The organism is Burkholderia sp. WP42 (genome assembly GCF_000745665.1).
GTDB lineage: Bacteria > Pseudomonadota > Gammaproteobacteria > Burkholderiales > Burkholderiaceae > Burkholderia > Burkholderia vietnamiensis.
This window is the reverse complement of record NZ_JQJT01000023.1, coordinates 113,615-157,089: the sequence shown is the minus strand read 5'-3', so window position 1 is coordinate 157,089 and position 43,475 is coordinate 113,615. Positions and strand designations below refer to the sequence as shown.

General features: G+C 65.3%; 44 protein-coding genes and 1 tRNA gene (1 of these 45 cut by a window edge). 11 read left to right on the top strand and 34 right to left on the bottom strand.

From position 1 onward, the window contains the following. Window positions 1–214 precede the first annotated feature (214 nt). The 4 genes from EX20_RS15885 to EX20_RS15870 all read left to right on the top strand — a co-directional run bounded on the left by EX20_RS15885 (window position 215) and on the right by EX20_RS15870 (window position 3,989). A complete protein-coding gene (locus tag EX20_RS15885; RefSeq protein ID WP_011885506.1) occupies window positions 215–1,432 on the top strand; it encodes a DUF2863 family protein in 1,218 nt (405 codons plus the stop codon). A gap of 199 nt (window positions 1,433–1,631) precedes the next feature. Then, window positions 1,632–2,468, top strand: a complete 837-nt coding sequence (locus EX20_RS15880; RefSeq protein WP_011885507.1) for a response regulator transcription factor — start codon at window positions 1,632–1,634, stop codon at window positions 2,466–2,468. A 76-nt stretch (window positions 2,469–2,544) separates the two neighbouring features. Next, window positions 2,545–3,219, top strand: coding sequence for an energy-coupling factor ABC transporter permease (locus tag EX20_RS15875; RefSeq protein ID WP_034194078.1), 675 nt, complete (start codon window positions 2,545–2,547; stop codon window positions 3,217–3,219). 122 nt (window positions 3,220–3,341) lie between these two features. After that, window positions 3,342–3,989, top strand: coding sequence for a BspC domain-containing protein (locus EX20_RS15870; RefSeq protein ID WP_011885509.1), 648 nt, complete (start codon window positions 3,342–3,344; stop codon window positions 3,987–3,989). Window positions 3,990–4,073: 84 nt separating this feature from the next. Here EX20_RS15870 and EX20_RS15865 read toward each other — a convergent pair whose 3' ends face one another. Beyond that, window positions 4,074–5,228 (bottom strand): M14 family metallopeptidase, encoded by a 1,155-nt coding sequence (locus EX20_RS15865; RefSeq protein WP_034194077.1) that lies wholly within the window; start codon window positions 5,226–5,228, stop codon window positions 4,074–4,076. 85 nt (window positions 5,229–5,313) lie between these two features. Beyond that, window positions 5,314–6,096, bottom strand: coding sequence for a peroxide stress protein YaaA (gene yaaA / locus EX20_RS15860; protein ID WP_014723345.1), 783 nt, complete (start codon window positions 6,094–6,096; stop codon window positions 5,314–5,316). Window positions 6,097–6,153: 57 nt separating this feature from the next. On the opposite strand from yaaA, the gene EX20_RS15855 reads away from it, so the two are divergent. Next, entirely contained in the window at window positions 6,154–6,651 is a 498-nt protein-coding gene (locus EX20_RS15855; RefSeq protein ID WP_034194076.1) for a putative toxin-antitoxin system toxin component, PIN family, read from the top strand. A gap of 33 nt (window positions 6,652–6,684) precedes the next feature. Beyond that, window positions 6,685–7,857: a pyridoxal phosphate-dependent aminotransferase gene (locus tag EX20_RS15850; RefSeq protein ID WP_014723347.1), complete on the top strand. Its 1,173-nt coding sequence runs from the start codon at window positions 6,685–6,687 to the stop codon at window positions 7,855–7,857. Between the two features lie 41 nt (window positions 7,858–7,898). On the opposite strand, the gene EX20_RS15845 is transcribed toward EX20_RS15850, so the two are convergent. Continuing rightward, window positions 7,899–8,555 (bottom strand): glutathione S-transferase family protein, encoded by a 657-nt coding sequence (locus tag EX20_RS15845; protein WP_034194075.1) that lies wholly within the window; start codon window positions 8,553–8,555, stop codon window positions 7,899–7,901. A gap of 201 nt (window positions 8,556–8,756) precedes the next feature. Between EX20_RS15845 and EX20_RS15840 the strand changes: the two genes are divergently transcribed. Beyond that, a complete protein-coding gene (locus EX20_RS15840) occupies window positions 8,757–9,548 on the top strand; it encodes an oxepin-CoA hydrolase, alternative type (protein ID WP_034194074.1) in 792 nt (263 codons plus the stop codon). 155 nt (window positions 9,549–9,703) lie between these two features. Further along, entirely contained in the window at window positions 9,704–10,396 is a 693-nt protein-coding gene (locus tag EX20_RS15835) for a glutathione binding-like protein (protein WP_034194073.1), read from the top strand. A gap of 45 nt (window positions 10,397–10,441) precedes the next feature. Here EX20_RS15835 and EX20_RS15830 read toward each other — a convergent pair whose 3' ends face one another. From EX20_RS15830 to EX20_RS15695, 28 genes are all read right to left on the bottom strand, one after another. Continuing rightward, window positions 10,442–10,918 (bottom strand): MaoC family dehydratase, encoded by a 477-nt coding sequence (locus tag EX20_RS15830; RefSeq protein WP_011885517.1) that lies wholly within the window; start codon window positions 10,916–10,918, stop codon window positions 10,442–10,444. Beyond that, the gene (locus EX20_RS15825; protein WP_034194072.1) at window positions 10,915–11,376 is read right to left on the bottom strand and encodes a MaoC family dehydratase; all 462 of its coding nucleotides are present in this window, start codon (window positions 11,374–11,376) and stop codon (window positions 10,915–10,917) included. The genes EX20_RS15830 and EX20_RS15825 overlap by 4 nt, the downstream gene beginning before the upstream one ends. A 34-nt stretch (window positions 11,377–11,410) precedes the next feature. Continuing rightward, complete coding sequence (locus EX20_RS15820; protein WP_011885519.1) at window positions 11,411–12,544, bottom strand: acyl-CoA dehydrogenase family protein; 1,134 nt, start codon at window positions 12,542–12,544, stop codon at window positions 11,411–11,413. A gap of 19 nt (window positions 12,545–12,563) precedes the next feature. Next, the gene (locus EX20_RS15815) at window positions 12,564–13,760 is read right to left on the bottom strand and encodes an acyl-CoA dehydrogenase family protein (RefSeq protein WP_011885520.1); all 1,197 of its coding nucleotides are present in this window, start codon (window positions 13,758–13,760) and stop codon (window positions 12,564–12,566) included. A gap of 55 nt (window positions 13,761–13,815) precedes the next feature. After that, window positions 13,816–14,244: a DUF1178 family protein gene (locus EX20_RS15810; RefSeq protein WP_034194071.1), complete on the bottom strand. Its 429-nt coding sequence runs from the start codon at window positions 14,242–14,244 to the stop codon at window positions 13,816–13,818. Window positions 14,245–14,380: 136 nt separating this feature from the next. Continuing rightward, a complete protein-coding gene (locus EX20_RS15805; protein WP_014723354.1) occupies window positions 14,381–14,971 on the bottom strand; it encodes an NUDIX domain-containing protein in 591 nt (196 codons plus the stop codon). Window positions 14,972–15,012: 41 nt separating this feature from the next. Then, complete coding sequence (locus tag EX20_RS15800) at window positions 15,013–15,309, bottom strand: DUF2818 family protein (protein ID WP_011885523.1); 297 nt, start codon at window positions 15,307–15,309, stop codon at window positions 15,013–15,015. Continuing rightward, window positions 15,309–16,772: an NADH-quinone oxidoreductase subunit NuoN gene (nuoN, locus tag EX20_RS15795; protein ID WP_175464266.1), complete on the bottom strand. Its 1,464-nt coding sequence runs from the start codon at window positions 16,770–16,772 to the stop codon at window positions 15,309–15,311. The genes EX20_RS15800 and nuoN overlap by 1 nt, the downstream gene beginning before the upstream one ends. Window positions 16,773–16,808: 36 nt before the next feature. Beyond that, the gene (locus tag EX20_RS15790) at window positions 16,809–18,299 is read right to left on the bottom strand and encodes an NADH-quinone oxidoreductase subunit M (protein ID WP_011885525.1); all 1,491 of its coding nucleotides are present in this window, start codon (window positions 18,297–18,299) and stop codon (window positions 16,809–16,811) included. Between the two features lie 16 nt (window positions 18,300–18,315). Continuing rightward, window positions 18,316–20,370 carry an NADH-quinone oxidoreductase subunit L gene (gene nuoL / locus EX20_RS15785; protein ID WP_011885526.1) on the bottom strand — a complete coding sequence of 685 codons (2,055 nt, stop codon included), beginning with the start codon at window positions 20,368–20,370 and terminating at the stop codon, window positions 18,316–18,318. A 17-nt stretch (window positions 20,371–20,387) separates the two neighbouring features. Beyond that, the gene (gene nuoK / locus EX20_RS15780) at window positions 20,388–20,693 is read right to left on the bottom strand and encodes an NADH-quinone oxidoreductase subunit NuoK (RefSeq protein WP_011885527.1); all 306 of its coding nucleotides are present in this window, start codon (window positions 20,691–20,693) and stop codon (window positions 20,388–20,390) included. Window positions 20,694–20,711: 18 nt separating this feature from the next. Continuing rightward, window positions 20,712–21,362, bottom strand: a complete 651-nt coding sequence (locus EX20_RS15775) for an NADH-quinone oxidoreductase subunit J (protein WP_011885528.1) — start codon at window positions 21,360–21,362, stop codon at window positions 20,712–20,714. Between the two features lie 114 nt (window positions 21,363–21,476). Next, window positions 21,477–21,965 (bottom strand): NADH-quinone oxidoreductase subunit NuoI, encoded by a 489-nt coding sequence (nuoI, locus tag EX20_RS15770; RefSeq protein ID WP_011885529.1) that lies wholly within the window; start codon window positions 21,963–21,965, stop codon window positions 21,477–21,479. A 15-nt stretch (window positions 21,966–21,980) separates the two neighbouring features. Further along, window positions 21,981–23,048 carry an NADH-quinone oxidoreductase subunit NuoH gene (nuoH, locus tag EX20_RS15765; protein WP_011885530.1) on the bottom strand — a complete coding sequence of 356 codons (1,068 nt, stop codon included), beginning with the start codon at window positions 23,046–23,048 and terminating at the stop codon, window positions 21,981–21,983. Further along, window positions 23,049–25,379, bottom strand: a complete 2,331-nt coding sequence (gene nuoG / locus EX20_RS15760) for an NADH-quinone oxidoreductase subunit NuoG (RefSeq protein ID WP_034194070.1) — start codon at window positions 25,377–25,379, stop codon at window positions 23,049–23,051. Window positions 25,380–25,463: 84 nt separating this feature from the next. After that, window positions 25,464–26,774 (bottom strand): NADH-quinone oxidoreductase subunit NuoF, encoded by a 1,311-nt coding sequence (gene nuoF / locus EX20_RS15755; RefSeq protein ID WP_011885532.1) that lies wholly within the window; start codon window positions 26,772–26,774, stop codon window positions 25,464–25,466. Further along, window positions 26,771–27,256: an NADH-quinone oxidoreductase subunit NuoE gene (nuoE, locus tag EX20_RS15750; protein WP_006478266.1), complete on the bottom strand. Its 486-nt coding sequence runs from the start codon at window positions 27,254–27,256 to the stop codon at window positions 26,771–26,773. The genes nuoF and nuoE overlap by 4 nt, the downstream gene beginning before the upstream one ends. A gap of 180 nt (window positions 27,257–27,436) precedes the next feature. After that, window positions 27,437–28,690, bottom strand: a complete 1,254-nt coding sequence (locus tag EX20_RS15745; RefSeq protein ID WP_011885533.1) for an NADH-quinone oxidoreductase subunit D — start codon at window positions 28,688–28,690, stop codon at window positions 27,437–27,439. A gap of 9 nt (window positions 28,691–28,699) precedes the next feature. Continuing rightward, complete coding sequence (locus EX20_RS15740; protein ID WP_011885534.1) at window positions 28,700–29,302, bottom strand: NADH-quinone oxidoreductase subunit C; 603 nt, start codon at window positions 29,300–29,302, stop codon at window positions 28,700–28,702. A gap of 21 nt (window positions 29,303–29,323) precedes the next feature. Further along, on the bottom strand, window positions 29,324–29,803 hold the full coding sequence (locus EX20_RS15735) for a NuoB/complex I 20 kDa subunit family protein (protein WP_006398799.1): 480 nt from the start codon (window positions 29,801–29,803) through the stop codon (window positions 29,324–29,326). Between the two features lie 63 nt (window positions 29,804–29,866). Further along, a complete protein-coding gene (locus EX20_RS15730; protein WP_011885535.1) occupies window positions 29,867–30,226 on the bottom strand; it encodes an NADH-quinone oxidoreductase subunit A in 360 nt (119 codons plus the stop codon). Window positions 30,227–30,380: 154 nt separating this feature from the next. Further along, window positions 30,381–30,465 (bottom strand) — tRNA-Leu (locus EX20_RS15725). A 111-nt stretch (window positions 30,466–30,576) separates the two neighbouring features. Next, on the bottom strand, window positions 30,577–30,951 hold the full coding sequence (secG, locus tag EX20_RS15720) for a preprotein translocase subunit SecG (RefSeq protein ID WP_034194069.1): 375 nt from the start codon (window positions 30,949–30,951) through the stop codon (window positions 30,577–30,579). 72 nt (window positions 30,952–31,023) lie between these two features. Then, complete coding sequence (gene tpiA, locus EX20_RS15715) at window positions 31,024–31,779, bottom strand: triose-phosphate isomerase (protein ID WP_034194068.1); 756 nt, start codon at window positions 31,777–31,779, stop codon at window positions 31,024–31,026. Between the two features lie 142 nt (window positions 31,780–31,921). Further along, window positions 31,922–32,941, bottom strand: coding sequence for an NAD(P)H-quinone oxidoreductase (locus EX20_RS15710; protein WP_011885538.1), 1,020 nt, complete (start codon window positions 32,939–32,941; stop codon window positions 31,922–31,924). A gap of 136 nt (window positions 32,942–33,077) precedes the next feature. Further along, complete coding sequence (pnp, locus tag EX20_RS15705; RefSeq protein ID WP_011885539.1) at window positions 33,078–35,225, bottom strand: polyribonucleotide nucleotidyltransferase; 2,148 nt, start codon at window positions 35,223–35,225, stop codon at window positions 33,078–33,080. 291 nt (window positions 35,226–35,516) lie between these two features. After that, entirely contained in the window at window positions 35,517–35,786 is a 270-nt protein-coding gene (rpsO, locus tag EX20_RS15700) for a 30S ribosomal protein S15 (RefSeq protein WP_006398792.1), read from the bottom strand. Between the two features lie 118 nt (window positions 35,787–35,904). Continuing rightward, window positions 35,905–37,164 (bottom strand): branched-chain amino acid ABC transporter substrate-binding protein, encoded by a 1,260-nt coding sequence (locus EX20_RS15695; RefSeq protein WP_034194067.1) that lies wholly within the window; start codon window positions 37,162–37,164, stop codon window positions 35,905–35,907. 180 nt (window positions 37,165–37,344) lie between these two features. Between EX20_RS15695 and EX20_RS15690 the strand changes: the two genes are divergently transcribed. From EX20_RS15690 to EX20_RS15680, 3 genes are all read left to right on the top strand, one after another. Continuing rightward, window positions 37,345–37,857, top strand: a complete 513-nt coding sequence (locus EX20_RS15690; protein WP_011885541.1) for a hypothetical protein — start codon at window positions 37,345–37,347, stop codon at window positions 37,855–37,857. 384 nt (window positions 37,858–38,241) lie between these two features. After that, complete coding sequence (locus EX20_RS15685; protein ID WP_014723363.1) at window positions 38,242–38,886, top strand: carbonic anhydrase; 645 nt, start codon at window positions 38,242–38,244, stop codon at window positions 38,884–38,886. Window positions 38,887–38,924: 38 nt separating this feature from the next. Further along, a complete protein-coding gene (locus tag EX20_RS15680; protein ID WP_034194066.1) occupies window positions 38,925–40,475 on the top strand; it encodes a SulP family inorganic anion transporter in 1,551 nt (516 codons plus the stop codon). Window positions 40,476–40,547: 72 nt separating this feature from the next. Here EX20_RS15680 and EX20_RS15675 read toward each other — a convergent pair whose 3' ends face one another. From EX20_RS15675 to EX20_RS15665, 3 genes are all read right to left on the bottom strand, one after another. Then, entirely contained in the window at window positions 40,548–42,092 is a 1,545-nt protein-coding gene (locus EX20_RS15675; RefSeq protein WP_014723365.1) for a 2-isopropylmalate synthase, read from the bottom strand. Between the two features lie 321 nt (window positions 42,093–42,413). Then, window positions 42,414–43,286, bottom strand: a complete 873-nt coding sequence (pssA, locus tag EX20_RS15670) for a CDP-diacylglycerol--serine O-phosphatidyltransferase (RefSeq protein ID WP_011885545.1) — start codon at window positions 43,284–43,286, stop codon at window positions 42,414–42,416. Window positions 43,287–43,301: 15 nt separating this feature from the next. After that, window positions 43,302–43,475, bottom strand: the final stretch of a protein-coding gene (locus EX20_RS15665) for a phosphatidylserine decarboxylase (RefSeq protein WP_034194065.1). 471 nt of this gene lie beyond the right edge of the window; 174 of the gene's 645 nt are visible here — the last part of the coding sequence; the start codon falls outside the window, past its right edge — the gene reads right to left on this strand; its stop codon occupies window positions 43,302–43,304.

Below are 43,475 nucleotides of genomic sequence, written 5' to 3'. Positions count from 1 at the left end.
AACCGCACCGCTTCCCTTCTTCTTCCGCGCCGCGTTTCCGGTAGCGCGAAAGAGGCGTGATTCTATGCAGCTCACGGCAATCGCGCAAGGGGTTTGACGAACTTTTCTTCGTCTTCCCGGCGCCGGCCCGGAGGCATGCCCGGGCACGATGGCGCTTAAGGTGCGAAGAACGGACTAGAATGTGAGGTTCTTCGCCCCTTTATATGTATTTAATATGCGCCAGCGAATCGCCAAACGCCTCCCCCCCGATGCCGACAAACTGGTCGGCCTGTCGCTTGCGCTCTTTGCCTCGGGCAGCCGCATCGAGGATCGCTTCTGGGAAGCGAAGCTCGATGCGCTGCTCGCGAAGATCGTTCGCAACGGCAACCAGACGACGCTCGACGCCGCACTCGACCATCTGCAACAGAATCACCCCGACGCATACGGGGCGCTCGCCGACATGGCCGAGACCCACAGCGAGTCGCTGGTGATCGAGCACGATGGCCAACCGTACGATGCGCTGCTGGTCGCCGTGCCCGTGCTCGCTTGGACGCGCTACATGATTCCGTCGGGGCCGCTGAAAGGCGACGTCGCCGATGCACTGCGTGCGCACCTGCAAGCGCACGTGCTCGCAAGCGGCACGCGGGTCGGCCTAGCCCCATTCCTGTACAGCATCGACCAGTTGCCGCGGCACCACGTCGAAACATACCGGCTCGCGCAGCAACTCGCGCATGCGGCGATCGGGCAGCACGCCGCCAAGCTGAGCTTCGGCGACTTGCCGGAAACGTCACCGATTCTTGCCGATCCACGCTTCCTGCTCGCCGTCGTCGCCGCGCCGGCCGGCGCGCCGCTGTTCCGCTGGCAGGAAGAAGAACACGGCAATCGCATCGAGCGCGGCCAGTGCCTCGAGCAATGGACCGCCCAAGGCGGCCCGAACCTGTCGATCGCCCTTCCCGGCTGCGAGTTCGAATGCCTGCTTCCGGACGCGTACTATTCGGCATGCCGTGATGCAGACGAACGAATCCGTCCGCACACCGTCCGAACGGCCATTCGTTATCTTTTCGACACACTTGGTGCGGCTCCGCAGGAACTGCGCGCCGTCGTCGCAGGCTTCGGCGAACGCCGGATCGACGAGTACCGCGTGGGCTTTACGCGAAGGGCGAGCAACGACGTGATCTATGGCGTCGTGTGGCCGCTCTACGGTCGCGAGAACGGCGACGTGTCGACCGACAACGCGACGCTCGAAGGCGAGGCGCCGATCGAAGGCCCGCTCGAGGAGATCGTGAGTCTGCTGAAGGAATGCGGTGTAACCGACGTCCGACGGCACGCAGGCCGTTTCGAGCCCGAGTATTGCGACGACTGCGGTGTGCCGCTCTATGCGGATCCGCTCGGCGAAATCGTCCATGCGGAAATGCCGGAAGACGCCTCTCCCGCCCAGCCGCACTTTCACTGAACCACGCCGCGGGCCACCTGCCCGAAGCCGCTCCGGTTTCTGCCGGAGCGGCTTTTTTTCGCACCGGCGCGCCTTCCCGTCCAAATTTCAGACTTCTCCTAAGCCTTTCAGCCAAGCAGACATCGTGTAAGGTCTTTGTCACTATCGGATCGAAGACATGCCGACGGCGGATCAACGACTCATCTCATGGAGGTTGGATATGCGGTTCCTAGTGCTGAACTCAGACGCCGAACGGCGTGACGGACTGAAGGTGCTGCTACGACAGATCGACCGTCACGCCACCATCAACGATGCGCCCGACGGTTTCCAGGCGCGTCGGCTGCTGCGCACCGAGCGCTTCGACCTGGTCGCGATCAACTGGCCGGATGTCGGCCGCCACGGTGAGTTGCAGGCGCTCTGCAGCGCGTGCTCGCCGACGCCCGTTGCGGTGATGGTCGACGAGTCGACGCCGGCAGCCATCCAGCGGTTCTACGACTACGGCGTCGCCGGCGTGATCCCGCACGCCACACGGCCACATCTGATCGTGCGCGCACTTGAAATCGTGCTGCTCGGCGGACATTACATTCCCCCCATCGCGCTGAGCCTGCTGCCCTCGCCTGCCGGGACACGCAACGACACCCATTTCCAGACGCTCGCCGGCACGTTGCCGCGCCGCCCGCCGAGCGGGCTGCTATCGCCGCGACAGGCGCAGATCATGCGCTTCGTCCACATGGGCAGCACGAACAAGATGATCGCCCGGACGCTGGGCATCAGCGAGGGCACGGTGAAAATCCATCTCGCCAGCATCTTCCAGCAGCTCGGCGCCGCAAACCGGGCGGCCGCGGTGGCGATCTACAACGGCTGGCTGTCGCCGCATCTCGAGGTGTTGCTGGCCAACCGCGACCGGGCCGGCAAACCCGCCATCGGCGAGCGCGGCCCGATTCCGCTGCGCAAGCACCGGAACGATCGCCGCTATCCGTCGCCCGCGGCGAACGCCGGCCCCCACGATCTGCCGATCGCAGCCGAGCCGAGCGTACGGTTTCGGCGCGAGCGTTAGTCGGACAGTATCGATATTGCGACGGTCGGCATTCGCGAATTCCCAGCTTTGATGCTCAACGAGTAATATGGAAGCCATGGGTTTTCTCTTCACACCGCTTCCGCTCTGGGTTGGTGTTGGTGGCTGGATCGCCGCCGCGATGCTGCTCGCGCTCGCGATCTGGAAGCGCCCATTCATTCGTCTGCAGGACGCGACGCTTCAGCACGTGTGGCTGGCGCTCGTCACCGCGATCACCGTCCTGTGGGCGTCGAATGCATGGCTCGAAGACGGCATCGTCATGCATCTGCTCGGCGCGACGCTGCTCGTCACGCTGTTCGACTGGACGCTCGCGCTGGTTGCGATGGGCGTGGTCACGTGCATCGCCGCAGTGGTCTTCGACGCGCCATGGCAAGGCATCGGCCTCACTTATCTGGTGTACGGCGCGCTGCCCGTCGCCGTGTCCGCGGTGCTGCAGCGCGCCGCCATCGCGTGGCTGCCGCATAACCTCGCGTCGTTCATCATCGGCCAGGGCTTTTTCTCACCGGCCATCGCGATCATCTCGGTCGCCGCGGCTGCGGCCGGCGTGCAGCTCGCGCTGGCGGACGGCGTGCCCGTCGTGATTCCGGCCGGCTATCTGCTCAACACCGCACTGCTCGCGCTCGGTGAAGCGTGGTTCACCGGCATGGCGACAGCACTGATCGCCATCTATCGGCCCGCGTGGGTGACGACGTTCGACGTCCGGCGCTATCGCCTCGGCGGTCCGCGGGCGTAAACGGCACGCGCCGTGCGCCGGGTCGTATTGCGCAGCGCGGCAGAGTACGGCATCTAAGGCCGCACAACTTTTTTACGCTAAGATTGAACTCCTGATCTTCACCGGGCCTCTATACCTGCCCGATGCCTCATTCGCTCCTCACCAATAACCAGATGGACAGCACTTCTGCCTCGCTCCGGATCGTTCGGGCGCTCGGCAAGCTGGCAGCCTGTGTCGCGGGCTTGTCGCTTGCGCTTCCGGCACCGGTATTCGCCGACCTCCTCGACCAGCGCTCCGAACTGATCAACAAGTTCGTCAACGACATGCATGCCGATCCGATCGTCGCCGATTGTGCGGCGCACGGCAGCTTCATCGCCAGTACGTCGTCGGCATTCGACCGCGTCGACTTCGCGCCGAACGCATTCGAAAGCGGCAACGCGACGATCACGCCGTGGAACGATTCGTTCGATCAGGGCAAGCAACGCGTGAAGGTCGACAACATCGTCACCGTCGACGGTCTCGGCGTCCACAGTGACGGCAGTGACCCGACACCGCTGAAGTTCCGTTGCGGCTACGTCGGTCAGCAAATGCTGGCGTTCAGCTGGAACGACCCGGTGCCGCCGCTGAAGGCGCACGTCGAGCGCCCGTCGTCGTCGTCGAAGAAGTTCAAGGGCAAGTCGCACCGCGGCAAGGTCAAGGCGTCCGGCCGCACCGGCAAAAAGGCCGCAGCAACGAAGAAATCGAGCGGCACGAAGAAAGCCGTCAAGAAAAAGACCGCGAAGAAGTCCTGATACGACGGAGCGGCAACGACAGAAGCAGAAAAGCCGGCGCATCGCACGATGCGCCGGCTTTTTTTCATCGTGCCAACCCTGCGCTTACGCGAACGCCTCCACCTGCGCCAAGATCGCCGCGAGCATCGCCGCACCGAGCGCCGCGCTGCGCTGGCCGTTCCAGCCGACGCGCTCGTCGGGCAGGTTCGCGTTGTCCTTGAACGGCATCTCGAGCGTCAGCGACAGGCAGCCGAAGTGATGACCGATGTACTTCGACGCGAGCTTGAGCGCGTCCTCCCGGTACTTGCTCGCCGCGTAGCCGTGCTCGGTCTGGAAGTCCGGGCTCGCCACCTTGAACGCATCGATGAATGCGGCCTGCTCGATGCGCTGCTGATCGGTAAAGCTCGGCAGCATCTCGGAACCCGCGACGAACACGTACGGCAAATCCTCGTCGCCGTGGATGTCGAAGAACATGTCGCAACCGGTCGCATGGATCGCATCCCGCACGGCCAGCACTTCGGGACTGCGCTCGGCATCGGGCGCCATCCACTCGCGGTTCAGGTTCGCGCCCGCCGCGTTGGTGCGCAGGTTGCCGTGCACGCTGCCGTCCGGATTCATGTTCGGGACGATGTAGAACGTCGCGCGGTCGTACAGCTTGCGCGCCACCGGATCGCCGGACCAATCGCCCCATCCGGCAAGCCGCTTGACCAGCCCTTCGACGAACCACTCGGCCATCGTCTCGCCCGGATGCTGGCGCGCGATGATCCACACCTTCTTCTTCGGCACGCCGTCGAGCTCCGGCGTGCCGAGCGTCAGCAGCGACATCGGCCGGCCTTCGACCGTGCGGCCGAGCTCGACGACGCTCGCCTGCGGCAACTGCTGGACCGCGCCGAGAAACGCCGCGTGCCGCTCTTCCGAGTACGGCTCGAAATACGCGTAGTAGATGCTGTCGAATTCGGGCGTATGGTCGATCGTCATCGTCTTGCCGTCGAACGTCGTCGGCACGCGGAACCAGTCGACGCGGTCGTAGCTCGCGACCGCGTGGTAGTTGCGCCACCCCGCCGGATACGCGCATTCCGCTGCATTTTCGAACGACATCACGCAGCGTTCGCCGCGTGCGCCCGTCAACCGGAAGTAGAACCATTGCGCGAACTCCGAGCGGCTGTCGCCGCGTACGCGCAGCCGGATCGCGTCCGCGCGCTCGAACGACACGACGTCGATCGCGCCCGCATCGAAATTGCTGGTGATCGAAAGGGTCATCTGTCTCTCCAGTGTCGAGCGCAACGGCGGATTGCCGCGCCCGGGGTCGTCCATGGACCGGCCGTCTCGTGAACGGCCGGCAAGCTCACTCGCCGATGCGCCGGCGATATACGTAAGTCGAATCGTTCGACGCCGCTGCGTCGAACGCGTAGCCTTCCAGCGCAAAATCCTTCAGCGCCGCCGGCTCGGCGATGCGGTTCTCGACGATGTAGCGCGCCATCAGGCCACGCGCGCGCTTCGCATGAAAGCTGATGATCTTGTAGCGGCCGCCCTTCCAGTCCTCGAACACCGGCGTGACGACCGGCGCGGCCAGCAGCTTCGGCTTGACGGACTTGAAGTACTCGGTCGACGCGCAGTTGATCAACACGCGCGCCGCGCCGCTGCGCGTCTCGAGCTGCTCGTTCAGCGCGCGCGTGATCCGGTCGCCCCAGAACGCATACAGATCCTTGCCGCGTGCGTTCGCGAAACGGGTGCCCATTTCGAGCCGGTACGGCTGCAGCAGATCGAGCGGCCGCAGCAGCCCGTACAGGCCCGACAGCACGCGCACGTGCTGCTGCGCGTAGTCGAGATCCGCGGCCGACAGCGATTTCGCATCGAACCCCTCGTACACGTCGCCGTTGAATGCGAGCACGGCCTGCTTCGCGTTGGCCGGCGTGAAGGTCGGCGACCAGTCCGCGTAGCGCTGGAAGTTCAGGCGCGCGAGCGGGTCGGAGATGTCCATCAGCGTCGCGATGTCCTGCGGCGACAGCTTGCGCAGGCCGTCGATCAGCTCCGAGGCATCGTCGACGAAGGCGGGCTGCGTGTAGGACGGGACGTGGGCGGGCGTGTCGTAGTCGAGAGATTTGGCGGGAGAGAGAACGATTATCATAGAGGCTCGCTGGCACGCCGTGCCTTGCGGTCAGACGAAAACCACCGATTGTAACGAATGACCCGCTCACTCGCCCCGCATGCCGCGCACCGCGTCGTGCTCGACTCGAACGTCTGGATCGACATTCTCGTATTCGACGACCCTACCACGCGCCCGATCCGCGCCGCGCTCGAACACGGCACGCTCGCCGCCGTGATCGACAGCCGCTGCCTGAACGAACTCACGCTCGTGCTCGACTACCCGCAGTTCCAGGCTCGCGCGATCGACAAGACCGAAGCGCTCGCGATCGTCGCGCGCCTGGCGAGCCTCGTCGAGCCGCCGCCGCTTGCCGCCGACGCGCCGCCGCTGCCGAAGTGCAAGGACCGCGACGACCAGAAGTTTCTCGAGCTCGCGCGCTCGGCACAGGCCGACTGGCTCGTGTCGAAGGATCGCGCGCTGCTCAAGCTCGCGAAACGCACCGCGCGCGACTTCGGCTTCCGGATCGCGCAGCCCGCGCCGTTTGCCGAAGCGTGCGCACTCGACACCGCGTCGGCCACCACTCCCACGCCGGCCTGAACGGCCCGGCGCCAACCGCTTGCGACCGTATCGATGAACGCTCCTTCCGACATGCCCACCGCTCCCGTTTTCCCTTCGCGCCTGCCGAACGTCGGCACGACGATCTTCACGGTCATGAGCGCGCTCGCCGCCGAAAAAGGCGCCGTCAACCTCGGCCAGGGCTTCCCCGATTTCGACTGCGACCCACGCATCGTCGACGCGGTCGCGGCCGCGATGCGCAACGGCCACAATCAGTATCCGCCGATGGCGGGCGTCGCGTCGCTGCGCGGCGCGATCGCCGACAAGATCGAACACCTGTACGGCCGGCGCTACGATGCCGCCACCGAGATCACGGTGACGGCCGGCGCGACGCAGGCGCTGCTCACGGCGATCCTCTGCGCGGTGCATCCGGGCGACGAGGTCATCGTGATCGAGCCGACCTACGACAGCTACCTGCCGTCGATCGAACTCGCCGGCGGCAAGCCGGTGTTCGTCACGCTCGACGCGCCCGACTACGCGATTCCGTTCGACCGTCTCGCCGCCGCGATCACGCCGAAGACGCGCATGATCCTGATCAATACGCCGCACAACCCCACCGGCACCGTGTGGCGCGAGGCGGACCTGCGCAGGCTCGAGGAGATCGTGCGCGGCACCAACGTGCTGATCCTGTCGGACGAGGTGTACGAGCACATGGTCTACGACGGCGCGCGGCACGAGAGCGTCGCGCGCTATCCCGAACTGGCCGCGCGCAGCTTCATCGTGTCGAGCTTCGGGAAGACCTTCCATGTGACCGGCTGGAAGATCGGCTACGTCGCGGCGCCAGCGGCGCTGACCGCGGAATTCCGCAAGGTTCATCAGTTCAACGTGTTTACGGTGAACACGCCGATGCAGGTGGGGATCGCCGATTATCTGCGCGACCCGGCGCCGTATCTGACGCTGCCCGACTTCTATCAGAAGAAGCGCGACTTCTTCCGGGCCGGCCTCGAGCGTACGCGCTTCAAGCTGCTGCCGTGCACGGGCACGTACTTCCAGTGCGTCGATTATTCGGCGATCAGCGACGTGTCCGAAGCGGAATTCGCCAAGTGGCTCACGGCGGAGATCGGTGTGGCGGCCATTCCCGTGTCGGCGTTCTATCACGCGCCGCACGAATCGGGCGTCGTGCGCTTCTGCTTCGCCAAACAGGAGAGCACGCTCGCGTCCGCACTGGAACGGCTGGCGCGCCTGTAACCGGGGCGCCGCCGCGAGCCGCGCGGGCGGCCGGGCCGTGCTTACGAACGCGCGAGGTTTGCCGCTTCAACGTACGCCTTGCGGTCGGCGGCCACGCGCTGCGCGGCGGGCCGTGCGCCGACCAGCTTCGCGTGCGCCTTCCAGTCGATGCCCGCGTCGAGCAGAAAATCGCGATCGTAGATCGCCTTCGTCGCCATCCCGAGCACCGGCAGATGGACGAACGCGGCGATGTCGGCAAGACCGAAGCTATCGCCGAGCACGTACGGTGAAAACTGCGTGAGCCGCTTGAACGCGTCGATCGCGCGCGGCAGGCGCTTCTCGACGTGCGCCTTCATCGCGTCGCTCACCTTCCCGCCGAAAAACGCCTCGGTATAGACCTCGCGCGCGGTCCATTCGAGATACAGCTCGAGCGTCTCGACGAGCTCGCGCACCTTCGCGGCCGCAAACGGCGCCGACGGGAAGATCGCCTTGTCCGGATGCCGCGCGGCCAGATACTCGATGATCGCCTGCGACTCGAACAGCGCGCCCTCTTCGGTCTTCACGAACGGGATTTTGCCGAGCGGCGAATCGGCCAGCAGCGCCGGATCGCTGATCGGCAGGCTGCATTTGGTTTCCTCGAACGGGATGTCGTGCTCGAGCAGCACGAACTTCACCTTGTTGTAGTAGTTGGACAACGGAATACCGCACAACTGCAGCATCGGAGCCTCCTTCGTGGCGTGGGCGCGGTCGCGGCAGAGCCCGACCGGCTCGGGATTCGTCGCGCTGAAAAGCACGTTCGTGCTAGTCTAAAGCAGTTTCCCGCCCGCCACGACGACATTACATCCGCTGCGGCAGCCGCCGGTCCGCACGCGCGACGCGCGGCTCACCGCCGCCGCGCCATTCGATGGAGACACACTCGCATGAGTGCCGAACTGCTGGCTTCGCGGCCGCCCGAGAGCGAATCGACGCTCGTCCTCACGTTGTCCAATCCCGGCGCGCGCAACGCGCTGCATCCCGACATGTATGCGGCCGGCGTCGAAGCGCTCGCGACCGCCGAACGCGATCCCGAGATTCGCGCCGTGGTGCTCACGGGCGCCGATCGCTTCTTTTGCGCAGGCGGCAACCTGAACCGCCTGCTCGACAACCGTTCGATGGATCCGTCCTGTCAGGCCGACAGCATCGATCAGCTCGCCGCGTGGGTGACGGCGATCCGCGCGTCGACGAAGCCGGTGATCGCCGCAGTGGAAGGCGCGGCGGCCGGTGCAGGCTTCTCGCTCGCGCTCGCCTGCGACATGGTCGTGGCCGCGCACGACGCGAAGTTCGTGATGTCGTACGCGCGCGTCGGCCTCACGCCCGACGGGGGCGGCTCGTGGTTTCTCGCGCGCGTACTGCCGCGGGCGCTCGCGGCCGAAATCCTGCTCGAAGGCAAACCGATCGCGGCCGAACGGCTGCATGCGCTCGGCATCGTCAATCGGCTCGCGGTGCCCGGCGCCGCATTGCGCGACGCACTCGCGTGGGCCGACTCGCTTGCCGGCGTCTCGCCGAACGCGCTTGCGCGCATCAAGCAACTGCTCGACGACGCGACCGCCCAGCCGCTCGACGCACACCTCGTGACCGAGCGCGATCATTTCGTCGCGGCGCTGCATCACGCCGACGCGTTCGAAGGCATCACCGCATTCCTGGAGAAGCGTCAGCCGCATTACAAGCGCTGATCGCGCGCGTTCGCAACGTGCTGGCCGCCTTGCCGCGGCCGCGGCGAGGAGCAAGCAGGGCAGCGCCTGCAGCACTCGCCGATCCGTGCTGTAATGGCCGCCTGTCGCGGCGCGCTCCCGGCGCCGTGTTCGCGCATGCAACCAAGGAGTTGACGATGATCGACGTCTACAGCTGGGCGACCCCGAACGGCCACAAGGTCCACATCATGCTCGAGGAAACGGGCCTCGCATACCACGCGCATCCGGTCGATATCGGTGCAGGCGACCAGTTCAAGCCCGAGTTCCTGAAGATCAGCCCGAACAACAAGATTCCCGCGATCGTCGACTCGGACGGGCCCGGCGGCAAACCGATCTCGCTGTTCGAATCGGGCGCGATTCTCGTGTACCTCGCGGAGAAGACCGGCAAGTTCCTGCCCGCCGATCCGGCCGAACGCTACGCGACGCTCGAATGGCTGATGTTTCAGATGGGCGGGGTCGGCCCGATGCTCGGCCAGGCGCATCACTTCCGCCTGTACGCGCCGGAGAAGATCGAATACGCGATCAATCGCTATACGAACGAAGCGAAGCGGCTGTACAACGTGATGGAAAAACGCCTCGCGCAATCCGAATATCTGGCGGGCGACACGTACACGATCGCCGACATCGCGACGTTCCCGTGGACGCGTTCGTGGCAGAACCAGGGCATCGTGCTCGACGAGCTGCCGAACGTGAAACGCTGGCACGAGGCGATCGCCGCGCGCCCGGCCGTGCAGCGCGGCGTCGAGGTGCTCGCGTCGCTGCGCAAGGCGCTGCAGGACGACAAGGCGCGCGAGATCCTGTTCGGGGCGACGCAATACGCGAAGCACTGAACGACGCGCCGCGTGCGACGCTGCGGCATCGGCGATGCCGCAGCGTCAGAAGTAGTGCAGCGTGATGAATTCCGCCGCGCAGACGAGCATCGGCGCATCGGCTTGCTCGACCTGCATCGACACCCGCCACGTCACCTGCACGCCGCCCTGCGCGGCGTCGGCTGCTTCCTTCACGGCGAACAGCGCACGCACGCGCGCACCGACCGGCACCGGCTTCAGGAACCGCACGCGGTTCAGACCGTAGTTCACGCCCATCTTCTGCTCGAAGCGCATCGCGTCGGTCATCAGCGCGGGAATCAGCGACAGCGTCAGGAACCCGTGCGCGATCGGGCCGCCGAACGGCGACTCGCGCCGCGCACGCTCAGGATCGACGTGAATCCATTGGTGATCGCCGGTCGCGTCGGCGAAACCGTCGACGCGACGCTGATCGATCTCGACCCAGCCGCTCGCGAACGGCTCGGCGCCGACGAGCGCACGCAGCGCCTGCGCCGACGCGATCAGCGGCAACGCGACGTCGCTCATGCGCTCGCTCCCTGCGGATCGCGCAACCCGAAGATCACCTTGCTGAGCACGACGATCACCGTGTCGCCGGCGCCGTTGACGCCGATCCATTCGGTCGACACGATGCCGCGATCCGGCTTGCTCGCCGACACGCGCTTGTCGCGAATCTTCTGATACATCGTGATCGTGTCGCCGGCGCGCACGGGCTTGAGCCAGCTGATCGAGTCGACGCCGGGCGAGCCCATGCTGGTCGAATCGGATCCGAGCTTCGCGATCAGCAGGCCCATGAATACCGAACACGTATGCCAGCCGCTCGCGACCAGGCCGCCGAACGGCGATGCCTTGCCCGCCTCCTCGTCGAGATGAAACGGCTGCGGATCGTAGCGTTGCGCAAACGCCTTGATGTCGTCCGCTTCGAACGTATAGCGTCCGATTTCGGTGGTACTGCCGACTTCCAGATCTTCGAAACTGATTCCCACTGTGTCTCTCCTGTGCCACGCTCGCGCGTGACCGTCATGCCGCGTCGGCTTGCGCGAAATCCGGCAGGGCCGCGATGCGCGCAAGGTGATGATCGGTGTCGCCGAGTGTCGTCTCGATGATCGACAGCCGCTTGAACAGGTGCGCCGCGGCGACCTCGTTGGTCACGCCCATGCCGCCGTGCAACTGCACGGCCTGCTGTCCGACGAAGCGCGCGGCCGCGCCGACGCGCGCCTTCGCCGCCGACACGGCCTTGCGCCGCGCATCGGCATCGGCGCCCGCATATCGGACCGCGGCGAGGTAGGTCAGCGAACGCGCCTGCTCCGCGTGTATCAGCATGTCGACCATCCGGTGCTGCAGCGCCTGGAAACGCGCGATCGGCACGCCGAATTGTTCGCGCGTCTTCGTATATTCGACGGTCGCCCGGTTCAGTTCGTCGAGCGCGCCGACCGCTTCCGCACAGAGCAGGAACGTCGCGTAATCGGCAATCTGCTCGAGCGCGGCCGCATCGCGCACGCCGCCCGCCAATTGCCGCGCGGGCGTGTCGTCGAACGCGATCGTCGCGGCGCGCTGGCCGTCGATGGTCCGGTAATCGGTGAGCGTCACGCCCGCGGCGTCGCGCTCGACGACGAACAGGCCGATACCGCCGCCGTCGACGCGCGCCGGCACGATCCACGCATGCGCCTGCGCGCCATGCTGGACGACCGACTTGGCGCCGTTCAGCCGGCACGTGCCGCCCTGCACGCGCGCATGCGTGCCGAGCTCGTACAGGTCGTAGCGCGCGTGCGGCTCGTGGAATGCGACGGCCAGCCGCTTGTGCCCCTGCGCGACCGCTTCGAGCAGCGCGGCATCGTCGCCGCTGCCCGAGCCCGCGACCCGCAATGCCTCGACCGCGACCGCGGTCGCCCAGTACGGCTCGACCACGAGCGCACGGCCGAGCTCCTGCATCGCGACCAGCATGTCGACCGGGCCGCCGCCGAAGCCGCCTTGCGCGTCGGGCACGGGCAGCGCGGTCAGACCGAGCTCGGCAAACGCGCTCCATTGCGCTTCCGATATGCCCGCATCGCTGCGCACGATCGCCTGCCGCGCGTCGAACCCGTATTGCTCGCCGAGGTAACGGCGCAGCGCGTCGGCGAACTGTTGCTGCTCGTCGGTAAAGCTGAAATCCATGGTTGTCTCCGTTGCCTGGTTACAGCCCCAGAATCATCTGCGCGATGATGTTCTTCTGAATCTCGTTCGAACCGCCGTAGATCGACGTCTTCCGGTAATTGAAGTAGTACGCGGCGAGCGGCGCCGCGTCGTCGTCGCCCGCGACGCTGTGCTCGCGCTCGCCGTCGAGGAACGGGATGTCGAACGGCGCGGCGAGCGGCCCGATCGCTTCGAACATCAGCTCGGTGAGCGCCTGCTGGACCTCGGTGCCCTTGATCTTCAGCATCGACGCCTCGGGACCCGGCCCCTTGCCGCTCGTCTCACGGCTCACGACCCGCAGCACCGTCACCTCGAGCGCCATCAGCTCGACCTCCAGCGCCGCGACCTTCGCGGCGAACACGGGATCGGCGAGCAACGGCTTGCCGTTCTTGCGCTGGTTCGATGCGACGCGTTTCAGGAAGGCCAGCTCGCGCTTCGACGCGCCGACGCGCGCGATGCCGGTGCGCTCGTGCCCCAGCAGATATTTGGCATAGGTCCAGCCGCGGTTCTCGTCGCCGACGAGATTCTCGACCGGCACCTTCACGTCCTCGAAGAACACCTCGTTGACTTCGTGGTCCTCGTCGAGCGTGATGATCGGGCGCACCGTGATGCCCGGCGTCTTCATGTCGATCAGCAGGAACGAGATGCCTTCCTGCTTCTTCGCCGACGAATCGGTGCGCACGAGGCAGAACATCATGTCCGCATATTGGCCGAGCGTCGTCCAGGTCTTCTGGCCATTCACCACGTAGTGGTCGCCGTCGCGTTCGGCGCGCGTGCGCAGCGAGGCGAGATCCGAACCGGAACCCGGCTCCGAATAGCCCTGGCACCACCAGTCGGTGCCGTCGAGGATGCGCGGCAGGTAGTGGCGCTTCTGCGCTTCGCTGCCGTATTTCATCAGCACCGGCGCGACCATCGACACGCCGAACGGCAGCACGATCGGCGCGCCGATGCGGGCGCACTCATCTTCCCAGATGTGCCGCTGCGTCGCGTTCCAGCCCGGACCGCCGTACTCGACCGGCCACGCGGGCGCGGACCAGCCGCGCTCGCCGAGAATGCGGTGCCAGCTTGCGAAATCGTCGCGGTTCAGCCGTTTATGGTCGAGTACCTTGGCGCGCAGTGCATGAGGCAGATTCGCCTCGAGCCAGGCGCGGACGTCGGCGCGGAATGCGTCGTCGGCGGGGGAGTAATTCAGATCCATGCGCAGTGTCTCCTGTCCGCGGCCGTCCGGCCCGGCCAGGACTCACTGCACAAGGTCATTGCAGCGATTCTTTCAGCGCGGCGGGAATCGGCAGCGGCATCACTTCGATGCCTTCTTCGACCAAGGAGCGCGCATCCTCGGGCGTCGTGACGCCGCGAATGCTGCGTGCCGGCGCTTCGTTGTAATGAATGCGCCGCGCTTCCTCGGCGAAGCGCTCGCCCACGTTCTCGGTCTTCTCCAGCACCTCGCGCAGCGCGCGCATCGCCCGGGCCTGCAGCGCGCGCGGATCGGCCGGCTGCGGCTGCGCCTGCGTCGCGCCCGAAAGGTTCAGACGCGGCGCCGACGGCATCCGGTTGATGTCGGTCGTCCCGCACACCGGACATTCGACCAGCTTGCGAGACAACTGCGCTTCGAATTCATCGGCGGAAGCGAACCAGCCTTCGAACCGATGACCGTGCGGACACTGTAAATCGAGGACCTTCATGCTGAATCAGGGCGTGTGACGAGTGTAGCGCAAATCGCGCTTTTTTGAACGACCGTGCTAAACCGGCTTCGCGCGGCCCGGCGGCCGGCGCGTCACGCGATTGTAACGCCGTGTCCGGCTCGCCGCCGACGCCCGCTCAGGGGTTCTGCAGCGCGCCGAGCGGCCAGTTGCCGGACAGCACCTTCTCGAGCCACATCGTGCCGATGATCGTCTTCACGTCGGAGATCTGGCCGGTGCGCACCCATTCGAGCAGGTCGGGCAGCGTCGCCGTGAAGGTTTCGAGGAATTCGCCTTCGTCGAGCTTGCGCTCGCCGGCCGTGAGCCCGCGCGCGAGGTACAGGTCGATGAACTCGGTCGAATAGGAAATGATCGGGTGAATGCGCGTCAGGAACACGTACTCGCGGGCCGTGTAGCCGGTTTCCTCGCGCAGCTCGCGCACCGCGCATGCGAGCGCGCCTTCGTTCGGATCGAGCTTGCCGGCCGGGAATTCGGCCATGACCTTGCCGATCGGATAGCGGTACTGGCTTTCCATCAGCACGCGGCCGTCGTCGAACAGCGGGATCACCATCACCGCGCCCGGATGCTGGACGTACTCGCGCGTCGCCTGCTTGCCGTCAGGCAGACGCACCGTATCGCGTTTGAGCTTGAGGAACGCGCCGTCGAAAATCGCCTCGCTGTCGAGACAGGTTTCGGTGAGTGCGGCGTCGTGATTGGGTAGTTCGGCCATCGGCGGGCTCCGGAGAAATGAGCACGCGACGGCCGCAGCCGTCAGCGTCGTTTGACGAGATACTGAAACGTGAAGCCGGGAAACGCGAACACGATGAACAGGCTGAACGTGATCGCATAAAACTGCCAGCCCTGTTCGAAGCGGTTGCCGGCGCGCGATTCGAGCCAGAAGCCGAGCGCGCCGACCACGAAGTACAGCACGATCAGCTCGCCGATCCGAATCCACGCACTCTTCTTCGCCGCGCCGATCGGCACGGCGGCGAACAGGCGTTGATTCAGGAACGGCAGGTTGGCGCACAGGAGCGCCAACAGCACGATGAACCAGCCGGCTGCCGACATTACAGCGGCAGCGTTTGCAGCGTGTGACGAATCGCCTGCAGGCAAGCCGTCAGCAGCGGGCTCGGAACCAGGCCGAGCGCAACGATCGCAAGGCCGTTGACCACCAGGATCGTGCGCTTGCAGAAGTCGCCCGTGATCGGCGACGCGTCCTGCGGTGCATCGAAGTACATCAGCTTCACGATGCGCAGGTAGTAGAACGCGCCGAACAGCGACGTGATCACCGCGAGCACCGCGAGCCACGTGAGGCCGGCGTTGACCGTGGCCTCGAGCACCGCGAGCTTCGCGTAGAAGCCGACGGTCGGCGGGATGCCGGCCAGCGAGAACATCATGACCATCATCACGAACGCGAACACCGGGCTGCGCTTGTTGAGGCCCTTGAAGTCGTCGATCGTTTCGGCTTCGAAATCGCGGCGTGCGAGCAGCATCACCACGCCGAACGAGCCGAGCGTCGTGATCAGGTAGACGATCGCGTAGAACATCGCCGAGCTGTATGCGTTCGCCGGTGCGGCCGCGTCGCCCTTCACGATGCCGGCCAGCAGGCCGAGCAGCACGAAGCCCATGTTCGAGATCGCCGAGTAAGCGAGCATCCGCTTGATGTTGCGCTGGACGATACCGGTGATGTTACCGACGATCAGCGACAGCGCGGCGAGGATCACGAGCGCGGTCTGCCAGTTCTGCGCGAGCGGCAGCAGGCCCATCACCAGGAAGCGCAGGCCCCACGCGAACGCGGCAACCTTCGGACCGCCGCCGACGAACAGCGTCATCGCGGTCGGTGCGCCCTGATAGACGTCCGGCACCCACATGTGGAACGGCACGGCGCCGAGCTTGAACGCGATACCGGCGACGATGAAGATCACGCCGAACATCAGCACGGCCGCGTCGGTGTTGCCGCTGACCGCCTTGTACACTTCGCCGAGCTCGAGCGAGCCGGTCGCGCCGTAGAGCATCGAGATGCCGTACAGCACGAAGCCCGATGCGAGCGCGCCCAGCACGTAGTACTTCATCGCGGCTTCGCTCGACTGCGCGGCGTCGCGGCGCAGCGCGATCACGGCATACAGCGACAGCGACATCAGTTCGAGGCCGAGGTACAGCGTCAGGAAGTTGTTGCCCGACACCATCACCAACTGACCGAGCAGCGAGAACATGCCCAGCAGGAACACGTCGCCGCGGAACATGTCGCGGTCTTCGAGGTACTTGCGCGAGTAGACGAGCGTGACCGCGAAGCCGAACGATACGACGGCCTTCATCATGCTCGCGAACGAGTCGACGACGACCATCCGCGAGAAGAAGTAGTACTGGTGCGGATCGAGCGCCTGCACGGCAAACCAGACGCCGGCGACGACCGACGCCACCACCGCGATCAGATAGGTCAGGCGGCGGCCGGCGGCACCGGTAAAGGTGTCGTTCAGCCACGCGACGATGATGGCGGCCATCACCAGCGCGTCAGGCAACAGGACATTCATAGGTGCGTTCATGATCTTGAGTTCCTCCGCTCGCGCTTACTGGGCCAGCGGCAGCTTCGACTGCGCGACATGGGAGAGGAGGTTTTCCACGGAAACGTGCATCACGTCGGTGAAGGGCTTCGGATACAGGCCCATCAGCAGCGTGAACGCGGCGAGCACGGCCAGCATCACGAATTCGCGACGGCCGATGTCCGTCAGCTTCGCGACGTGGTCGTTCGCGACGGCGCCGAAATACACGCGCTTGTACATCCACAACGTGTAGGCAGCGCCGAGGATCAGCGTGAATGCCGCACCGAAGCCGATCCAGAAGTTGTACTGGACGGCCGCGAGAATCACCATGAACTCGCCGACGAAACCCGACGTGCCCGGCAGGCCGCAGTTGGCCATCGAGAACAGCATCGCGAATGCGGCGAACTTCGGCATCACGTTCACGACGCCGCCGTAATCGGCGATCTGGCGCGAGTGCAGGCGGTCGTACAGCACGCCGATGCTCAGGAACATCGCGCCCGACACGAAGCCGTGCGAGATCATCTGGACGATCGCGCCTTCGACGCCGAGCTGGTTGAAGATGAAGAAGCCGAGCGTCACGAAGCCCATGTGCGCGATCGACGAATACGCGACCAGCTTCTTCATATCGGCCTGCACCATCGCGACGAGGCCGATGTAGATCACCGCGATCAACGACAGCGTGATCACGACCGGCGCCAGGAAGTGACTCGCGTCAGGCGTGATCGGCAGCGAGAAGCGCAGGAAACCGTATGCGCCGAGCTTCAGCATGATCGCGGCCAGCACGACCGAGCCGCCCGTCGGCGCTTCCACGTGCGCGTCCGGCAGCCACGTGTGCACCGGCCACATCGGCACCTTCACCGCGAACGCGAGGAAGAAGGCGATGAACAGCATGATCTGCGGCGTCATCGCGATCTTGGCGTTCTGCCACGTCGCGAGGTCGAACGAATGCGTCTGCGTGTACAGGTAGATCAGCGCGACCAGCATCAGCAGCGAGCCGGCCAGCGTGTACAGGAAGAACTTGAACGCCGCGTACACGCGGTTCGGGCCGCCCCACACGCCGATGATGATGTACATCGGGATCAGCGTGGCCTCGAAGAACACGTAGAACAGCAGGCCGTCGGCCGCCGAGAACACGCCGATCATGATCCCGGACAGGATCAGGAAGGCCGCCAGGTACTGCGCGACGTTCTCGGTGATCACTTCCCACGCGGCGATCACGACGATCACCGTGATCAGCGCGGTCAGCACGACGAACCACATCGAGATGCCGTCGACGCCGAGGTGGTACGAGATGTTGAAGCGTTCGATCCAGGTCGATTGCTCGACGAACTGCAGCGCGGCCGTGCTCGAATCGAAGCCGGTGATCAGCGGCAGCGTGACCGCGAGGCCCAGCAGCGAGCCGATCAGCGCGAGCCAGCGGGCCGCCCCCGGGTTTTTGTCGTTACCGACCGCGAGCACGAGGAGGCCGAAAACGATCGGCAGCCAGATCGCGGTACTGAGAATCGGAAAAGCGTGCATTAGTTGTCCCCCCGCCTTATTTGCCGCCGAGCGTTACAAACAGGGTCAGGAGCCCCAGCATGCCGATGATCATGGCGAACGCGTAGTGATAGATGTAACCGGATTGGAGGAAGCGGATCACGCCGGCGAACCAGCCGATGAACCGGGCGCTGCCGTTGACGAGACCGTCGATCACGACGACGTCGCCCTCCTTCCACAGGCCGCGGCCGATCGCCACCGAACCGCGGGCGAACACCACTTCGTTGATCTTGTCCATGTAGTACTTGTTGTCCAGCAGCGTGTAGATCGGACCGAACGCGCGGCGGATCGACGCCGGCAGATCCGGACGCTTCAGGTACAGGAACCACGCGACGACGACACCGGCGAGCGCCAGCCACACCGGCAGACCCGACACCGAGTGCAGGCCCATGCCGACCCAGCCGTGGAACTCTTCGGCCATCTCGGCGAGCGCCGGATGGTTCTGGCCGATGAAGATCACCTTGTCGAACGCGACGCCGTGCTGGAAGAAGTCGCCGTACAGCATCGGACCGATCGCGATCGCACCGATGATCAGCGACGGGATCGCCAGCAGCACCAGCGGCACCCACACGACCCACGGGGTCTCGTGCGGCTCGTGCGCATGGTCGTCATGACCGTGGCCATGGCCGTGATCGTCGTGACCGTGTGCGGCGGCCATGCCCATCGGCGATTCCGGATGCTTCGGCTTGCGGAAGCGCTCTTCGCCGTGGAACACCAGGAAGTACATGCGGAACGAGTACAGCGCCGTGACGAACACGCTGGCGACGACCGCGAAGTATGCGAAGCCCGAACCCGGCAGGTGCGACAGCTTCACCGCGTCGATGATCGAGTCCTTCGAGTAGAAGCCCGAGAAGAACGGCGTGCCGATCAGCGCGAGCGAACCGACGAGCGACGTGATCCACGTGATCGGCATGTACTTGCGCAGGCCGCCCATGTTGCGCATGTCCTGGTCGTGGTGCATGCCCATGATCACCGAACCGGCGCCGAGGAACAGCAGCGCCTTGAAGAACGCGTGCGTCATCAGGTGGAACACGGCGACCGGGTAAGCGGACACGCCGAGCGCGACGGTCATGTAGCCGAGCTGCGACAGCGTCGAGTACGCGACGACGCGCTTGATGTCATTCTGGACGATCCCGAGGAAGCCCATGAACAGCGCCGTGATCGCGCCGATCACCGTGATGAACGACAGCGCGGTATCCGACAGCTCGAACAGCGGCGACATGCGCGACACCATGAAGATGCCGGCGGTCACCATCGTCGCCGCGTGAATCAGTGCGGAGATCGGCGTCGGGCCTTCCATCGAGTCGGGCAGCCACACGTGCAGCGGGAACTGCGCCGACTTACCCATCGCGCCGATGAACAGGCAGATACAGGCAACGGTCAGCAGGCCCCAGTCGGTGCCCGGGAAGTGCAGGCTCGCGAGTTCCGCGCGCTTCGCGAACACTTCGCCGTAGTTCATCGAGCCCGCGAACGCGAGCAGCAGGCCGATGCCCAGCAGGAAGCCGAAGTCGCCCACGCGGTTCACGAGGAACGCCTTCATGTTCGCGTAGATCGCGCTCTCACGCGTGAAGTAGAAGCCGATCAGCAGGTACGACACCAGACCCACCGCTTCCCAGCCGAAGAACAGCTGCAGGAAGTTGTTGCTCATCACGAGCATCAGCATCGAGAACGTGAACAGCGAGATGTACGAGAAGAAGCGCTGGTAGCCGTCCTCTTCCGACATGTAGCCGATCGTGTACACGTGCACCATCAGCGAGACGAAGGTGACGACCACCATCATCATCGCGGTCAGCGAATCGACGAGGAAGCCGACCTCGAGTTTCAGCGAGCCGACGTTCATCCATTCATAGACGGTCGCGTTGAAGCTCGCGCCGCCCATCACGTCGAAGAAGACTTTCGCCGACAGGAGGAACGCGATCAATACGCCGAGGATCGTGATCCGATGTGCGCCCTTGCGCCCCACTGCGTTCCCGAACAGCCCCGCAATCAGCGAGCCGGCCAGCGGAGCGAGCGGAATCGCCAGCAGCAGGTTTTCATTGAGTGTCGTTGACATAACAGCGTTGCCTGAAATTAACCTTTGAGCTGATCGAGATCCTCGACATTGATCGTGTCGAGCTTACGGAACAGGGTCACCAGAATCGCGAGGCCGATCGCGGCTTCCGCTGCGGCGACCGTCAGCACGAAGAACACGAAGATCTGGCCGTGTACGTCGCCGAGATAGTGCGAGAACGCGACGAAGTTGGTGTTGACGGCCAGCAGCATCAGTTCGATCGCCATCAGGATGATGATGATGTTGCGGCGGTTCAGGAAAATCCCGACGATCGACATCGCAAACAGGATCGCGCCGAGCACGAGGTAATGGGCAAGAGTCAGCATGGTATGGGTTTCCTCCGCTTAGCCGTTGGTGCTCGTACCGGCTTCGCTCTGCGCCGTTGCCGGCTGCGGCTTGTCCGCTTCCATCTTCACGAGGCGCACGCGATCGTTGCGGCGCACCTTGACCTGATCCGACACGCGCTGGCGCTTGCTGTCCTTGCCGTGACGCGCGGTCAGCCCGATCGCGGCGATGATCGCCACCAGCAGCACCAGGCCGGCGATTTCGAACGCGAAGATGTAGTCGGTGTAGATCACCTTGCCGATCAGGCGCGTGTTCGACCAGTCGGCCATCGCGCCGGTCGCCATCGCGTGGACCGTGTGCGTGTCGCCGTAGCCGCGCCACAGGATCAGCGCGGTCTCGACCACGATGATCGCGCCGACGACGGTGGCCATCGGCACGAACTTCTTGAAGTCGCGCCGCAGGAAGTCGATGTTGATGTCGAGCATCATCACGACGAACAGGAACAGCACCATCACGGCGCCCACGTAGACCAGCACCAGCAGGATCGCGAGGAACTCCGCTTCCAGCAGCATCCAGATCGCGGCGGCGTTGAAGAACGCCAGCACAAGGAAAAGCGCAGACGCCACCGGGTTGCGCGAAGTGATCACCTTCAGCCCTGATACCACCAGGAGCAGCGCGAAGATGTAGAACAGTACGGTCGTGAATTCCATGATTACCGGTTCATCGTTAGGCCATAGTCAGGCGCGGCTTGCGGGACGCTCTCGCGTGCCGCACCCGTCGCGGCGGCACGGCCCGTCGATGCCGGGCCGGCACTGCAAACACAATCAACGATACGGCGCGTCGGCAGCCTTCGCCGCGGCGATGTCCTTCTCGTAGCGATCGCCCACCGCGAGCAGCATTTCCTTCGTGAAATACAGGTCGCCGCGCTTTTCGCCGTGGTACTCGAGAATCTGCGTCTCGACGATCGAATCGACCGGGCAGCTTTCTTCGCAGAAACCGCAGAAGATGCACTTCGTCAGGTCGATGTCGTAGCGCGTCGTGCGGCGCGTGTTGTCCGCACGCGTTTCCGATTCGATCGTGATCGCCATCGCGGGGCACACGGCCTCGCACAGCTTGCACGCGATGCAGCGCTCTTCGCCGTTCTCGTAGCGGCGCAGCGCGTGCAGCCCGCGGAAACGCGGCGAGATCGGAGTCTTTTCTTCCGGGAACTGCACCGTGAACTTGCGCCGGAACGTGTAGCGACCGGTCAGCGCGAGCCCCTTCAGCAGTTCCGTCAGGAAGAAGGTCTTAAAGAAGTGTTGGATTGCCGTCATGATTTCGTCCGATCTTTACTTCACCCAGATGTTCAGCGGCGACATCATCCAGAAGCCGACCACGACCACCCAGATCACCGTGACGGGCAGGAACACCTTCCAGCCCAGGCGCATGATCTGGTCGTAACGGTAGCGCGGGAACGTCGCACGCACCCAGATGAACACCGACAGCAGCGCGAATACCTTCAGCACCAGCCAGAAGATGCCCGGAATGAACGACAGGAATTCGAACGGCGCGTCCCAGCCGCCGAGGAACAGCGTCGCCGCCAGCGCCGAGATCACGATCATGTTGATGTACTCGGCGAGGAAGAACAGCGCGAACGCCATACCCGAGTAATCGATCATGTGACCCGCGACGATTTCCGACTCGCCTTCCACCACGTCGAACGGGTGACGGTTCGTTTCGGCGATGCCGGACACGAAGTAGACGACGAACGCCGGCAGCAGCGGCAGCCAGTTCCACGACAGGAAGTTCACGCCGTGGCCGGCGAAGAAGCCGTGCTGCTGCGAGCCGACGATTTCCGACAGGTTCAGGCTGCCGGCCGTCATCAGCACGAGCACCAGCGCGAAGCCCATCGAGATTTCGTACGAGACCATCTGCGCAGCGGCGCGCATCGCGCCGAGGAACGCGTACTTCGAGTTCGACGCCCAGCCGGCGAGAATCACCGCATACACGCCGATCGACGAGATCGCCATCGCGTACAGCAGGCCGGCGTTCACGTTCGCGAGCACCGCCTGGGCCTGGAACGGGATCACCGCCCACACCGCGAACGCAGGCACGACCGTCATGACCGGCGCGACCAGGTACAGCCAGCGGCTCGCTGCGCTCGGCTGAATCACTTCCTTCAGCAGCAGCTTCAGCACGTCGGCGATCGGCTGCAGCAGACCGGCGGGGCCGACGCGGTTCGGCCCGAGACGCACGTGCATCCAGCCGATCAGCTTGCGTTCCCACAGAATCAGGTACGCGACGCACAGCAGGATCACGACGGCGACGACGAGGATGCGCACGAGCGCCCACACCGTCGGCCACGCGACGCCGAGAAGCTGGGCTCCGCCCGCGTTGATCGTATCGAACAAGCTCATTTACGCCTTCTCCACCACCAGTTCACCGAACAGGCTGCCGAGCGCTGCGCCGGCAGGCGTCGCCGCCGACACGCGAACGACCGTCTCCGCAAGATTCGCGTCGCGCACGGCCGGCAACTGCACCGCACGCTCGCCTTGACGCACGCGCACCGCGTCGCCTTCCTTCAAGCCCAGCTTGTCGAACAGCCCGGCCGGCAGGCCGACGGTGTTCGCGGCCTTCGCGGCGGCCGTCAGGTGCAGCGCACCTGCGCGGCGCACGAGTGCGTCGGCGTGATAGATCGGCACGTCGGCGAGGCGCTCGAAGCCGCCGTTCGCGGCGCTGGCTGCGACACGTGCCGGCGCGACCGACGTGCGGTTCGACAGGCGGCTTGCGACACCTGCGTCGCCGAGCGCGGCGAGACGTACTTCTTCGGCCGTCTCGTATTCGAAGTTCGGCAGGCCGAGCAGGCTGCCCAGCACGCGCAGCACCTTCCAGCCGGGGCGCGTGTCGCCGAGTGCGCGCACGACGCCGTTGAAGCTCTGCACCGTGCCTTCGGCGTTCACGTACGTGCCGGCCGTTTCGGTGAACGGTGCGATCGGCAGCAGCACGTCGGCGTAATCGACGCCGTGCTTGAACGGCGACATCACGACGACCATTTCCGCCTGGTTCAGCGCGGCAAGCGCCTGCGCCGGATCGGCGGTGTCGAATTCCGGTTCGACGTTCAGCAGCACGTAGCCCTTGCGCGGCTGCGCGAACGCTTCGCGAGCGTTCAGGCCGCCTTCGCCCGGCAGTGCGCCAACCGCGTGCGCGCCGACCGTGTTCGCCGCTTCCGTCAGGAAGCCGAGCGTCGCGCCGGTGTTCTCGGCGATCCACTGTGCGAGCGCGTGCAGCTGCGCGAATTGCGGGTGACGCACGGCAACGTTGCCGAGCAGCACCGCGCGGCGTTCGCCGTTGGCGAGCGATTGCGCGACGGCCTGGGCGGCCGCCGACGCCGTGACGCCGGCGAGCGCATCGGGCAGCGCGACGCCGCGCAGTTGCGCGACCGCCGCGGCGATGCCGGCCAGTTCGTCGAGCCATGCTGACGGTGCGGCGACGATGCGCTGCGCGGTCGGGATCAGCGAGTCGTCGCCGGTTGCGTTCAGGAAGTGCAGCGTCGCGCCGTTCTTCGCGGCCTGACGCAGGCGTGCGGCGAACAGCGGGTGGTCGCGACGCAGCAACGAGCCGACGACCAACGCGGCACCGAGGTTCGACAGATCGGCGATCGGCATGCCGAGCCACGGCGCACCGGCGACCGGCGCCGAGAAATCCTGCTGGCGCAGACGGAAGTCGACGTTCGGCGTCTTCAGTTCATTGGCGAGCTGCTTCACGAGGAACAGCTCTTCGGCCGTGCTGTGCGCGCTCGCGAGCATCGCCAGCGCGTTCGCGCCGTGATCCGCGGCGATGCCCTTCAGGCCCTTCGCGACATATTCGAGTGCGGTCTGCCAGTCGGTTTCGATCCACTGGCCGCCCTGCTTCAGCATCGGCTTCGTCAGGCGCTCGGTGCTGTTGAGCGCTTCATACGAGAAGCGGTCCTTGTCCGAGATCCAGCATTCGTTGATCGTTTCGTTCTCGAACGGCAGCACGCGCATCACGCGGTTGTTCTTCACCTGCACGACGAGGTTCGCGCCGACGGAATCGTGCGGGCTCACCGACTTGCGGCGCGACAGTTCCCAGGTCCGGGCGCTGTAGCGGAACGGCTTGCTGGTCAGCGCGCCGACCGGGCACAGGTCGATCATGTTGCCCGACAGCTCGGAGTCGACCGTCTTGCCGACGAACGTCGTGATTTCCGAGTGCTCGCCGCGGCCCAGCATGCCGAACTCCATCACGCCGGCGATTTCCTGGCCGAAGCGGACGCAGCGCGTGCAGTGGATGCAGCGCGACATTTCTTCCATCGAGATCAGCGGGCCCACGTTCTTGTGGAACACCACGCGCTTTTCTTCCGAATAGCGCGACGACGACTTGCCGTAGCCGACCGCCAGATCCTGCAGCTGGCATTCGCCGCCCTGATCGCAGATCGGGCAGTCGAGCGGGTGGTTGATGAGGAGGAATTCCATCACCGACTGCTGCGCCTTCACGGCCTTGTCGGATTGCGTGTGCACGACCATGCCGGCCGACACGGGCGTCGCGCAGGCAGGCACGGCCTTCGGCATCTTCTCGACTTCGACGAGGCACATCCGGCAGTTGGCCGCAACCGACAGTTTCTTGTGATAGCAGAAGTGAGGAATGTACGTATCCGCCTTGTGCGCAGCCTGGATCACCATGCTGCCTTCGGGCACCTCGACCTTCTTGCCGTCTATTTCAAGTTCAACCATGATGGTGAATGGTCCTTAACCTATTTCCGCCCGTTCGCGCGTTCGCCCGACCGTGCGCTCAAATTCCGCAACCGGTACTTCGCTTCAGGCTGCCGCCGCGTGTGTGTGGCCGCCGACCATGCAGTGCTTGTGCTCGACGTGGTACGCGAATTCGTCCCAGTAGTGCTTGAGCATCCCGCGAACCGGCATCGCCGCCGCGTCGCCGAGCGCGCAGATCGTACGGCCCATGATGTTCTCCGCCACCGAGTTCAGCAGGTCCAGGTCTTCCTGGCGGCCCTCGCCGTGCTCGATGCGGTTCACGACGCGATACAGCCAGCCGGTGCCTTCGCGGCACGGCGTGCACTGGCCGCACGATTCCTCGTAATAGAAGTACGACAGGCGCAGCAGCGAACGCACCATGCAGCGCGTCTCGTCCATCACGATCACCGCGCCGGAGCCGAGCATCGAGCCCGCCTTCGCGATCGAATCGTAGTCGAGATCCGTCTGCATCATGATGTCGCCCGGAATCACCGGCGCCGACGAGCCGCCCGGAATCACGGCCTTAATCTTCTTGCCGCCGCGCATCCCGCCGGCGAGCTCCATCAGCGTCGCGAACGGCGTGCCGAGCGGCACCTCGTAGTTGCCCGGACGCTCGACGTCGCCCGACACCGAGAAGATCTTCGTGCCGCCGTTGTTCGGCTTGCCGATCTCGAGATAATTCTGCGGCCCGATGGACAGCAGGAACGGCACCGCGGCGAACGTCTCGGTGTTGTTGATCGTGGTCGGCTTGCCGTACACGCCGAAGCTCGCCGGGAACGGCGGCTTGAAGCGCGGCTGGCCCTTCTTGCCTTCGAGCGATTCGAGCAGCGCCGTTTCCTCGCCGCAGATGTACGCGCCGTAACCGTGGTGCGCGTGCAGCTGGAACGAGAATTCCGAGCCCATGATGTTGTCGCCGAGGAAGCCGGCGGCGCGCGCCTCGTCCAGGGCAGCCTCGAAGCGTCGATAGACTTCGAAGATTTCGCCGTGGATGTAGTTGTAGCCGACGGTGATGCCCATCGCGTATGCGCCGATGGCCATCCCTTCGATCAGTGCGTGCGGGTTCCAGCGCAGGATGTCGCGATCCTTGAACGTGCCCGGTTCGCCTTCGTCCGAGTTGCAGACGAGGTACTTCTGCCCCGGGAACTGGCGCGGCATGAAGCTCCATTTGAGGCCGGTCGGGAAGCCCGCACCGCCACGGCCGCGCAGGCCCGACGCCTTCACGTCGGCGATCACCTGCTCCGGCGGAATCTTCTCTTCGAGAATGCGACGCAGCTGCTTGTAGCCGCCGCGCGCGACGTAATCTTCGAGATGCCAGTTCTCGCCGTTAAGGCCTGCGAGGATCAGCGGTTTGATGTGACGGTCGTGAAGGGACGTCATTTCGAAAGCTCCTCAAGCAGCTGGTCGATCTTCTCGCGGCTCATGAAGCTGCACATTCTGTGATTGTTCACCAGCAGCACCGGCGCATCGCCGCACGAGCCCATGCATTCGCCTTCTTTCAGCGTGAACTTGCCGTCAGGCGTGGTCTCGCCGAAGCCGATGCCCAGCTTCTGTTTCAGGTAGTCGGCCGTCGCCTCGGCGCCGCCGTGCGGGCCAAGCTGACACGGCAGGTTCGTACAGAGCGTGATCTTGTGCTTGCCGACCGGTTTGAGCTCGTACATCGTGTAGAACGTCGCGACTTCCTGCACGGCAACGGCCGGCATGCCGAGATAGTCCGCGACGAACTGCATCAGTTCGGGCGACAGCCAGCCGTGCTCTTCCTGAGCGACGGCCAACGCCGACATCACGGCGGACTGTTTCTGATCGGCGGGATACTTCGTCAACGCTCGATCGATTTCTTTCAGGCCTTCAGCTGAGATCATTTTCAGACACGACTCTTTCAATTCCTACCGAACGAACAACCTGCCGCACTGCTGTGCATGGACGGCAGACCTGGCGCTCACTGTTGACAGCTTGCGAAGCCGCGCCGGTTCAGCGCATGCAGCATCAGACTTCGCGTGTGACTTACTGCTCGCCGCCCGCTCGCGCGGGCGGCGCAACCATTAGCGATCGATCTCGCCGAACACGATGTCCTGCGTACCGATGATCGTGACGGCGTCGGCAATCATGTGGCCGCGCGCCATTTCGTCGAGCGACGCGAGATGCGCGAAGCCCGGTGCGCGGATCTTGAGGCGATACGGCTTGTTGGCACCGTCCGACACGAGATAGATGCCGAACTCGCCCTTCGGATGCTCGACTGCCGCGTACGCTTCGCCTTCCGGCACGTGAAAACCTTCGGTGAAGAGCTTGAAGTGGTGAATCAAGTCTTCCATGTTGGTCTTCATGCCGACGCGCGACGGCGGCGCAACCTTGTGATTGTCGGTCATCACCGGCCCCTGATTCTTGCGGAGCCACTCAATACACTGTTTCGCGATACGGACCGACTGACGCATTTCTTCGACACGCACCAGATAGCGGTCGTAGCAATCGCCGTTCACGCCGACCGGCACGTCGAAATCCATGCGATCGTACACTTCGTACGGTTGCTTCTTGCGCAGGTCCCACGCGATCCCCGAGCCGCGCAGCATCGGGCCGGTGAGGCCCATCTGCAACGCACGTTCCGGGCTCACGACGCCGATCCCGACCAGACGCTGTTTCCAGATCCGGTTGTCGGTCAGCAGGGTTTCGTATTCGTCGATGCACTTCGGGAAGCGCGTGAAGAAGTCGTCGATGAAGTCGAGCACCGAGCCGCTGCGCGCTTCGTTCATCTTCGCGAGCGCCTTCTCGTTGCGGATCTTCGACGCCTTGAATTGCGGCATCGCATCCGGCAGGTCGCGATAGACGCCGCCCGGACGGTAATACGCCGCGTGCATCCGTGCGCCGGACACCGCTTCGTACACGTCCATCAGGTCTTCGCGCTCGCGGAACGCGTACAGGAACACGGCCATTGCGCCGACGTCGAGCGCGTGCGCGCCGATCCACATCAGGTGGTTCAGCACGCGCGTGATCTCGTCGAACAGCACACGGATGTACTGCGCGCGCTCCGGCACGTCGATGCCGAGCAGACGCTCGATCGCGAGCACATAGCCGTGCTCGTTGACCATCATCGACACGTAGTCGAGACGGTCCATGTACGGCACGGACTGGATGAAGGTCTTGTTTTCCGCGAGCTTTTCGGTCGCGCGGTGCAGCAGGCCGATGTGCGGATCGGCACGCTGGATGACTTCGCCGTCGAGCTCGAGCACGAGGCGCAGCACGCCGTGCGCTGCCGGGTGCTGCGGGCCGAAGTTGAGCGTGTAGTTCTTGATTTCTGCCATGACGCCCCCTTAATGTTTCAGACCGCCATAGCGATCCTCGCGGATCACGCGCGGCGTGATTTCGCGCGGCTCGATCGTCACCGGCTGGTAGACGACCCGCTTCTCTTCCGGGTCGTAGCGCATTTCGACGTAGCCCGACACCGGGAAGTCCTTGCGGAACGGGTGGCCGATGAAGCCGTAGTCGGTGAGGAGGCGGCGCAGGTCGGGGTGCCCTTCGAACACGAGGCCGTACAGGTCGAACGCTTCGCGCTCGTACCAGTTCGAGGAAGACCAGGTGTCGACGAGCGACGGCACGATCGGCAGATCGTCGTCCGGCGCGAACACGCGCAGGCGCAGGCGCCAGTTGTTCGTGACCGACAGCAGCTGCGACACGGCCGCAAAACGCGGGCCGTCGTACGCGCCGTCGCCGTACGTCTGGTAGTCGATGCCGCAGAGGTCGATCAACTGCTCGAAACGGAGCTTCGGATCGTCGCGCAGCGTCTTTGCGACTTCGAGGTAATCGCTCGCCTTCACGACGAGCGTCAGTTCACCGATTGCTTCGGTGAGGCTCACCACGCGCGCGCCGAGCGCGGCTTCGAGGTTTGCCTTGAGAGTCTCGATTTTGCTTGCCATATTGAGGGGACGCTCGGGCCTTTATTGACGGGCGATGGTATTGGTGCGGCGGATCTTCGCCTGCAGTTGGATCACGCCGTAGACCAGCGCCTCGGCCGTGGGCGGGCAGCCCGGCACGTAGACGTCGACGGGCACGATCCGGTCGCAGCCGCGCACCACCGAGTACGAGTAGTGGTAGTAACCGCCACCGTTCGCGCACGATCCCATCGAGATCACCCAGCGCGGCTCGGCCATCTGGTCGTACACGCGACGCAGTGCCGGCGCCATCTTGTTGCAGAGCGTGCCGGCGACGATCATCACGTCGGACTGGCGCGGACTCGGGCGGAACACGACCCCGAACCGGTCCAGGTCGTAGCGCGCCGCGCCCGCATGCATCATCTCGACGGCGCAACACGCGAGCCCGAACGTCATCGGCCACAACGAGCCGGTGCGCGTCCAGTTGATCAGCTTGTCAGCCGTCGTGGTGACAAACCCTTCCTTCAAGACCCCTTCGATACTCATTTGCTTTCCACTCCAGACGAGCGACCCAGCGTGGTCGCCCATGCAAACCGGCGATTAAACCCATCACTCCCAGTCGAGCCCGCCTTTCTTCCAGATATAGGCAAAGCCCAGCAGGAATTCGAGCAGAAAAATCATCATTGCGCTGAAACCCGGCCAGCCGATGTCCCGGAGCGCGACGCCCCACGGAAACAGGAATGCGGTTTCGAGATCGAAGATGATGAACAGGATGGCGACGAGGTAGTACCGGACGTCGAACTTCATCCGGGCGTCTTCAAAGGCTTCAAAGCCGCACTCGTACGGTGCGTTCTTGTCGACGTCCGGCTTGTTGGGCCCAAGGAGCTTGCCGATACTGACCAGCGCTATACCTAAACCAGTGCCCACGAGGAGGAACAACAAGACGGGGTAATAGGCTGCGAGGTTCAAGGCAATCCTCTATCGGTTGGTTCTGAGCGTCCGGAGAATACCACTTCCGGCGGAAGGAATCATTTCGGAGTACGCGCGATTCCAAGACAATCGCAAGACACACCCCACAAATGAAAAATGCCAGCCACTAGAAGCGGCTGGCATTGAGTAACTTTGGTGCCGACGGCGAGACTCGAACTCGCACAGCTTTCGCCACTACCCCCTCAAGATAGCGTGTCTACCAATTTCACCACGTCGGCACTGCATGCAACTCGGGTCGTACTGCACGTTTCCCGCGAATCGCTTCAAGAATTAAATTCTAACCCGAGTTCCCGGTTTGTTCAACGCACAACGGCAAAAATTTTAACTTTTTATTTCGGCACGTCCTGGCCCGGGGCGCTTGCCGCCGACGCGGCGGAACCCACTGCGGCAGAGGCTGCGACGACCGGCGCCGAGGCCGCCGGCGCGGTCGCGGTCGCGCCCAGTACGCCTGCCGACGGCGTCGCCTTGTACGAACCGAGGTACGTCAATGCGAGCGTCGCGATGAAGAAAACCGTAGCCAGCACGGCCGTCGTGCGCGACAGGAAGTTCGCCGAGCCGGTCGCGCCGAACAGGCTGCCCGACGCGCCGCTGCCGAATGCGGCGCCCATGTCGGCACCCTTGCCGTGCTGCAGCAGCACGAGCCCGATCACGCCCAGCGCGGACAGCACCTGCACCACAATAATCAGCGTTTTGAATAACAGCATCACACCCACCCGGTTGGATCTGGCGACCGGACCACCCGGCCGCCATCATGGTTCAATTCGATCGCGGACCGCTCAACGCGCAGCCCGGCAGATCGCCAGAAAATCTTCAGCCTTCAGCGACGCGCCGCCGATCAGGCCGCCGTCGATGTCCGGCTGCGCGAACAGTTCTTCCGCGTTGTCCGGCTTGACGCTGCCGCCGTACAGCACCGACACGTGCGCCGCACCCTTCGCCGCGAGACGCGCACGCAGGAACGCGTGAACCTCCTGCGCCTGCGCCGACGTCGCGCTCTTGCCGGTGCCGATCGCCCAGACCGGCTCGTACGCGACGACGATGCGCGCCGCCTCGTCGGCCGTCAGCGCGGCCAGCACGGCGTCGAGCTGCGCACCGACGACCTGCTCCGTCGTGCCCGCTTCGCGCTCGTCGAGCGTTTCGCCGACGCACACGACCGGCGTGAGGCCCGCCGCGAGCGAGCGCTGCGCTTTCGCGGCGACGGTCTCGTTGCGCTCGCCGTGATACGCGCGACGCTCCGAGTGACCGACGATCGCATACTGCGCGCCGAATTCCGCGACCATCGCGGCCGCCACTTCGCCGGTGTACGCGCCCTGCTCGTGCGCCGACACGTCCTGTGCGCCGAACGCCACCCGGCTGCCGCCGAGCACCGCCTGAACCTGCGCGAGATAGGGGAACGGCACGCATACGCCGATCGACGTGCCGGCCGCCACTGCGTCCGCGCCCTGCACCACTTCGTTCAGCAGCGCCTGGTTGCCGGCCAGCCGGCCGTGCATCTTCCAGTTGCCGATCACTCGCTTTGTTCGTTGTTTCGACATCGTGTCCGTCTCGTCACTATCTTGTCATTAACGTGCCGAAAAACCGGCCGTCAGGTTGGATTCTGGCGAAGCAAACCCGCGATTTTACTGCGCCCGGCTTGAACCGGTCAAACCGCCGATGTCAAGCCCGGCCGCACGACCGTCACGCGATCGCGCCCCAATCCAGCACGATCTTGCCGATGTGCTCGCCGCTTTCCATCAGCGCGTGCGCCTGGGCGGCGTCGCCGGCAGGCAGCACGCGGTAGATGACCGGCTTGATGCGGCCGTCCGCGAGCAGCGGCCACACGCGCGCCTTCAGCTGGGCGGCGATGCGCGCCTTGAACTCGACCGGACGCGGACGCAGCGTCGAGCCCGTCACCGTCAGGCGGCGGCGCAGGATCTCGCCCAGGTTGATCTCGGCCTTCGCGCCGCCGAGCAGCGCGATCAGCACGATCCGGCCGCCGTCCGCGAGCGCGGAGAGTTCGCGCGGCAGGTACGCCGCGCCGACCATGTCGAGGATCACGTCGACGCCGCGGTCGTGCGTCAGCGACTTGACGACCTCGACGAAATCCTCGGTCTTGTAGTTGATCGCACGCTCGGCGCCGAGCGCCTCGCATGCCCGGCATTTGTCCGCCGTGCCGGCCGTCGCGAACACGCGGAAACCGAGCGCATGCGCGATCTGGATGGCCGTCACGCCGATCCCGCTCGAGCCGCCCTGCACCAGCAGCGTTTCCTGCTCGCCGCCCTCGCCCGCGCCGAGCAGCGCACGGTCGAACACGTTGCTCCACACCGTGAAGAACGTTTCGGGTAACGACGCAGCTTCGATGTCGGTCAGGCCGCCGGGCACCGGCAGGCATTGCGGCAGCGGCGCGACCGCATATTCGGCGTAGCCGCCGCCGGCGAGCAGCGCGCAGACGCGGTCGCCCAGCTTCAGCCCGAACGGGTTCAGCGCCGGATCGGACAGGTCGCCGCCGACGATCTCGCCCGCGACCTCGAGGCCCGGCAGGTCCGACGCACCGGGCGGCGGCGCATACGCGCCCTTGCGCTGGAACACGTCGGGCCGGTTCACGCCCGAAGCCGCCACCTTGATCAGCACCTCGCCGCGCGCCGGTTCGGGGCGCACGCGCTCCGTCAGCTTCAACACGTCGGGGGCACCGAATTCGGTGATTTCAATGGCTTTCATGGTGATGGCTCCAGGCTCGGAATCGGATGGCGAATGAGGCGCCCGCGCGCGGCGCGGATGCTGCGCCGCACAACGATGCTACAGAAAAAACGGCCGGCGCGCTCTCGCGCTGCCGGCCGTTCTCACGCGGGTCCGCTTACTGCTGCGGCGGCGTGTCCGACTGCGACGCGGCAGCCGCTTCGTTCAGCAGCGCCTTCGCCGACAGGCGCACGCGACCCTTCTCATCCGTCTGGATCACCTTGACCTTAACCTGCTGACCTTCCTTCAGGTAGTCGTTGATGTCCTTCACGCGCTCGTTGACGATTTCCGAGATGTGCAGCAGGCCATCCTTGCCCGGCAGCAGGTTCACGATCGCGCCGAAATCGAGCAGCTTGAGCACCGTGCCTTCGTACACCTGGCCGACTTCGATCTCGGCCGTGATGTTCTCGATGCGCTTCTTCGCTTCGGCCATGCCTTCGCTGCTCGTGCTCGCGATCGTCACGACGCCGTCGTCCGAAATGTCGATCGTCGTGCCGGTTTCTTCGGTCAGCGCGCGGATCACCGAACCGCCCTTGCCGATCACGTCGCGGATCTTTTCCGGGTTGATCTTGATCGTGATCATGCGCGGCGCGAACTCGGACAGTTGCGTGTTCGCACCCGACACTGCCGACGTCATCTTGCCGAGGATGTGCATGCGACCTTCCTTCGCCTGCGCGAGCGCGACCTGCATGATTTCCTTCGTGATGCCCTGGATCTTGATGTCCATCTGCAGCGCGGTCACGCCGTGCTCGGTGCCGGCCACCTTGAAGTCCATGTCGCCGAGGTGATCTTCGTCGCCGAGGATGTCGGTCAACACCGCGAACTTGTTGCCCTCGAGGATCAGGCCCATCGCGATACCGGCGACGTGCGCCTTCATCGGCACGCCGGCGTCCATCAGCGCGAGGCAGCCGCCGCACACCGACGCCATCGACGACGAACCGTTCGATTCGGTGATTTCCGACACGACGCGGATCGAGTAGCCGAATTCGTCGGCGCTCGGCAGGCACTTGACCAGCGCGCGCTTCGCGAGACGGCCGTGGCCGATTTCACGACGCTTCGGCGAGCCGACGCGGCCCGTTTCGCCCGTCGCGAACGGCGGCATGTTGTAGTGGAGCATGAAGCGCTCGCGGTATTCACCTTCGAGCGCGTCGATGATCTGCTCGTCGCCCTTCGTGCCGAGCGTCGCGACGACGAGCGCCTGCGTCTCGCCACGCGTGAACAGCGCCGAACCGTGGGTGCGCGGCAGCACGCCGGTGCGGATCTCGATCGGACGCACGGTGCGCGTGTCGCGACCGTCGATGCGCGGCTCGCCGTTCAGGATCTGCGAGCGGACGATCTTCGCTTCGATGTCGAACAGGATGTTGCCGACGGTGGCCTTGTCGGCCGCGACCGTGCCGGCCGCCAGCGCGTCTTCTTCGAGCTTCGCCGAGGTCGCCGCGTAGACTTCCTTCAGCTTCGTCGAGCGCGCCTGCTTGTCGCGCAGCTGGTAAGCGGCGAGCAGATCGCCGTGCGCCAGTTCCGTCACGCGCGCGATCAGCGCTTCGTTCTTCGGGGCCGGCTGCCAGTCCCACTCCGGCTTGCCGCCTTCGCGCACGAGCTCGTGGATCGCGTCGATCGCGATCTGCATCTGTTCGTGGCCGAACACGACCGCGCCCAGCATCACGTCTTCCGGCAGTTGATCCGCTTCCGATTCGACCATCAGCACCGCGCGCTCCGTACCGGCGACGACGAGGTCGAGGCTCGATGCCTTGATCTGGTCACGCGTCGGGTTCAGCACGTAGGCGTTGTCGATGTACGCGACGCGCGCGGCACCGACAGGGCCGTTGAACGGCAGGCCCGACACGGCCAGCGCGGCCGACGCGCCGATCAGCGCGGGAATGTCGGCCGGGATGTCCGGGTTCACGGACAGCACGTGGATCACGACCTGCACTTCGTTGTAGAAGCCTTCCGGGAACAGCGGGCGCAGCGGACGATCGATCAGGCGCGACGTCAGCGTCTCATGCTCCGACGGGCGGCCTTCGCGACGGAAGAAGCCGCCGGGGATCTTGCCGGCCGAGTAGGTCTTTTCGAGGTAGTCGACGGTCAGCGGGAAGAAATCCTGACCCGGCTTCGCCGACTTCGCGCCGACGACGGTTGCCAGCACGACGGTGTCTTCCACGTCGACGATCACGGCACCGCTCGCCTGACGGGCGACTTCACCGGTTTCGAGGCGCACCTTGTGCTGGCCCCACTGGAATTCCTTCACGACCTTGTTGAACATGGACATGGTTGCTCCTTTGAACTCATTCGTTTCATTCGCCGCGTGGGCCATCCCGCGCGGCGGCGTCCCGACCGAATCATCCGGAGCAAGGTGTGTTTTTTATGCCATTCCAGCGCGACGCTCGTCGAGCGGCGCGCTGGAATGACACAAATCCCGACCCCGGTATCAGCCGTTCCGGCAGCCCGGCCGCGATGTACCGGACTACCTGCGATGCGTGTGACGCTACGCACCGCGCAAAAACAAAATGCCTGCATCAGCGGACTGACACAGGCATCTTGCTGGCGGCAATCGCCTCGATTACTTACGCAGACCCAGCTTCTCGATCAGCGCGCGGTAACGGTCGGCATCCTTGCCCTTGAGGTAGTCGAGCAGCTTGCGGCGGCGGCTCACCATGCGCAGCAGGCCGCGGCGGCTGTGGTGATCCTTCGCGTGGGTCTTGAAGTGACCCGTCAGTTCGACGATACGTGCGGTCAGCAGTGCGACCTGGACTTCGGGCGAACCCGTGTCGTTGGTACCGCGGGCGAACTGAGCAACGACTTCCGACTTCTTGATATCTGCAACAGACATGTGATTTCCTTGATTTCGACTTTCCAACTGTACACGCGGACACGGAAGAATGGCCGTGCCGTGACTTACAACCGGCGCGCATTGTAGCACAACTACGCGCCGCTCCTACCGCCGCCCGTCACGGCCGCGTCATCGAACACGCGGACGGCAGCGGCGTGCGCTGCGCCGGCACCGCCAGAATCGTCCGGAAGCCGTAGCCCGAGCCCTCGTTGTCGAAGCGAACGCCCGGCGTGCCGGCCTTGTCCATCTCCATCACGTAAAGGGGCTGGATCAATTGATGATCCTGGGCGCGCATCGTCGACGCATGGAAGCCGTCGTCGAACGACAGCCCTTCCAGCGCGTGGGCCACCGCGACCGGGTCGGCCGAACCGGCCCGCTCCATCGCGGCCGCCAGCATCTCGATCATCAAGCTCATGCGCCGCACCGGATAGTCGTCCTGCGCGGCGGGGAAACGGGTGCGGAACGCACGGTAGAACGCGTCCGACTTCGCGCCGCCCGCGTTCGGGTGCCAGTCGGCGACGGCCACGACCCGTCCGACGCCCGCGTCGCCGAGCGCGGCCGGCGCGCCGAGACTGTTGCCGTAGAACGTGTAGAACTTCGCGTTCAGCCCCTGCTCGCGCGCCGCCTTCACGAGCAGCGTGAGGTCGTTGCCCCAGTTGCCGGTCACGACGGCGTCCGCGCCACTCGCGCGGATCTTCGCGATATACGGCGAGAAATCCTTGATGCGGCCGATCGGATGGAATTCGTCGCCGGCAATCGTCACGTCGGGGCGCCGCTCGGCCAGCGCCTGCCGCGCGAGCGTGCTGACGTCATGGCCGAAGCTGTAGTCCTGGTTCAGCAGATAGACCTTGCGCAGCGCGCGGTCGCGCGCCATCACGTCGGCGAGCGCGGCCATCCGCATCCCGGCGTGCGCGTCGAAACGGAAATGCCAGAAACTGCAGCGCGCGCCGGTGAGCGCCGGATCGTCGGCCGAATAATTAAGGAGCAGCATCCGGTTGTCCGGCGTGCGCGCGTTCAGCTTGTCGAGCGCGGTGACCAGCGCGGCCGCCACCGCCGAGCTGTTGCCCTGCGCGACGAAGCCGATGTGACGGTCGGCCGCCGCGCGCAACTGCACGAGCGCATCTTCCGGGCTGCCCTTGCTGTCGAGCACGACGAGTTCGAGCGGATGCTTGCCGTCGCGCAGCTTCACGCCGCCCGCCGCATCGACCTGCTCGACGCCGAACCGCAGGTTGCGCTCGACTGCCGCGCCCGCATTCGCGAACGGGCCCGACATCCCTTCGATCAAGGCGATCCGCACCGGCTCGCCTGCCGCCTGCGCGCACGACGCCAGCATCCATCCGGCGCTCCACGCGAGCGCCCATCGCTTCCATGATTGCATCCGTTACCTGCCGCTGAATCTGTCCGGGGAAAGCGCGGATCATAGGCCGCCCGCGCCGCCGCCCGCAAGCATCGCGCGACGCGGCGCCGGCCGGCGATCCGCACCGATTTTTGCGCGCGCGTGCGCGGGCACGCGCGGTCCGTGATACAACTGAACGGTTAGCGAGTTCTGGAGAAACCCATGCGCATTCGCATTCCCATGCGCCTGCCGGTGCTGATCGCCTGCGCGGCGACGCTCGTCGCCGGCTGCGCCCAACCGTGGCAGCAATACCAGGCCGGCCAGGACGAGTCGGCGATCGTCGCGCGCATGGGCCCGCCGCGCGAGATCTACGACCTCCCCGGCGGCGGCAAGCGGATGATGTGGCCGACCCAGCCGATGGGCGAGATCACGATCGCGGCCGACATCGATGCGGCCCATCGGATCGTCAACGTGCGCCAGGTGCTGCAGCCGAGCGAGTTCTATCGCGCGGAAATCGGCAAGTGGACCAAGACCGACGTGCTCGTCAACTTCGGCCGCCCGGTCGAAACCTCGTACTTCCCGCTGATGAAGCGCGAGGTGTGGACGTACCGGTATCTCGAGGACAACGTCTGGTACATGATGTACAGCTTCTATTTCGATCCGCAGGGCATCCTGCGCACGACGCAGAAAACCCCCGATCCGCTGCACGACCCCGATCGTCGTAATCTGTTCTGAGCTTCGATTGCGCATTTTCGCGCAATTTTCACAATGGCCATTTACGTATCGATGCGTAAATGGCCATTTCGTTTTTTCCGCCCTGGTTCATTAATCGCGATTCCTCCGCGGTAATGCTTTCCGATGCCACAACGCTCGCGTGGCGACATGCCGAATCGCTTGTGGCGCAACGCCAGCAACCCCGCGCATGGACTATCCGTTCCGTGCGTTGAATTGGTGCAATTGATGCACCTTGCCGAATCGAGTTGAAACAATTTGTATCAATGACCCCTGGCACTAGGGCGTACCCCTAATATCGGTCGAATCAAACCTTTCAATTTAGAAAGCATCTGACCGCTCACGTTTTGTGCGGTGTCTATTCGTTTCTGTCGAAAAGGAGTCCTCATGAACCGCCCGAAGAGCATGCTGGTTGCCAACATCGCCTGGGCCCGCGAGACGCGCGAACACACGCCCGGCTTCTTCGATACGCTCGCGCGCGGTCAGAATCCGCGCGTGCTGTGGATCGGCTGCTCCGACAGCCGCGTGCCCGCCGAAACCATCACGCACAGCGTGCCCGGCGAGTTGTTCGTCCATCGCAACATCGCGAACCTGTTCCATCCCGACGACGACAATTCCGCGAGCGTGCTCGAGTACGCCGTGCGCGTGCTGAAGGTCGACCATGTGATCGTCTGCGGTCACTACGGTTGCGGCGGCGTGCGCGCGTCGCTGCTGCCGCCGCCGGCCGACCTGCCGCACGTGGCGCGGCGCATCGCTCCGCTCTGCGCGCTCGCACGACGCCATCGCGACACGCTCGGCGGCCTCGACGAAACGGCTGCCGCCGATCGTCTGGCCGAATTGAACGTCCTCGAACAGGTGCGGCTGCTGCGTGCGTCGCCGATCGTGCGCGGCCGCGAGCGCCCGCCGCTCGTGCACGGCTGGATATTTTCGCTCGCCGACGGCCGCCTGAAGGAGCTCGACTCCGGCTATACGGCGCCCGAGCCGGCCGAATCCGACCTCGAGCACGCCGCCACGGCCGCGGCAGTCGGCTGATCCGCGCCTTCTTCCACGCCAATGACATCGCCCTCATCATGAAACTGAACGAGCATCTATCCACCCTGCCGCGCGACATGGTCGCCGGCATCGTCGTGTTCCTCGTCGCGCTGCCGCTTTGCCTCGGTATCGCGAATGCATCCGGCGTCGAGCCGTTCGCCGGGCTCGTGTCCGGCATTGTCGGCGGGATCGTCGTCGCGCTGCTCAGCGGCTCGTCGCTGTCGGTGAGCGGCCCCGCGGCCGGCCTCGTCGTGATCGTCGTCGAAGGCATCGCGCAACTCGGCAGCTTCTCCGCGTTCCTGCTCGCCGTACTGCTGTCCGGCGTGCTGCAGTTCGGCTTCGGCATGCTGCGCGCCGGCCGCTTCGCCGCTTACGTCCCGTCGCCCGTGATCAAGGGCATGCTCGCCGCGATCGGCATCCTGCTGATCGTCAAACAGATTCCGTATGCGCTCGGCATCGGCGGCGCAGGCTCACCATCGCTTGCCTCGTGGATGGCGCTGCCGACCGCGTGGGCGGCAACCGCCATCGCGATCGCGTCGCTCGCGCTGCTGCTCGCCTGGGACACGCCCGCGCTGCGCCGCTTCGCATGGGTGCGCTCGGTGCCCGCGCCGCTCGCGGTCGTCGTGCTCGGCATCGGCGCGACGCTCGTGCTCGGCGCGCTGGCGCCGTCGGCCGCGCCGGGCGCCGCGCATCGCGTGACGCTGCCGGAATTCGACTCGTTCGCCGCGCTCGCGGCGTCGCTGAAGCACGCGGAACTCGGCCCGAACTTCGCGCAACTGGTCAATCCGGACGTGTGGCGCGTCGCGATCACGCTGGCGGTCGTCGCGAGCCTCGAGACGCTGCTGTGCCTCGAAGCGGTCGAGCAGATCGATCCGAAGCGGCGGCCGGCGCAGCCGGACCGCGAGTTGAAGGCGCAGGGCGTCGGCAACCTCGTCGCGGGCGCGTTCGGCGGCCTGCCGATCACGTCGGTGATCGTGCGCAGCTCGGCCAACGTCAACGCCGGCGCGCAAAGCCGGATGTCGGCGATCGTGCACGGCATCCTGCTGCTCGCCAGCGTGTTCGCGCTCACCGGCCTGATCAACCTGATCCCGCTCGCGAGCCTCGCCGCGATCCTGATCCATACGGGCATCAAGCTCGCGAAACCCGCGCTGTTCCGCTCGGTGATGAACCAGGGCCCCGCGGCGTTCGTGCCGTTCGCCGCGACGATCGCGGGCGTGCTGGCCGTCGACCTGCTGTTCGGCATCGCGCTCGGCCTCGCCTGCAGCGTGCTGGCCGTCGCGGTCGCGAACCTGAAGAGCCCCGTCACGCTCGCGCAGCACGACGACCACTTCCTGCTGTCGTTCCGCAAGGACGTGTCGTTCCTCGGCAAGGTGCAGGTCAAGCATCACCTGCGCCACATCCCCGATCGGGCTGCCGTGATCATCGACGCGACGCGCGCCGACTACATCGATCACGACGTGCTCGAACTGCTCGACGCGTTCATCGCCGAGGCGCCGCGGCGCGCGATCACGGTCGAGTTCCGGCGCCGCAAGCCGGCCGCCGCCGCGGCTGCCCGCCGCTGGTCGTGGCGTACGCCGGCCGCCGAATGACCGGCCCATGAAAAATGCCCCGTGCGGCGTATGGCCGCACGGGGCATGTCAGGTGTTACCGGCGCGCGACGCTTACGCGCGTTGCGGGTTGAGCTTGTCGTCCTTCGAGTGCAGCTTGTTCAACGCGGCGATGTACGCCTTCGCGGAAGCCGCGACGATGTCCGGGTCGGTGCCGACGCCGTTCACGATGCGCCCGTTCTTCGACAGCCGCACCGTCACTTCGCCCTGCGCCTGCGTGCCGGTCGTGATCGCGTTCACCGAATACAGCAGCAGCTCGGAACCGCTGCCGACTTCGCCCTCGATCGCGTTGAACGTCGCATCGACCGGGCCGTTGCCGCGCGCCTCGCCGGTCACCTCGCTGCCTTCGACCGCGAACACGACCTTCGCCTGCGGCTGCTCGCCGGTTTCCGAATGCTGCGACAGCGACACGAACTTGAAGTGCTCCTGCTCCTGCGCGAGCGCCGATTCTTCGGAGACGATCGCGATGATGTCCTCGTCGAAGATCTCGGCCTTGCGGTCGGCGAGATCCTTGAAGCGCATGAACGCGGCGTTCAGTTCGGCTTCGCTGTCGAGCGACACGCCGAGCTCCTGCAGCCGCTGCTTGAACGCGTTACGGCCCGACAGCTTGCCGAGCACGATCTTGTTCGCGGTCCAGCCCACGTCTTCCGCGCGCATGATCTCGTAGGTGTCGCGCGCCTTCAGCACGCCGTCCTGGTGGATGCCGGAAGCGTGCGCGAACGCGTTCGCCCCGACCACGGCCTTGTTCGGCTGCACGACGAAACCGGTGATCTGCGACACGAGCTTCGAGGTCGGCACGATCTGCGTCGTGTCGATGCCGACGTCGAGGCCGAAGTAGTCCTTGCGCGTCTTCACGGCCATCACGATTTCTTCGAGCGACGTATTGCCCGCGCGCTCGCCGAGACCGTTGATCGTGCATTCGACCTGACGCGCGCCGCCGATCTTCACGCCCGCGAGCGAGTTCGCGACCGCCATCCCGAGGTCGTTGTGGCAATGCACGGAGAAGATCGCCTTGTCCGAGTTCGGAATGCGTTCGCGCAGCGTCTTCACCAGGTTGCCGTAAAGCTCCGGCACGCCGTAGCCGACCGTATCGGCGATGTTGATCGTCGTCGCGCCTTCGGCGATCACCGCTTCCAGCACGCGGCACAGGAAGTCGAGATCCGAGCGGCTGCCGTCTTCCGGCGAGAACTCGACGTTGTCGGTGAACTTGCGTGCAAAGCGCACCGCGAGCCGCGCCTGCTCGAACACCTGGTCCGGCGTCATGCGCAGCTTCTTTTCCATGTGCAGCGGCGACGTCGCGATGAACGTGTGGATCCGCGCGCTGTTGGCCGGCTTCAGTGCATCGGCTGCGCGCTGGATGTCCTTGTCGTTGGCGCGCGCGAGCGAGCAGATCGTGCTGTCCTTCACGAGCCCGGCGATCGTGTGGATCGCGTCGAAGTCGCCGTTCGAGCTGGCCGCGAAACCGGCCTCGATCACGTCGACCTTCATCCGCTCGAGGTGCTTCGCGATGCGGATTTTCTCTTCCTTCGTCATCGACGCGCCGGGCGATTGTTCACCGTCACGCAACGTCGTATCGAAAATGATCAGCTTGTCTGTCATGGGGGGCTCCAGGGCTCTTTATGCGGGAATCAAACGTAATGAGATCGCGCCACCGCTGGCGACGCTCAACAACAGACGAAGCTTGACGGGGGGCGAGAACGGTCAGCGCGGCAGGCGCGCCAAAGCTAGCGCGCGTAGCGGCGCACCGGCTAGAAGGAGGGAGAGGCGGGAAAATGCGGTCATGCCGACGACTATAGCGACAATCCGCCGGGTGTGCAATCCGCCCGCACCCGGGATGCGCGGGCGCGCAGCAGGATAAGGGACAAATGAAAACGGCGGCCTCATGGCCGCCGTCGTTCCGTGGTTCGGTGCAGATGTGCGTCAGTGCTCGCGCTGCGACGAGCGCGCCGGGTTGGCACGGCCGCGCACGGCCATGTACGCCCAGAACACGTAGCCGGACAGCCCGTACAGCACGAACAGGCAGAACAGCATCAGCGGCGGATCGGACGACACCAGCACGAACGCCACCACCACCAAGAGGATCGCCGCGAACGGCACGCGATGCCGCACGTCGAGCGCCTTGCCGCTGTAGAATGGCGCGTTCGACACCATCGTCACGCCCGCGTAGATCGTCAGCACGAACGCGACCCACGGCAGCCAGCCGAGCTTCATCGGCACGCGGTTGTCGGTGGCGAGCCACACGAAGCCGGCGATCAGCGCGGCGGCGGCCGGGCTCGGCAGCCCCTGGAAGAAGCGCTTGTCGACGACGCCAATGTTGGTGTTGAAGCGCGCGAGCCGCAGCGCCGCGCCCGAGCAGTAGACGAAGGCGGCGAGCCAGCCCCAGCGGCCGAGATCCTTCAGCACCCATTCGTACATCACGAGCGCGGGCGCCACGCCGAACGACACCATGTCGGACAGGCTGTCGAACTGTTCGCCGAACGCGCTCTGCGTATGCGTCATGCGCGCGACGCGCCCGTCCATCCCGTCGAGCACCATCGCGACGAAGATGGCGATCGCGGCGATCTCGAAGCGCACGTTCATCGCCTGCACGACCGCGAAGAAGCCGCAGAACAGCGCAGCGGTCGTGAACGCGTTCGGCAGCAGATAGATGCCGCGCGTCTTCAGGAACCGCTGGCGCGCGGCGCGGCGACTTTCGCTCGGCACCGGATCCGATGCCATCACCTTGTTGCGGCGAAACGGGCGCGGCGTCTGGCTGGTGCCGTTGCGCGGCCGGCGCGGTTTGAATGCGGCCATCGTGCGTCCCGCCGTTTACTGTTCGAATTCGGCGAGGATCGTCGACGATGCGTACACCTTCTCGCCGATCGACACCTTCGCGCGGCTGCCGAGCGGCAGATAGACGTCCACGCGCGAACCGAAGCGGATGAAACCGTAACGCTGACCACGCGACAGCGGCTCGCCCGCGCGCACGTAGCAGAGGATCCG

What these genes read in the sequence shown, in the direction of transcription:
- EX20_RS15875 (WP_034194078.1), top strand. Translation starts at nt 2,545, where the DNA reads ATGGGTTTTCTCTTCACACCGCTTCCGCTCTGGGTTGGTGTTGGTGGC.
- EX20_RS15850 (WP_014723347.1), top strand. Translation starts at nt 6,685, where the DNA reads ATGAACGCTCCTTCCGACATGCCCACCGCTCCCGTTTTCCCTTCGCGC.
- EX20_RS15710 (WP_011885538.1), bottom strand. Translation starts at nt 32,941, where the DNA reads ATGAAAGCCATTGAAATCACCGAATTCGGTGCCCCCGACGTGTTGAAG.
- EX20_RS15855 (WP_034194076.1), top strand. Translation starts at nt 6,154, where the DNA reads ATGACCCGCTCACTCGCCCCGCATGCCGCGCACCGCGTCGTGCTCGAC.
- nuoI (WP_011885529.1), bottom strand. Translation starts at nt 21,965, where the DNA reads ATGACGGCAATCCAACACTTCTTTAAGACCTTCTTCCTGACGGAACTG.
- yaaA (WP_014723345.1), bottom strand. Translation starts at nt 6,096, where the DNA reads ATGATAATCGTTCTCTCTCCCGCCAAATCTCTCGACTACGACACGCCC.
- nuoF (WP_011885532.1), bottom strand. Translation starts at nt 26,774, where the DNA reads ATGACGTCCCTTCACGACCGTCACATCAAACCGCTGATCCTCGCAGGC.
- EX20_RS15790 (WP_011885525.1), bottom strand. Translation starts at nt 18,299, where the DNA reads ATGCACGCTTTTCCGATTCTCAGTACCGCGATCTGGCTGCCGATCGTT.
- EX20_RS15685 (WP_014723363.1), top strand. Translation starts at nt 38,242, where the DNA reads ATGAACCGCCCGAAGAGCATGCTGGTTGCCAACATCGCCTGGGCCCGC.
- nuoH (WP_011885530.1), bottom strand. Translation starts at nt 23,048, where the DNA reads ATGAGCTTGTTCGATACGATCAACGCGGGCGGAGCCCAGCTTCTCGGC.
- EX20_RS15845 (WP_034194075.1), bottom strand. Translation starts at nt 8,555, where the DNA reads ATGCTGCAGTTGTGCGGTATTCCGTTGTCCAACTACTACAACAAGGTG.
- EX20_RS15820 (WP_011885519.1), bottom strand. Translation starts at nt 12,544, where the DNA reads ATGGATTTCAGCTTTACCGACGAGCAGCAACAGTTCGCCGACGCGCTG.
- EX20_RS15775 (WP_011885528.1), bottom strand. Translation starts at nt 21,362, where the DNA reads ATGGAATTCACGACCGTACTGTTCTACATCTTCGCGCTGCTCCTGGTG.
- nuoK (WP_011885527.1), bottom strand. Translation starts at nt 20,693, where the DNA reads ATGCTGACTCTTGCCCATTACCTCGTGCTCGGCGCGATCCTGTTTGCG.
- EX20_RS15680 (WP_034194066.1), top strand. Translation starts at nt 38,925, where the DNA reads ATGAAACTGAACGAGCATCTATCCACCCTGCCGCGCGACATGGTCGCC.
- EX20_RS15800 (WP_011885523.1), bottom strand. Translation starts at nt 15,309, where the DNA reads ATGTCGGCAGCCGGCTGGTTCATCGTGCTGTTGGCGCTCCTGTGCGCC.
- nuoG (WP_034194070.1), bottom strand. Translation starts at nt 25,379, where the DNA reads ATGGTTGAACTTGAAATAGACGGCAAGAAGGTCGAGGTGCCCGAAGGC.
- EX20_RS15870 (WP_011885509.1), top strand. Translation starts at nt 3,342, where the DNA reads ATGCCTCATTCGCTCCTCACCAATAACCAGATGGACAGCACTTCTGCC.
- EX20_RS15805 (WP_014723354.1), bottom strand. Translation starts at nt 14,971, where the DNA reads ATGGCCGAACTACCCAATCACGACGCCGCACTCACCGAAACCTGTCTC.
- EX20_RS15840 (WP_034194074.1), top strand. Translation starts at nt 8,757, where the DNA reads ATGAGTGCCGAACTGCTGGCTTCGCGGCCGCCCGAGAGCGAATCGACG.
- nuoE (WP_006478266.1), bottom strand. Translation starts at nt 27,256, where the DNA reads ATGATCTCAGCTGAAGGCCTGAAAGAAATCGATCGAGCGTTGACGAAG.
- EX20_RS15865 (WP_034194077.1), bottom strand. Translation starts at nt 5,228, where the DNA reads ATGACCCTTTCGATCACCAGCAATTTCGATGCGGGCGCGATCGACGTC.
- nuoL (WP_011885526.1), bottom strand. Translation starts at nt 20,370, where the DNA reads ATGTCAACGACACTCAATGAAAACCTGCTGCTGGCGATTCCGCTCGCT.
- EX20_RS15695 (WP_034194067.1), bottom strand. Translation starts at nt 37,164, where the DNA reads ATGCAATCATGGAAGCGATGGGCGCTCGCGTGGAGCGCCGGATGGATG.
- pnp (WP_011885539.1), bottom strand. Translation starts at nt 35,225, where the DNA reads ATGTCCATGTTCAACAAGGTCGTGAAGGAATTCCAGTGGGGCCAGCAC.
- EX20_RS15815 (WP_011885520.1), bottom strand. Translation starts at nt 13,760, where the DNA reads ATGGATCTGAATTACTCCCCCGCCGACGACGCATTCCGCGCCGACGTC.
- EX20_RS15745 (WP_011885533.1), bottom strand. Translation starts at nt 28,690, where the DNA reads ATGGCAGAAATCAAGAACTACACGCTCAACTTCGGCCCGCAGCACCCG.
- tpiA (WP_034194068.1), bottom strand. Translation starts at nt 31,779, where the DNA reads ATGTCGAAACAACGAACAAAGCGAGTGATCGGCAACTGGAAGATGCAC.
- EX20_RS15735 (WP_006398799.1), bottom strand. Translation starts at nt 29,803, where the DNA reads ATGAGTATCGAAGGGGTCTTGAAGGAAGGGTTTGTCACCACGACGGCT.
- EX20_RS15880 (WP_011885507.1), top strand. Translation starts at nt 1,632, where the DNA reads ATGCGGTTCCTAGTGCTGAACTCAGACGCCGAACGGCGTGACGGACTG.
- EX20_RS15835 (WP_034194073.1), top strand. Translation starts at nt 9,704, where the DNA reads ATGATCGACGTCTACAGCTGGGCGACCCCGAACGGCCACAAGGTCCAC.
- EX20_RS15740 (WP_011885534.1), bottom strand. Translation starts at nt 29,302, where the DNA reads ATGGCAAGCAAAATCGAGACTCTCAAGGCAAACCTCGAAGCCGCGCTC.
- nuoN (WP_175464266.1), bottom strand. Translation starts at nt 16,772, where the DNA reads ATGAATGTCCTGTTGCCTGACGCGCTGGTGATGGCCGCCATCATCGTC.
- EX20_RS15830 (WP_011885517.1), bottom strand. Translation starts at nt 10,918, where the DNA reads ATGAGCGACGTCGCGTTGCCGCTGATCGCGTCGGCGCAGGCGCTGCGT.
- pssA (WP_011885545.1), bottom strand. Translation starts at nt 43,286, where the DNA reads ATGGCCGCATTCAAACCGCGCCGGCCGCGCAACGGCACCAGCCAGACG.
- EX20_RS15885 (WP_011885506.1), top strand. Translation starts at nt 215, where the DNA reads ATGCGCCAGCGAATCGCCAAACGCCTCCCCCCCGATGCCGACAAACTG.
- EX20_RS15810 (WP_034194071.1), bottom strand. Translation starts at nt 14,244, where the DNA reads ATGAAGGTCCTCGATTTACAGTGTCCGCACGGTCATCGGTTCGAAGGC.
- EX20_RS15675 (WP_014723365.1), bottom strand. Translation starts at nt 42,092, where the DNA reads ATGACAGACAAGCTGATCATTTTCGATACGACGTTGCGTGACGGTGAA.
- secG (WP_034194069.1), bottom strand. Translation starts at nt 30,951, where the DNA reads ATGCTGTTATTCAAAACGCTGATTATTGTGGTGCAGGTGCTGTCCGCG.
- EX20_RS15690 (WP_011885541.1), top strand. Translation starts at nt 37,345, where the DNA reads ATGCGCATTCGCATTCCCATGCGCCTGCCGGTGCTGATCGCCTGCGCG.
- rpsO (WP_006398792.1), bottom strand. Translation starts at nt 35,786, where the DNA reads ATGTCTGTTGCAGATATCAAGAAGTCGGAAGTCGTTGCTCAGTTCGCC.